Annotated in this window: 58 protein-coding genes and 1 pseudogene (2 of these 59 only partly in view); 26 read left to right on the forward strand and 33 right to left on the reverse strand. The window is 68.0% G+C overall.

All coding sequences use genetic code 11. The features are described 5' to 3' along the window. Both AO398_RS27815 and AO398_RS24300 read right to left on the reverse strand, forming a co-directional pair. Window positions 1–85, reverse strand: the start of a protein-coding gene (locus AO398_RS27815; RefSeq protein ID WP_082643432.1) for a hypothetical protein. The gene continues 188 nt to the left of window position 1, outside the view; only the first 85 of its 273 coding nucleotides appear in the window; its start codon is at window positions 83–85; its stop codon lies beyond the left edge, outside the window. 98 nt (window positions 86–183) lie between these two features. Then, window positions 184–453, reverse strand: coding sequence for a hypothetical protein (locus AO398_RS24300; protein ID WP_058194734.1), 270 nt, complete (start codon window positions 451–453; stop codon window positions 184–186). 170 nt (window positions 454–623) lie between these two features. On the opposite strand from AO398_RS24300, the gene AO398_RS24305 reads away from it, so the two are divergent. From AO398_RS24305 to AO398_RS24320, 4 genes are all read left to right on the forward strand, one after another. Continuing rightward, window positions 624–845, forward strand: a complete 222-nt coding sequence (locus AO398_RS24305) for a hypothetical protein (protein ID WP_058194735.1) — start codon at window positions 624–626, stop codon at window positions 843–845. A gap of 27 nt (window positions 846–872) precedes the next feature. Continuing rightward, window positions 873–1361, forward strand: a complete 489-nt coding sequence (locus AO398_RS24310) for a CinA family protein (RefSeq protein ID WP_058194736.1) — start codon at window positions 873–875, stop codon at window positions 1359–1361. A gap of 86 nt (window positions 1362–1447) precedes the next feature. Next, the gene (locus tag AO398_RS24315; RefSeq protein ID WP_058194817.1) at window positions 1448–2215 is read left to right on the forward strand and encodes a histidine phosphatase family protein; all 768 of its coding nucleotides are present in this window, start codon (window positions 1448–1450) and stop codon (window positions 2213–2215) included. A gap of 37 nt (window positions 2216–2252) precedes the next feature. After that, a complete protein-coding gene (locus AO398_RS24320; RefSeq protein WP_058194737.1) occupies window positions 2253–3137 on the forward strand; it encodes an NAD(P)H-hydrate dehydratase in 885 nt (294 codons plus the stop codon). A gap of 106 nt (window positions 3138–3243) precedes the next feature. On the opposite strand, the gene AO398_RS24325 is transcribed toward AO398_RS24320, so the two are convergent. From AO398_RS24325 to AO398_RS24340, 4 genes are all read right to left on the reverse strand, one after another. After that, on the reverse strand, window positions 3244–4995 hold the full coding sequence (locus AO398_RS24325) for an ABC transporter ATP-binding protein (RefSeq protein WP_058194738.1): 1752 nt from the start codon (window positions 4993–4995) through the stop codon (window positions 3244–3246). 9 nt (window positions 4996–5004) lie between these two features. Beyond that, entirely contained in the window at window positions 5005–5709 is a 705-nt protein-coding gene (gene fhuF / locus AO398_RS24330) for a siderophore-iron reductase FhuF (RefSeq protein WP_058194739.1), read from the reverse strand. Further along, on the reverse strand, window positions 5706–6965 hold the full coding sequence (locus AO398_RS24335; protein WP_058194740.1) for a hypothetical protein: 1260 nt from the start codon (window positions 6963–6965) through the stop codon (window positions 5706–5708). The genes fhuF and AO398_RS24335 overlap by 4 nt, the downstream gene beginning before the upstream one ends. A 396-nt stretch (window positions 6966–7361) precedes the next feature. Beyond that, on the reverse strand, window positions 7362–8114 hold the full coding sequence (locus tag AO398_RS24340; protein ID WP_058194741.1) for a L,D-transpeptidase: 753 nt from the start codon (window positions 8112–8114) through the stop codon (window positions 7362–7364). Window positions 8115–8400: 286 nt separating this feature from the next. On the opposite strand from AO398_RS24340, the gene AO398_RS24345 reads away from it, so the two are divergent. The 6 genes from AO398_RS24345 to AO398_RS24370 all read left to right on the forward strand — a co-directional run bounded on the left by AO398_RS24345 (window position 8401) and on the right by AO398_RS24370 (window position 13650). Further along, window positions 8401–9117, forward strand: a complete 717-nt coding sequence (locus AO398_RS24345; RefSeq protein WP_058194742.1) for a protein phosphatase CheZ — start codon at window positions 8401–8403, stop codon at window positions 9115–9117. An 80-nt stretch (window positions 9118–9197) separates the two neighbouring features. Beyond that, the gene (uvrC, locus tag AO398_RS24350) at window positions 9198–11264 is read left to right on the forward strand and encodes an excinuclease ABC subunit UvrC (RefSeq protein WP_058194743.1); all 2067 of its coding nucleotides are present in this window, start codon (window positions 9198–9200) and stop codon (window positions 11262–11264) included. A 73-nt stretch (window positions 11265–11337) separates the two neighbouring features. Further along, window positions 11338–11937: a CDP-diacylglycerol--glycerol-3-phosphate 3-phosphatidyltransferase gene (gene pgsA, locus AO398_RS24355; RefSeq protein ID WP_201025828.1), complete on the forward strand. Its 600-nt coding sequence runs from the start codon at window positions 11338–11340 to the stop codon at window positions 11935–11937. A 90-nt stretch (window positions 11938–12027) separates the two neighbouring features. Continuing rightward, complete coding sequence (moaD, locus tag AO398_RS24360) at window positions 12028–12279, forward strand: molybdopterin converting factor subunit 1 (protein ID WP_058194745.1); 252 nt, start codon at window positions 12028–12030, stop codon at window positions 12277–12279. Between the two features lie 265 nt (window positions 12280–12544). Further along, window positions 12545–12775: a hypothetical protein gene (locus AO398_RS24365; protein WP_058194746.1), complete on the forward strand. Its 231-nt coding sequence runs from the start codon at window positions 12545–12547 to the stop codon at window positions 12773–12775. 176 nt (window positions 12776–12951) lie between these two features. Further along, window positions 12952–13650 (forward strand): ribonuclease activity regulator RraA, encoded by a 699-nt coding sequence (locus AO398_RS24370; protein WP_058194747.1) that lies wholly within the window; start codon window positions 12952–12954, stop codon window positions 13648–13650. Window positions 13651–13693: 43 nt separating this feature from the next. Here the strand turns inward: AO398_RS24370 and AO398_RS24375 are convergent, their stop codons facing one another. Continuing rightward, window positions 13694–14716 carry an NADP-dependent oxidoreductase gene (locus AO398_RS24375; RefSeq protein WP_058194748.1) on the reverse strand — a complete coding sequence of 341 codons (1023 nt, stop codon included), beginning with the start codon at window positions 14714–14716 and terminating at the stop codon, window positions 13694–13696. 283 nt (window positions 14717–14999) lie between these two features. Here AO398_RS24375 and AO398_RS24380 point away from each other — a divergent pair, with 283 nt between their 5' ends. Beyond that, entirely contained in the window at window positions 15000–15536 is a 537-nt protein-coding gene (locus tag AO398_RS24380; RefSeq protein WP_082643433.1) for a TetR/AcrR family transcriptional regulator, read from the forward strand. Window positions 15537–15878: 342 nt separating this feature from the next. After that, complete coding sequence (locus AO398_RS24385) at window positions 15879–16850, forward strand: DMT family transporter (protein WP_082643434.1); 972 nt, start codon at window positions 15879–15881, stop codon at window positions 16848–16850. Here the strand turns inward: AO398_RS24385 and AO398_RS24390 are convergent. Then, the gene (locus AO398_RS24390) at window positions 16828–17601 is read right to left on the reverse strand and encodes an SDR family oxidoreductase (protein WP_058194750.1); all 774 of its coding nucleotides are present in this window, start codon (window positions 17599–17601) and stop codon (window positions 16828–16830) included. The two genes, AO398_RS24385 and AO398_RS24390, sit on opposite strands and share 23 nt — an antisense overlap. 190 nt (window positions 17602–17791) lie before the next feature. Between AO398_RS24390 and AO398_RS24395 the strand changes: the two genes are divergently transcribed. Next, window positions 17792–18205: a flagellar biosynthesis repressor FlbT gene (locus tag AO398_RS24395; RefSeq protein WP_058194751.1), complete on the forward strand. Its 414-nt coding sequence runs from the start codon at window positions 17792–17794 to the stop codon at window positions 18203–18205. A gap of 19 nt (window positions 18206–18224) precedes the next feature. Here AO398_RS24395 and flaF read toward each other — a convergent pair whose 3' ends face one another. Continuing rightward, entirely contained in the window at window positions 18225–18596 is a 372-nt protein-coding gene (flaF, locus tag AO398_RS24400; protein ID WP_058194752.1) for a flagellar biosynthesis regulator FlaF, read from the reverse strand. A 168-nt stretch (window positions 18597–18764) separates the two neighbouring features. On the opposite strand from flaF, the gene AO398_RS24405 reads away from it, so the two are divergent. Further along, complete coding sequence (locus AO398_RS24405) at window positions 18765–19007, forward strand: hypothetical protein (RefSeq protein WP_058194753.1); 243 nt, start codon at window positions 18765–18767, stop codon at window positions 19005–19007. A gap of 224 nt (window positions 19008–19231) precedes the next feature. Here AO398_RS24405 and AO398_RS24410 read toward each other — a convergent pair whose 3' ends face one another. The 5 genes from AO398_RS24410 to selD form a co-directional block, all read right to left on the reverse strand. Beyond that, complete coding sequence (locus AO398_RS24410) at window positions 19232–19996, reverse strand: WecB/TagA/CpsF family glycosyltransferase (RefSeq protein WP_244498880.1); 765 nt, start codon at window positions 19994–19996, stop codon at window positions 19232–19234. Between the two features lie 85 nt (window positions 19997–20081). Next, the gene (locus AO398_RS24415) at window positions 20082–21569 is read right to left on the reverse strand and encodes a GumC family protein (RefSeq protein WP_058194755.1); all 1488 of its coding nucleotides are present in this window, start codon (window positions 21567–21569) and stop codon (window positions 20082–20084) included. Window positions 21570–21852: 283 nt separating this feature from the next. Continuing rightward, entirely contained in the window at window positions 21853–22932 is a 1080-nt protein-coding gene (locus AO398_RS24420; protein ID WP_058194756.1) for a glycosyltransferase, read from the reverse strand. Beyond that, a complete protein-coding gene (locus tag AO398_RS24425; protein ID WP_058194757.1) occupies window positions 22929–24914 on the reverse strand; it encodes a glycosyltransferase in 1986 nt (661 codons plus the stop codon). The genes AO398_RS24420 and AO398_RS24425 overlap by 4 nt, the downstream gene beginning before the upstream one ends. Window positions 24915–24990: 76 nt before the next feature. After that, on the reverse strand, window positions 24991–26037 hold the full coding sequence (gene selD, locus AO398_RS24430; protein ID WP_058194758.1) for a selenide, water dikinase SelD: 1047 nt from the start codon (window positions 26035–26037) through the stop codon (window positions 24991–24993). A 532-nt stretch (window positions 26038–26569) separates the two neighbouring features. Between selD and AO398_RS24435 the strand changes: the two genes are divergently transcribed. The 3 genes from AO398_RS24435 (at window position 26570) to AO398_RS29170 (ending at window position 27779) form a co-directional block, all read left to right on the forward strand. After that, a complete protein-coding gene (locus AO398_RS24435; RefSeq protein WP_058194759.1) occupies window positions 26570–27079 on the forward strand; it encodes a metallophosphoesterase in 510 nt (169 codons plus the stop codon). 129 nt (window positions 27080–27208) lie between these two features. Next, entirely contained in the window at window positions 27209–27550 is a 342-nt protein-coding gene (locus AO398_RS24440) for a hypothetical protein (RefSeq protein WP_082643435.1), read from the forward strand. An 88-nt stretch (window positions 27551–27638) separates the two neighbouring features. Beyond that, window positions 27639–27779, forward strand: coding sequence for a hypothetical protein (locus AO398_RS29170; RefSeq protein ID WP_201025825.1), 141 nt, complete (start codon window positions 27639–27641; stop codon window positions 27777–27779). 420 nt (window positions 27780–28199) lie between these two features. On the opposite strand, the gene AO398_RS24445 is transcribed toward AO398_RS29170, so the two are convergent. The 6 genes from AO398_RS24445 to AO398_RS24470 all read right to left on the reverse strand — a co-directional run bounded on the left by AO398_RS24445 (window position 28200) and on the right by AO398_RS24470 (window position 32582). Continuing rightward, complete coding sequence (locus AO398_RS24445; RefSeq protein ID WP_058194760.1) at window positions 28200–28766, reverse strand: NUDIX hydrolase; 567 nt, start codon at window positions 28764–28766, stop codon at window positions 28200–28202. A 38-nt stretch (window positions 28767–28804) separates the two neighbouring features. Next, window positions 28805–29068, reverse strand: a complete 264-nt coding sequence (locus AO398_RS24450) for a sulfurtransferase TusA family protein (protein ID WP_152997638.1) — start codon at window positions 29066–29068, stop codon at window positions 28805–28807. Between the two features lie 19 nt (window positions 29069–29087). Continuing rightward, window positions 29088–29423, reverse strand: a complete 336-nt coding sequence (locus tag AO398_RS24455) for a hypothetical protein (protein ID WP_058194761.1) — start codon at window positions 29421–29423, stop codon at window positions 29088–29090. 220 nt (window positions 29424–29643) lie between these two features. Further along, the gene (locus tag AO398_RS24460) at window positions 29644–30066 is read right to left on the reverse strand and encodes a hypothetical protein (RefSeq protein WP_058194821.1); all 423 of its coding nucleotides are present in this window, start codon (window positions 30064–30066) and stop codon (window positions 29644–29646) included. A gap of 103 nt (window positions 30067–30169) precedes the next feature. After that, complete coding sequence (locus AO398_RS24465) at window positions 30170–31537, reverse strand: glutamate--cysteine ligase (RefSeq protein ID WP_058194762.1); 1368 nt, start codon at window positions 31535–31537, stop codon at window positions 30170–30172. A gap of 292 nt (window positions 31538–31829) precedes the next feature. Further along, window positions 31830–32582 (reverse strand): 16S rRNA (uracil(1498)-N(3))-methyltransferase, encoded by a 753-nt coding sequence (locus AO398_RS24470; RefSeq protein ID WP_058194763.1) that lies wholly within the window; start codon window positions 32580–32582, stop codon window positions 31830–31832. Window positions 32583–32813: 231 nt separating this feature from the next. On the opposite strand from AO398_RS24470, the gene AO398_RS24475 reads away from it, so the two are divergent. Beyond that, window positions 32814–33284, forward strand: coding sequence for a hypothetical protein (locus tag AO398_RS24475; protein ID WP_058194764.1), 471 nt, complete (start codon window positions 32814–32816; stop codon window positions 33282–33284). 94 nt (window positions 33285–33378) lie between these two features. Beyond that, complete coding sequence (gene ubiA, locus AO398_RS24480; RefSeq protein WP_058194765.1) at window positions 33379–34326, forward strand: 4-hydroxybenzoate octaprenyltransferase; 948 nt, start codon at window positions 33379–33381, stop codon at window positions 34324–34326. Between the two features lie 15 nt (window positions 34327–34341). Here ubiA and AO398_RS24485 read toward each other — a convergent pair whose 3' ends face one another. After that, complete coding sequence (locus tag AO398_RS24485) at window positions 34342–34809, reverse strand: DUF6101 family protein (RefSeq protein ID WP_058194766.1); 468 nt, start codon at window positions 34807–34809, stop codon at window positions 34342–34344. A 422-nt stretch (window positions 34810–35231) separates the two neighbouring features. On the opposite strand from AO398_RS24485, the gene AO398_RS24490 reads away from it, so the two are divergent. Beyond that, entirely contained in the window at window positions 35232–36047 is an 816-nt protein-coding gene (locus AO398_RS24490; protein WP_058194822.1) for a 3'(2'),5'-bisphosphate nucleotidase CysQ, read from the forward strand. A gap of 310 nt (window positions 36048–36357) precedes the next feature. Here the strand turns inward: AO398_RS24490 and AO398_RS24495 are convergent, their stop codons facing one another. Both AO398_RS24495 and AO398_RS24500 read right to left on the reverse strand, forming a co-directional pair. Next, on the reverse strand, window positions 36358–36594 hold the full coding sequence (locus AO398_RS24495) for a hypothetical protein (protein WP_058194767.1): 237 nt from the start codon (window positions 36592–36594) through the stop codon (window positions 36358–36360). Between the two features lie 161 nt (window positions 36595–36755). Next, window positions 36756–36965 (reverse strand): cold-shock protein, encoded by a 210-nt coding sequence (locus tag AO398_RS24500; RefSeq protein WP_058194768.1) that lies wholly within the window; start codon window positions 36963–36965, stop codon window positions 36756–36758. Between the two features lie 316 nt (window positions 36966–37281). Here AO398_RS24500 and AO398_RS24505 point away from each other — a divergent pair, with 316 nt between their 5' ends. Continuing rightward, window positions 37282–37671 carry a hypothetical protein gene (locus AO398_RS24505; protein WP_058194769.1) on the forward strand — a complete coding sequence of 130 codons (390 nt, stop codon included), beginning with the start codon at window positions 37282–37284 and terminating at the stop codon, window positions 37669–37671. Here the strand turns inward: AO398_RS24505 and AO398_RS24510 are convergent, their stop codons facing one another. Further along, entirely contained in the window at window positions 37672–37875 is a 204-nt protein-coding gene (locus AO398_RS24510) for a hypothetical protein (RefSeq protein WP_058194770.1), read from the reverse strand. Window positions 37876–38019: 144 nt separating this feature from the next. Between AO398_RS24510 and AO398_RS24515 the strand changes: the two genes are divergently transcribed. Next, window positions 38020–38598: a type 1 glutamine amidotransferase domain-containing protein gene (locus AO398_RS24515; protein ID WP_058194771.1), complete on the forward strand. Its 579-nt coding sequence runs from the start codon at window positions 38020–38022 to the stop codon at window positions 38596–38598. Window positions 38599–38626: 28 nt separating this feature from the next. Here the strand turns inward: AO398_RS24515 and AO398_RS24520 are convergent, their stop codons facing one another. Both AO398_RS24520 and AO398_RS24525 read right to left on the reverse strand, forming a co-directional pair. Continuing rightward, window positions 38627–40285, reverse strand: a complete 1659-nt coding sequence (locus tag AO398_RS24520; RefSeq protein ID WP_058194772.1) for a calcineurin-like phosphoesterase family protein — start codon at window positions 40283–40285, stop codon at window positions 38627–38629. Window positions 40286–40428: 143 nt separating this feature from the next. Beyond that, the gene (locus tag AO398_RS24525; protein ID WP_058194773.1) at window positions 40429–41727 is read right to left on the reverse strand and encodes a L,D-transpeptidase family protein; all 1299 of its coding nucleotides are present in this window, start codon (window positions 41725–41727) and stop codon (window positions 40429–40431) included. Window positions 41728–42069: 342 nt separating this feature from the next. Between AO398_RS24525 and AO398_RS24530 the strand changes: the two are divergent. Both AO398_RS24530 and AO398_RS24535 read left to right on the forward strand, forming a co-directional pair. Then, window positions 42070–42507: pseudogene (locus AO398_RS24530) on the forward strand (copper chaperone PCu(A)C); the annotation flags it as partial. Window positions 42508–42867: 360 nt separating this feature from the next. Next, window positions 42868–43398 (forward strand): DUF1465 family protein, encoded by a 531-nt coding sequence (locus AO398_RS24535; protein WP_058194775.1) that lies wholly within the window; start codon window positions 42868–42870, stop codon window positions 43396–43398. A 47-nt stretch (window positions 43399–43445) separates the two neighbouring features. On the opposite strand, the gene AO398_RS24540 is transcribed toward AO398_RS24535, so the two are convergent. Together AO398_RS24540 and rpmE are read right to left on the reverse strand one after the other, a co-directional pair. Then, on the reverse strand, window positions 43446–44225 hold the full coding sequence (locus AO398_RS24540) for a MetQ/NlpA family ABC transporter substrate-binding protein (RefSeq protein WP_058194776.1): 780 nt from the start codon (window positions 44223–44225) through the stop codon (window positions 43446–43448). 449 nt (window positions 44226–44674) lie between these two features. Further along, window positions 44675–44923, reverse strand: coding sequence for a 50S ribosomal protein L31 (rpmE, locus tag AO398_RS24545; protein WP_010682778.1), 249 nt, complete (start codon window positions 44921–44923; stop codon window positions 44675–44677). A 242-nt stretch (window positions 44924–45165) separates the two neighbouring features. Between rpmE and AO398_RS24550 the strand changes: the two genes are divergently transcribed. Together AO398_RS24550 and AO398_RS24555 are read left to right on the forward strand one after the other, a co-directional pair. Further along, window positions 45166–47010 (forward strand): ABC transporter transmembrane domain-containing protein, encoded by a 1845-nt coding sequence (locus AO398_RS24550; RefSeq protein ID WP_058194777.1) that lies wholly within the window; start codon window positions 45166–45168, stop codon window positions 47008–47010. A 95-nt stretch (window positions 47011–47105) separates the two neighbouring features. Beyond that, window positions 47106–48134, forward strand: coding sequence for a pyridoxal-phosphate dependent enzyme (locus AO398_RS24555; RefSeq protein ID WP_152997639.1), 1029 nt, complete (start codon window positions 47106–47108; stop codon window positions 48132–48134). A gap of 38 nt (window positions 48135–48172) precedes the next feature. On the opposite strand, the gene AO398_RS24560 is transcribed toward AO398_RS24555, so the two are convergent. The 5 genes from AO398_RS24560 to AO398_RS24580 form a co-directional block, all read right to left on the reverse strand. After that, the gene (locus AO398_RS24560; RefSeq protein ID WP_058194778.1) at window positions 48173–49591 is read right to left on the reverse strand and encodes a flippase; all 1419 of its coding nucleotides are present in this window, start codon (window positions 49589–49591) and stop codon (window positions 48173–48175) included. Between the two features lie 28 nt (window positions 49592–49619). Beyond that, the gene (locus AO398_RS24565; protein WP_152997640.1) at window positions 49620–50663 is read right to left on the reverse strand and encodes a glycosyltransferase family 2 protein; all 1044 of its coding nucleotides are present in this window, start codon (window positions 50661–50663) and stop codon (window positions 49620–49622) included. Window positions 50664–50895: 232 nt separating this feature from the next. Continuing rightward, window positions 50896–51909 (reverse strand): peptidoglycan -binding protein, encoded by a 1014-nt coding sequence (locus AO398_RS24570; protein ID WP_058194780.1) that lies wholly within the window; start codon window positions 51907–51909, stop codon window positions 50896–50898. Further along, complete coding sequence (locus AO398_RS24575) at window positions 51909–52889, reverse strand: MotA/TolQ/ExbB proton channel family protein (RefSeq protein WP_058194781.1); 981 nt, start codon at window positions 52887–52889, stop codon at window positions 51909–51911. The genes AO398_RS24570 and AO398_RS24575 overlap by 1 nt, the downstream gene beginning before the upstream one ends. Window positions 52890–53484: 595 nt before the next feature. Then, window positions 53485–54243, reverse strand: partial view of a TIGR00282 family metallophosphoesterase gene (locus tag AO398_RS24580; protein ID WP_058194782.1) — the 3' portion only. It continues 60 nt past the right edge of the window; 759 of the gene's 819 nt are visible here — the last part of the coding sequence; its start codon lies beyond the right edge, outside the window; its stop codon occupies window positions 53485–53487.

Here is a 54243-nt window from a genome sequence, read left to right on the forward strand (position 1 = left end):
CGCCTCCGGCCGGCTGCTGGGCGTAGGCGGTTCCCGTCAAGGCAAGGGCGAGAACTGCGGCGATGCCGTAAATCTTCATGCGCATGTGCGTTTCCTCAATCGGCCCGTCTTCGGGCTCCTGGGGTAACGCAGCTCAGGACCGACTGTTCGGTGCGGATGGGGCGATGTTCGCGACCAACCCAATCACCGAGCCGGCGGATCTGTCCACACCCGCGTACCCGGCGTGGAGGATCGGCTCACATCCTCAAGGATCCAATTCGGCCGGGGCGATGCCGAGCCGATCGAGGCCTCTACGATCCGTGGCGCGATCGCGCCTGTTGTGATCGGATCCGCCCAATCCGACGCGCTTTCAGTGACCTGCGCAACCGGCTCGGGCAGGTTGCGCTCGTAGCCCACGACGACGGCCGTCAGGCCAGCACCGACCAGGACGAGGGCCAACCCGTCGACGATCATGTGGCCCAGTCTCGGCATGACACCCACGCGTGTTGAGGAGCCTTGGGGCTACGATTGTAGGGTTAATGAACCGTGGCCGATCCGAAGGCTTGGCGTCGCGGCACGAGGCGCAACGTTCCGCCTCGACGGACGCTTACCGGCCAGAACACACACGATCGGAGCTGACAGCCATGGAAGCCAGTGACCTGAAAGACCACCCGCCCTTCCGGGTGATCACCTTCCGCGACGGCCAGGAGGTCATCTCGGAGGATGTCGAGACCGAGGTGGCCGCCCGAACCCGTTTCGCATCGGCGATCGATTTGTGTCAGTCGCGGGATGCGGCGCATTCACACCGCGTCGAACTTCACTCCGGCGGCGAGACGATTGAAACCTGGCCCCAATCCGGCGCGTAGCCGGCGCGGTGCCGCGGAGGATCCGTCATGCACGACCTGCTGCCGAAAGCCGCCGCGTTGGGGGCGGCACTCATCGCGCGCAACGAGACGCTTGCTGTCGCTGAATCGTCATCCGGCGGCCTCGTCTCGGCGGCGCTCCTGTCGGTCCCGGGCGCCAGCGCGTATGTCCTCGGGGGCGCCGTGGTCTACACGGCCACGGCTCGCTCTGCCCTGCTCGGCATTGACGACGGCGCAATGGCTGGCGTGCGCTCGGCCTCTGAAGGCTATGCGCGGCTACTCGCCCGGACGGTGCGGGCGCGGCATGGCGCGACCTGGGGTCTTGCTGAAACCGGGGCCGCCGGCCCAATAGGCAATCGCTATGGCGATGCGGCCGGCCATACCTGCCTGGCCGTCAGCGGGCCCGTCGAGTTGTTCGCCACCCTCGAGACTGGCAGCGCGGATCGCGTCGCCAACATGAGAGCTTTCGCCGGAGGCCTGCTCGACCTGCTGGGCGACGCCCTGGCTGAGGGGCGCTGATCAGAAATCGGATCTCTATCCCGCGGAACGCGGGTCCCGACGCGACGTTCCGACCTGTCGAGCCGATGGCCCCCCAGGAGATCAACGTGCCCCAGAGACACCCGCTGCGCCTGTGGGTGGTACGCCACGGCGAGAGTTCCGGTAACGTCGCCCGCGACGCCGCCCAGTCCGCGGGCGCCGCGCGCATCGACATTCCGGAACGTGACGTCGACGTGCCGCTCAGCGCGCTCGGCCACCGGCAGGCGCGGGCGCTCGGGCACTGGTTCGCCAGCCTGCCCGATGGCGAACGTCCGGACCTCGTCCTCGCCTCGCCCTATCGGCGTGCCCTGGAGACCGCGGAGGCGATCCGCGGGACCGGCGGCCTCGCCTCCGGCACGCCGCGGCTCTTGGTCGACGAGCGGCTGCGCGAAAAAGAGTTCGGCATCCTGGACCGGCTGACCCGGATCGGCATTGAGCAACACCATCCCGAGCAGGCCGCGCTGCGCGGCGATCTGGGCAAGTTCTATCATCGTCCTCCGGGCGGCGAGAGCTGGTGCGACGTGATCCTGCGCCTGCGCAGCGCTCTGGACACAATCGGCCTGCACCATGATGGCCGCCGGATCCTCATCGTCGCCCACCAGGTCGTGGTGCTATGCCTGCGCTACCTGTTGGAAGAGATGACCGAGGCCCAAATCCTGGCCGTTGATGCGGAAGGCGACGTGCTGAATTGCGGCGTGACAGAATATGCCTTTTCGGCCTCGGCCGCCCCCGGCGGCGGCTTCACGCTGGTGCGCTACAACTTCGTCGCACCCCTTGAGGCGGGGGGGGGCACACCCGTTACCTCCGAGCCTGACGCCGACGCGGCCGCGACATAATCCGGTGCGCATGGGGCGTTGGGCGAGTGGGGAATCCATGAGCACCGTCACGCCGATTACCGAGCACGTGCTGCGGAGCATGGCTCCGCCCGAGCCAGGCGGCGATAGCAAGGATGGCCGCGGCCGCGTCCTCATCGTAGCGGGGTGTACGAGCTTGCCGGGAGCCGTCCTGCTGGCCGCCCATGCAGCGCTTCGGGTCGGCGCCGGCAAGCTGCAGCTCGCGGTCTGCCGGGATCTGGCGATCCCGATCGGGATTGCCGTGCCCGAGGCCCTGGTCGTCGGCCTGTCGCAGACCGCAGATGGCGGTATCGACCGAGCCTGCGCCGACGATCTCGCGCAACGGGCTGAGCGCGTCGATGCGGTTCTGGTCGGCCCCGGCATGTCCGAGGATGCCAATGGCGCAGGCGTGACAAGCGCGCTTATCCGCGGTGCTGGCAAGGCCGGGCTGGTGCTCGACGCGGGTGCCCTCGCCGCGCTGCGCGCCGAGCCGGACCTGACGCGCCGCCTACCCAAGCCGGCGATCATCACCCCGCATGCCGGCGAGATGGCGCAGCTCTTGAGTGAGGAACGCGAAGCGATCGAGGCGGATCCGCTCGCAGCGGCGCGCCGGGCGAGCGAGCGTTTCGGCACCGTCACGGTCATGAAGGGTGGTTCCACGCATGTCGTCGTCCCGGACGGCCGCGCTTGGTGCTATGAAGCGGGTCACGTCGGATTGGCGACTTCGGGCTCCGGCGACACACTCGCAGGTCTCGTCGTCGGCCTTCTGGCCCGTGGCGCCGAGCCGGAAGCGGCCGCCTTGTGGAGCGTCTACGCCCACGGCGAAGCTGGCCGACGTCTCGCACGCCGCTACGGGGGCATCGGCTTCCTGGCTCGCGAAATCCCTGGCGAGATACCGTTCATCCTCGCCGAAGTTCTGATGTAGCTGTAGCCCGATGCGGCATCCGGTTGGACGTGTTCGCGGCCATTCTCCGGCATCATCCTCGCCAGCCTAGCGGGACAATGCCGGAGAAGGACGTTCGGGCTGCGCCTCACTCTGCTGCGGTCGCGGAAACCTCATCCTGACCGGTCGAACCGAATTGTGCGGCGTGCAGGCGGCGGTAGACACCGTCGGCATCGAGCAGCGCTGCGTGTCGCCCCTGCTCCACGATACCGTCCTCGCCCAGGACGACGATGCGGTCGGCGTCGCGGATGGTCGCGAGCCTATGAGCGATGATTAGGGTGGTGCGCCCCCGGGCGAGGTCGGTGAGCGCCTGTTGGATCTCGCGCTCGGTCTGCGTGTCGAGGGCGGAGGTGGCCTCGTCGAGGATCAGGATCGGCGGGTTCTTGAGGAACACGCGTGCGATGGCGATGCGCTGCTTCTGACCACCGGACAGACGCACGCCGCGCTCGCCCACCACCGTATCGAGCCCCTCAGGCAAGCTGTCGATCAGCTCCCCGAGCCGGGCACGCCGGGCAGCCTGATCGATCTCGGCCTCGGTCGCATCGAGACGGCCATAGGCGATGTTCTCGCGGATCGTGCCAGCGAACAGGAACACGTCCTGTTGAACGATGCCGATCTGCCGCCGCAGAGCCGAGAGGCTGAGGGCACGCACGTCGATGCCGTCGATCGTCACCTGGCCTGCTTCGACTTCATAGAAGCGGGGCAGCAATGCGCAGAGCGTCGTCTTACCGACGCCCGACGGACCGACGAACGCGACTGTTTCCCCGGCCGCGATCGCCAAGTCGAGACCGGCGAGGATCGGCCGGCCGCGATCATAGCCGAACCTCACCCCCTCGAAGCGAATGTCGCCGCGCAGGGTTCGCGTCTCGATCGCATCCGGACGGTCAACGATGTCGGGCGCGGTGGCGAGCAAGTCCTGGTAGCGGCGAAAGCCTGCGACCCCCTTGGGGTAGGTCTCGATCACCGCGCTGATCTTCTCAAGCGGGCGGTAGAACACGCCAACCAGCAGGAGGAAGCCGACGAAGCCGCCGGCCGTGAGGTCGCCCCGGACCACGAAAGCTGCGCCGCCGAGCAACACCGCGATCTGGACCAGACGTAGGCCGAGGTAGTTGATCGACAGGCTGGCCGCCATGAGCCGATAGGCTTCGAGCTTGGTGTCGCGATAGCGGGCATTGTCGCGAGCGAACAGGGTACGCTCGTGCTGCTCGTTGGCGAAGGCTTGGACGACCCGGATCCCGCCGACATTCTCCTCGATGCGGGCGTTGAACGCGCCGACCCGGCCGTACTGAGTCTGCCAGTTCCGGGTCAGACGCCCGCCGTAGCGCAGGCTCACGAAGGCGATCACTGGCAGGATCGCGCCGGTGATCAGCGCAAGCGTCGGATGGACCCAAACCATCAGCGCGAAGGCGCCGATGAGCGTCATCACGGCGATGAACAGATCCTCGGGCCCATGGTGGGCGACCTCGCCGATCTCCTCGAGATCCTTGGTCACCCGGGCGACGAGGTGGCCGGTCTTCTGGCCGTCGTAGAACCGAAACGATAGCTTCTGCAGGTGGTCGAACGCGCGAGCCCGCATCGTGGTCTCGATGTTGATGCCGAGCACATGGCCCCAATAGGTCACCACCACCATCAAGCCGGCATTGGCCACGTAGACCAGGGCGAGGCCACAGGCCGCCAGCACGATCAGGCCCCAATCCTGCTGCGGCAGGAGCCGGTCGACGAAGGTTTTCACCGCGATGGGAAAGCCCAGTTCCAGCAGGCCGGAGAGCACGGCGCAGCCGAAATCCATCAGGAATAGAGCCCGATGCGGCCGGTAATAGGCGAGAAAAGCCTTCAGCATGGGAGCGGATCAGCGATCCTTGGCGCATTCGATGGGGCAGAGCGCCCCACACGATGGGACGCCCGGAAGGCGATGACGCAGGCAGCAGGCCCGCCGCCGCCGGCAGCCCGACGCGTCCGCACACAGAGCCTGGGCGAGAGGGTTCCTACCGCAGGCGAGCGCGCCGCGCCATCCGAGCCGCATGGCACCGGCCGCGCAGGCCCTCTCGTCCCCGCAACCCAGTTCCCCGGCGACGTAATCGAGAATCACCGCGGCGTTGCCCCAGAGGATCCGGGGGGCGATCCCGCACCGGGCGTGACACATCTCAACGAAGGGGCGCAGATGATCCTCGACCAGCCCGGCGAGTCCGAACGCGCACCCAGACCGGCAGTCCGGCATATCCGCCGGCACCAGCAGACGGACGGGGCGTCCGGCGGCGTCGAGTTCGAGACGTGTCGTATCGAAGGCCAGCGGCAGGGGGCGCCCGAGGAACACCAGGGCGGTCAAAGCCGGCGTGGCAAGCGCAGCCAGATAGAACTGGCTCCAGTAGGAGACGAGGATGCGGCGGTCGAACGGCCCGTACCCGGCCCCGAAGGCCGACAGCGTCGCATCGAACACCGACGGATCGCGCAGTCTCGCTACGGGCAAAGCCGAGGCATCCCCGGGACCGACGGCGACGCCGCCCCGGTAGGCCGCCAGCGAATCGGGAACGCGCGCGGCGACCTCAGCGATCATCGCGGACGCCCTTCATCGGCACGCAGGGTCCGATCCACCGCGATCACCAGCCACGCTACCGCCGCCGCGTAGAGCGGTAGCGTCGCCCCGAAATAGCTCGGCCAGCCAACCCATCCGGCCAGCGCCGGGGCGGCAACCCGCAGAGGCATCGCTGCGAAGAAGGCTGCGCCGAACAGCAGCGCGTAGTCCGTGGCCGGCCTCGGCCCCTGCGCCCAACGGTAGATCATGTTGAACACGGGCACGCCCAGGATCCCGCCGCAGACGAAGTTGAGGATGGTTGCGGCGACCGCGAGCTCGACCGCGCCGGCAGCGCAGGCTGCCGTCATCAGGCTACCGGAAACGAGGACGCCGAATGCCCCGCTGGCAATCAGCCGCACCGTGCCGAAACGCGCAGCGAGGCCGCCCGCGACCAGCGCCATGACCAAATTGACCGCCGGCAGGACGGTTCCGGTCAGGAAGCCGACCTGCGCGAGCGAGACGCCGAGGTCGAGCAGGGCCAAGGTGTTCGGTCCCGACAGAAGATAGGCGGCCGCGAAATAGGCACCGAGCACCAGAATGCGGGTTGCGAGAGCTCGCAAGCGCGCGAACGACCCCGACCATCTCTCCGGTGCCCCACCGACCCCGCGCAATCGCGCCTCCGGGTAAGCGAGGATCGGGAGAAGACACAGTGCGTCGAGGGCCGCACAGGCGAGGACCGCCACGCGCCATCCCAGCCAATCGTAGGATCCGACCAGAACCCCGACGCCCAGGATGCCGCCCAGGGACGCGCCGCAGAGCTTGGCCGATGCGACGAAGGCGCGCCGCTCCGCCGGCACGGTCTCCACGACCAGAGCCTCCAGCGCGATGTCCATTGTGGCGACGCAGGCACAAGCCGCGACCGCCAGCAGGAGCAGCGCCGCCAAAGGCCACTGCTCGCCGAAACTCAGGATCCCGAGCAGCAGCACCGTCATGCCCTGCGCCGCGACGATCCAGGCGATCCGGTGATCGAGGTACGGCAGGCGGATCCGGTCGAGGGCCGCGGCCCAGAGGAAGGTCAGTCCCACCGGCAGGTTGATGAGTTGCAGCAGGCCCACCTCGGCCAGTTCCAGACCCCGGACCCGTAGGATCAGCGGTGCTCCCCCAGACAGGAAGCCCAGCGTCGCGCCAAAGGTCATGTACAGGCAGAAAAACGGCGCCAACGGCCGCATGCCGGATAGGGATGCGGCGAGATGCACGCCGATATAGCCGACAGCTGACCGGCTCAGCGCCTGCAGCATCGTCTGCCTCGTGGCGGCGCGGGACACCGGCCCGTTACACGGTGCCGCTCGGGTTCCGAGGCGTTCCAGTTTATAATCAAACTAATTCAATATTCTACTTCTGCCTATCAATTTTAGACCTCATGCAGGCCATCGATCAAGACACCGGCAAATCCATAGCAACCGGCCTCCAGAAACAGGCCCTCCATTACCGGTCATCTCGTGCAAAGACGGCTGTGTATCGGAGTACCCTGAGCGGCCGGGCTGCGACGGAATACCGGAGGGCGGAAAACGATCCGTGGCCTGCGGATCAAGGCGGCGATGATTGGCGGCGTTAAAAAAACGCCGCCACGGTTCACGTCGTGCAAGTCCATCCGCAACGAGGTTGAGGGCGAAACAGGCCCGTCGAACCGGTTTTCAGAGGACCTCGACGCGGGTTCCGACCGGTACGCGGTCGTAGAGGTCCACCACATCCTCGTTCATCATCCGGATGCACCCCGAGGATACCGATTGGCCGATCGTCCCCGGCTCGTTGGTCCCATGGATGCGGTAGAGCGAGGAGCCGAGATAGAGGGCGCGCGCGCCCAGCGGATTGGCCGGGCCGCCGGCCATATGCCGTGGCAAGTCAGGGCGGCGGGCGAGCATTTCCGCCGGCGGCGTCCAATCAGGCCACTCGGCTTTGCGGCTGACTGTCTTGAGGCCGCTCCAGGCAAAACCCGGACGGCCAACGCCGATCCCGTAGCGTAGCGCCCGCTGACCGGGCTGCACGAGATAGAGGTGCTTGGCGGAGGTATCGATCACAATGGTTCCGGGCCGTTGCGGCCCGGCAAACGCGACCTCCTGGCGGCGGTATTCCGGACCGACCTCCTGGGCGATGCGGGTTGGATCCGCCTGCCCCAGTCCATAGACCTGTTGCAGCGGGGCGGCCTGGATCGGCTCCGGCTCGGCCGGCAGCAGGTCACCGGAATATGCGGCCACCCGCTGCGGAGCTGTCGCGCGCTGTGGCCAGCCGCGGCCCCCTCCCCTGGCTTGGCCGGTCATGAGATATTCGATCAGGCCGCCGCCATAGCCACCATCTTCGGCGTAGCGTGCCTGTTGTGCCGCGGCGGGGCCACAGAGCAGACCCGCCACGAGAGCCGTACAGAGACTGAGACGGACCGGACCACGCATCGTCGAACGCTCCCTCGAGGATTCAGACCCCGATTCGCGTAAGATCCACCGACAACCGGCCATTCCCGTGAATCAACGTGGTGAATCACGTCCGATGCCGATCACATACGCCGACGACGCTGGGTTAGCGTGAATCGTTAGTAAAGCCGGGGGCTCCGCAACCTCTGATAGGTCAAATGCCCCCGGTGCATACGATTTCGCGACAGATGAGCTTGGCAGTCACAGTCCGCTAACCGATTGTGATAGAGAGTCGCCACCAACGATCCTTAAGGCTCACGCCCCGACGATGACCCAGAAGCGCTATCGCATTGAAGACAGCCTCGGGCTTCCCGGGGTTTTGCCCGCGGCACCGGGTCCGGACGTTTCGAATGAGCGGCTGGACCAGATCCTGAACGCGATCCTTGACCTGCGTCGCATCACCCAGATGAGCGCGGATGAGACGATCGAGACGTGCCGGCGCGAGTTGCACGACGCCCTGGCGATGCGCTCCGAACTCGACCTGATGAAGGAGGCGATCACCCGGACCAAGTCCGAGCTGGCGACGCTCCATCGCTCGGAGAATAGCGGCAAGGGCATGCGCCGGGCAGCGGACGAGCTCGACGCCGTGGTCGAATCGACCGAACGCGCCACGACGCAGTTGCTCAACGCGGTCGAGGAGATCGAGACGAATGCCGGCATGCTGTACACGGCGAATCTGCCGCCGGGCATGAAGCAGCACGTCGATATCATCCAGGAGCGGGTGATCTCGGCCTACGAGGCCTGCAACTTCCAGGATCTGACCGGCCAGCGGATCAACAAGATCGTCGGCGTGATGAAGTTCATCGAGGAGCACCTCGATCGGCTGATCACGGCCTGGACGCAGCTGGACAGCTTCCGCGATCTCATCACCGTCATGCCGGTCCCGACCGCGCTGGACGACGAGAGTAGCCTGCTCAACGGGCCGAAGCTCGACGACGATCCGGGACACGTCGACCAGAACGACATCGATTCGCTGTTCGACTGATTCGGCCCGGCGGGTTCGGCGCGGCAATTTTGTCGGACGACCCGGTGCCGCTCGGGGCCAGGAACGCTTAGATCTGCGGTATGAACCGCAGAGCCCTCTCAGACCTGCCCCCCGACACGTTCGACGACGGCCGCGACGCCGAGCGTGAAGAGAACGCCGGCGAGGTCGAGGCCGCGCTGCCCGCCGAGGATTCGCCGGAGATCGATTTCGATTTCGATCCGGGGGCGGTTCAAGCCGGCACCGAAGTGATCCGTCGCTTCTGGTCGACGCTGCCGAACTCGCCCGGCGTCTACCGGATGTTCGATCATCGCGGCGACGTCCTCTATGTTGGCAAGGCTAAGAACCTGAAGGCGCGCGTCGGCTCCTACGCACGGGGCCAGGCGCATTCGAACCGTATCGCTCGGATGATCTCCCAGACGGCGGCGATGGAGTTCGTCACCACCGCCACCGAGACCGAGGCGCTGCTCCTCGAAGCCAACCTGATCAAGCAGCTCAAGCCCCGTTTCAACGTGCTGATGCGGGACGACAAGTCCTTTCCCTACATCCTGGTCACCGCCGACGGCCCGGCGCCGCAGATCGTGAAGCACCGGGGCGCACGGCGTCGGAAGGGCAATTATTACGGCCCCTTCGCCAGCGTCTGGGCGGTCAACCGCACGGTGAACGCCCTGCAGCGGGCCTTCCTGCTGCGCACCTGCACCGACAGCTATTACGAGAACCGCAGCCGGCCGTGCCTGCTGTTCCAGATCAAGCGCTGCTCCGGACCCTGCACGGGCGAGATCGGGACCGACGATTACGCCGCGATGGCGGATGCCGCGCGGGCGTTCCTGGCGGGCAAGTCCAACGCCGTCAAAGACCGGATGCGCACCGAGATGCAGGAAGCGTCCGAAGCGATGGAGTTCGAGCGCGCCGCCCGGTATCGCGACCGGATCGCGGCGCTTTCGGCAATCCAGGGGGTGCAGGGCGTCAACACCCAGGGCGTCGAAGAGGCCGACGTGTTCGCCCTCGACGAGCAGGCCGGGCAGTTCTGCATCGAGGTGTTCTTCTTCCGAAATTTCCAGAACTGGGGCAATCGCGCTTACTTTCCGAAAGCCGATCGGTCGATGACCCCGGAAGAGGTGCTCGGCTCGTTCATCAGTCAGTTCTACGACGACAAGCCCGCGCCCCGCACGGTCCTGACCAGCCACCCGATCGAGGATGCCGAGCTGGTCGCCGCCGCCCTGTCGAGCCGCGTCGACTACCGGGTCGAGATCCACAAACCGAGCCGCAGCGAGCGCAAGAATCTCGTCGAATACGCCCAACGCAATGCCAAGGAGGCGCTGGCCCGGCGGCTGGCCGACACGGCGTCGCAGGGCAAGCTGCTGACGGCCCTGGGCCAGGCTTTCGGCATGGACCGGACCCCGCGACGCATTGAGGTTTACGACAATTCGCACATCATGGGCACGAATGCGGTGGGGGGTATGATCGTCGCTGGCCCGACGGGGTTCATGAAGACGCATTACCGCACGTTCAACATCAAGTCGGAGGAACTCACCCCGGGGGACGATTACGGCATGATGCGTGAGGTCCTTCAGCGGCGCTTCAAGCGCCTCGTCAAGGAAGCGCCGCGCACGGAGCGCGAGGCTGCCGCGGCAAGCGCAGAGGGCGACGCGCAGGAGCCGATTCCCGCCCCGGCCGAGGAGGGGGAGGCGTTTCCCGCTTGGCCGGATCTGGTGCTCATCGACGGCGGTAAGGGTCAGCTCGACGCTGCCCGCACGGCGCTGGACGAGATCGGCGTGTCGGGGGTTCCGTTGATCGGAATCGCTAAGGGCCGCGACCGCGATGCCGGTCGTGAGACGTTTTTCGTGCCGGGCCGGCCGCCGTTCAAGCTTCCACCGCGCGACCCGACCCTCTACTTCGTGCAGCGGCTGCGCGACGAAGCCCACCGCTTCGCCATCGGCAGCCACAGGGCCAAGCGCAAGCGTGAGATGATCAAGAATCCTTTGGACGAGATCGCCGGCATCGGGCCCAGCCGAAAGCGCGCGCTGCTCCACCATTTCGGAACCGTGAAGGCGATCGAGCGCGCCGCCTTCGAGGACTTGGCCAAGACTCCTGGGGTGAATGCCGCGACCGCCCGTGCGGTCTACGATTTCTTCCATGCCGGCGCCTGAGGATCACGCCGTCACGGCCGCGCCCGCGGTCGAGACGTTGACGCACGGGCCAAGCTCTGATTTCACCCCGGCCATGAACGCCGTCCTTCCTCGACGCCGGTCGCCGGCCTGGACGCTCGCGAATTGCCTGACCTACGGGCGCCTCGTCGCGGTGCCGGTGATGGTCGCGTTGCTGTTCTGGCCCGACTCGCACACCGCGCGTTGGACAGCCCTGGGTGTCTTCGTCGTGGCCGCGATCACCGATTACCTCGACGGGTATGTCGCGCGGACTTACCATCAGAGTTCTGCCCTCGGCCGGATGCTTGACCCGATCGCGGACAAGTTGCTGGTCTCGGCCTGCCTGCTGATGCTGACGGCCGATCATACCATCGTAGGCTCGTCGATCTGGGCAGCGATCGTGATCCTGTGCCGGGAGGTGCTGGTGTCCGGCCTGCGCGAATACCTCGCCGAGCTGAAGGTCGGCGTGCCGGTCAGCAAAATCGCCAAGTGGAAGACGACGGTGCAGCTCGTTGCCATCGGCTTCCTGGTGGCCGGCCCGGCGGGCGAGCGAGTTCTTCCCGGCACCGAGCCGATCGGCCTTGCCCTATTGTGGCTTGCCGCCGCCCTCACGATTTGGACCGGCTGGGACTACATGAGAGCCGGGATCAAGCACGTGATCGACGACCCGCGTTAGAGCATCATCCCGAGCGCCGCCGTCCGGCATTCGGACCATGACGATGCTCTATGGGCGCGATCGACGATCCCCTTCCGGCACGGTGACACGATGAAGCTCGTCTATTTCGCCTGGGTCCGCGAGCGGATCGGCCGCGCCGAGGAGGAGCTGGCCCCGCCGCCGGAGGTCGCCACCGTCACCGATCTGGTTACCTGGCTGCGCGGGCGCGGCGAGGAATATGCCTACGCGTTCGAGGATCCGGGCGTGGTCCGCGCCGCAATCGACCGGGCGCATGCGAAGCCGGACGCGACGATTGCAGGCGCCCGCGAAATTGCGTTCTTCCCACCGATGACCGGCGGTTGAGGGTTCGGAAAGCTCGGCACGTAGTCCGCCGGTCTTGAAACCGGGGCGATCCGGAGCTTTTTGGCAACGTCGCTCCGGCCGCGTTCCAAGCCGAACGGCGCGTGGGCCGAGCCGCGTTCGCTTACGGGTTCGGCCCGCTTTCCGGCACATCGTCCGCCGAGCTGGAATTCACCGCTCAGGTCGGTGTTTCAACCACCAGAAATTGCGGAACGCTCAAGCTGGGGCCGCCGTTACTCGGGACCGAAATCGGAACCGGAGTTCTCCTATGCGCACCGCCCTCCTCACAGCCGCTGCCCTACTCAGCCTCGGCGCGGCCGCCCAAGCCCAGACCACCGTGATCGAACGCGACCGGCCCGCCGTCGTGGTCGACCGTCCGGCCTCCGAGTCGAAGTCCGTCACCGTTCACGATCACGGCGACGGCTGCGTTACCAAGACGGTGCGCAAGGAAAACGATATGGGGGATTCCAAGACCGTGAAGAAGGAGAGCTGCGACTGAACGGGCTTCGTTTCCTGGTGATCGCCGGCTGAAGAGCGTCGTCTAACCCGCAAAGCCGGCCCTGTAGAAAGAACGCAGCGGAACAGTAACTTGGGACTGTACTCGATCGGATTGCGATCGAGTACAGCGCTCGGTAGCGGGCGACGCCGTCCGCCCCAGCCGGGAAGGATACGCGGATGTCGAGCGACGCCCAGATCGTCGAAACCCTCTCGAAGGTCACCACCGCCACGATCACAACGATCCTGCTGAAGAAGGGGCTGCGCAATGTCTGGCTGCGCGGAACGCGGCCGCTGAGGCCTGGTCAGCCCCGGATCGTCGGCCGTGCCTTCACGTTACGCTTTGTTCCGGCGCGCGAGGATCTTGCCACCCCGGAATCGTGGTCGTCCCCGACCTCCACCCGGGCCGCGATCGAGGCGATGCCGTCCGGCTGCATCGCGGTCGTGGATGCGATGGGCGTCACCGATGCCGGCATTTTCGGCGACATCCTTTGTGCCCGCATGGCGAAAAAGGGCGTCGCCGCCCTGGTTACGGATGGCGTCGTCCGAGACGTCGCGGGCGTCCTGGGCACCGGCTTGCCGGTCTGGTGCCAGGGCGCGGCGGCCCCGCCCTCCGTGGCCGGTCTGACCTTCGTCGCTTGGCAGCAGCCGATCGCCTGCGGCGGTGTCGCGGTGTTCCCCGACGATGTGATCGTGGTGGACGAGGACGGCGCCGTACTGATCCCGGCGGCCCTGATCGACACCGTGGTGGAGCTTGCTCCCGAGCAGGAGCGCTTCGAGGGCTGGATCATGGAGGAGGTCGGTAAGGGCGCGGCGCTTCCGGGCCTCTACCCGCCGAACGCCGAGAACAAGGCGCGCTACGAGGCCAGCAAGGCCTGATCTACGAGGCTTTGCCACGGGCACCGAGCGGACGGATCGCCCGTCATAGCTCTACCATGACGAGGCCCTTAAGGCGGCCTTCACAGGCGTCGCGCAAGGCGCGGGGCGCATTCTCCAGCCCTGCGACCTTCGAACAGGCGAAATGGAGCCCCGCCTTTCGCTGCCAGGCGATCCAGTCCGGGAACGCCTCGGCGTGGTCCCGGTCGGCGCTGTATCCGCGTAGCGTGACATCCTTCAGGATCAGCTGGAACGAGTCGAGTTGCACCGGGGCGACGATGCTGGCGCCTGCGACATTCAATTCGGCGGTAAGCGCGCCGAGCAGAACGAACCGCGCCCCCTCGCTCGCAGCTTGTGTCGCGGCAGCGAGCTGCTCGCCGCCGACCATGTCGACGAACACATCGACGCCCTCCGGCGCGGCCGCTCTCAGCTGATCCGCGATCAGGCCGCGGTCCCGCAGGATCACGGCGTCGTAGCCGAGATCGCCCGTCATCCAGTCGGCCTTTGCCTGACTGCTTGTGCTGCCGATCACCCGCGAAGCACCGAGCCTGCGGGCGATCTGTCCGGCCATCGATCCGATCGCTCCAGCGCCGCTCGACACGAAGACCGTGTCGCCCGTCCGAACCCGGATGCCGCGCGTTAGAGCAGCGTAGGCGGTCCAACCATGGCCGAGATAGGCCGCCGGTTCGATCGGCCCCCGGTCCAACGCCATGCAGCGTCCTGCATCGACGACGGCATAATCCCGCCAGCCGAGGGGATGCGAAACGAGCGCGCCGATCTCGAAGCCGCTCCCGGTTGGGCAGGCCACGACCTCACCGATGGCGCCGTCCGCCAGCGCATCCCCAGGCTTGAGCGCAGGGAAGGGAATGCCCTCGACGGCCTGCGCATCTGGGTTCGCCATCAGCCGAGTCGAGATGGAGATGCGGAACCAGCGATTGCGGACGACCAGATCGTTCGGGCCGGCTTCGGGTAGGGCAGTCTCCACGATGCTGAGATTGCGCGGCTGGATCATCCCATCGGGATAGGCGTGGAGCCGGACTTCGCGGCAGCGCTTAACTGTACGGTCCATGGCGTGTTCCAGGATGCGGTTTACTGGCCGCGTGCAAAGCAGCGGCAGCCGGGGCAACGGGACCTAACAAAATGACTGGCGGTCAGTCAATTTCGATTTGTCAGCTTCCGCCTGGCGTTATCCTTGCCGCTACCAGACCACACCCAGCCCCTTTCAATCCCGGCGATATCGGGTCAGGCAGGGGGCGAACGCCCGCCCGTCATGAGATCGCTGCGTGCCAACCAAGCCCAAGCCCAGGACCACGTCCAGGACCAAGCCTCCCGAGGAACGGCGCGAGGATCTGATGAACGCGGCGGAGCGCATGTTCCTCGATCAGGGCGTGGCCTCAACCACGATCGAACAGATCACGACCGGGGCGGGCGTGGCGAAGGGCAGCTTCTACCTACACTTCGACTCGAAAGAGGATGTGGTCGAAGGTCTGCGCCGGCGCTTCGTCGGGCGATTGCTGGACGCGATCGAGGTCGCGGTCGAAGAACAGCCGGATGAGGACTGGAGCGGGAAGCTCGCGGCCTGGGCGACGACTTGCGGCAGCGGGTACGCCAAATCCGTACGCCTGCACGACATCGTCTTCACCGACGTGCCGCCCCCGACCCAGGACGGTTTGGCCGATAACGTCCTGATCGACAACCTGGCGCAGCTGCTCGCCGATGGCGGAGCCGCGAAAGCCTGGGCGATCGACGATGTGCGCTTCACCGCCGTCTTCCTGTTCAACGCCCTTCATGGCGTCATCCTCGACGCCGCCAGGACAGGGCGGGCAGACGCGATCCAGCGCAAGATCGTGGCGCATTGCTTTCGGCTGGTGGGCCTGGAAACCGCGTGATCGGCGCGTTGTGATCTGCCGGCTGACGAGCCCCCCTCGCGATCCAAGGCGCGCGCACCCCTTGGCGGTGGAGTCCAGAGAACGCATCGCCGGCCGGCGGGCTTCTCCGAAGCCTTCGTTGCGCCCAAGTCTTTCATGATGCGTTCTAAGTCAAAGGATCTTCGTTTTAGTCGTTATAACAAAATATCGCATCAATGATTGTGCCTCTAAGTGAGTAGCGATCTTATCCGATCAAAAATCGATTAATTGGTATCTTGAGAAGGATAAATTCAACAGCAAGAAACGGGTTGCCCGCCTCAGAAGCGGAACACTAGGCTTGGATCAACCTGTTGGAGATCCGCTATGTCGCCCGCCGGGAACCGGTCCATGTCTGCGCCCGAATGGGCGATGCTGCTCATCCTGTCCGTCCTGTGGGGCGGCTCGTTCTTCTTCACCGGCATCGCGCTCTCCGGGCTGCCACCCCTCACCCTGGTCGTCCTGCGGGTCGGGCTCGCCGCGCTGATCCTGAACCTCGTCCTGCCGTTGAACGGGCTACGCCTGCCCCGCAGACTCAGGATCTGGACGGCCTGCCTCGGCATGAGCTTGCTGAACAATGTCCTGCCCTTCTGCCTCATCGTCTGGGGGCAAACCCATATCGCGTCCGGCCTCGCCGCCATCCTCAACGCCACGACGCCGCTCTTCACCGTGGTCGTCGCCCACCTGCTCACCATTGATGAGCGAATGACCGGCAACCGGCTCGCGGGGGTGCTCGTGGGCTTGGGCGGCGTCGCCGTGATGGTTGGGCCCACGGCGTCGGCTGGATCCAGCGCCAGCTTCATGGCGCAGCTCGCAGTGCTCGGTGCTGCCCTGTCCTACGCGTTCGCCAGCGTGTTCGGGCGGCGCTCCCTGGATCTGGGCGTCCCGCCGCTCGCATTGGCGGCCGGACAGGTCACGATGTCTACGCTGGTGTTACTGCCTGTGGCGCTGGCGGTCGACCGGCCCTGGACCCTGCCAATGCCGAGCACGCCCGTCTGGGGAGCGGTCTTCGGCATCGCGTCGCTGTCCACGGCACTGGCCTACGTGCTGTACTTCCGGATCCTGGTGCGGGCGGGGGCGACCAACCTCTCGCTCGTCACCTTCCTGATCCCGGTCTCGGCGATCCTGCTCGGGGCGCTGGTGCTGGGCGAGCATCTCGAGCCGCGGCACTATCTCGGGATGGTCCTGATCGGCGGCGGCCTGGCGGCGATCGACGGCCGGCTCCTGCGGCGCATCTCGCGGGCCACGCAGGAGCCGGCTGAACCCAATTCACGTGTCAGCGCCAGCCGGCGTCGATGAAATAATTGTGCCCGGTGCACATCCGGGCGTCGTCGGAGGCGAGGAAGAGCACCAGCGCGGCGACGTCGGAGGGCTGGATCCGGCCGTCCAGGCACTGGGAGGCGACGATCTCGGCCTCGCCCTCCGGGGTGTACCAGCGCTCTTGGCGGGGCGTCTGGACGTTGCCGGGCACGATGGCTGAGACCCGGATGCCGTCGCGGCCGAGGTCGCGGGCGAGCGCCCGGGTCATGCCCTCGATCGCCGCCTTGGCGGTCTGGTAGAGCGGCATGTCCTGCAGCCCGAGATGCCAGCTGATCGAGCCGAAGTTCAGGATCACGCCGCCGCCGGCTCGGCGCATCGCCGGCACCACGGCCTGGGCTGCGAAGAACAGGTGACGCAGATTCACCGCCATCCGGTCGTCCCAGTAGGCGGGCGTGACCTCATCGAGCTTGTGGCGGTCATCGTTGCCGGCGTTGTTGACCAGCACGTCGAGGCCGCCGAGCGCCGTTTCCGCCTCCGCCACCAAGGCGCGGACCGCCTCGACATCGGTGAGATCGCAGCGCCGGTAGAGCGGCTTGTGCGCCGCGCCGGGGGAGAGCCGCGCGACCAGCGATTGCGCAGGCTCATCGGCAATGTCGCAGAACGCGACGCGGGCGCCCTGGGCGACGAAGGCTTCGACCAATCCTGCGCCGATTCCGGAGGCGCCGCCCGTCACCAGGATGCGTTTGTCGCGAAGAGACGGGTAGATGGCGGAGGTGGCGGAGGCGGGCATCGGCAATTCTCCGAAGGCTGAGGCGCCGCGGATTCGCGAACGCTGCGAAGGATCTTCGAAGAGTCGACGTTTAGCGCATCGTGACGATCCCGTCCTCATCAATGGACTTGAGGCCGGCGGCCGGCAACCATTGGCGAAACGTTAACGCCTTCGGAATCACATCGGCGCGTCTTCTAGAAAGGAACACGCGATGCCGCTTCGCCTCGAACTCAAGCCGTTCGAACGGCTGATCATCAACGGTGCCCTGATTCGCAACGGCGACCGGCGCTCGACCTTCCTGATCGAGACGCAGTGCAAGTTTCTGCGCGAGAGCGAGATCATCACGGAGACCGAGGCTGACACGGCCTGCAAGCAGATCCACCTGACCCTGACGGTGATCTACCTCGCCGACGATCCGGCGTCGGGCATCGACCTGTTCTTCCAGCAGGCCGCAGAACTGATTCGCTTGGTACCGGCGGCGGCGCCGCAGGTCGCCGCCATCGCCGAGGCCGTCGAGGCCGGGACCTTCTACCCGGCGATCAAGCTCGGCCGGAAGCTGGTCGAGTGGGAAAGCGCGGCTTTGGCCCAGGCGGCCAAGCCCGCGGAGTCCGGCGCGGCCGCCTGAGCGCGCCGCAGCGCCGGCCTCAACCCGGATTGCCCTGGAGGCCGGCCGCGATCTCGTTGTTAATCGCCACCAGGTTGGCGATCTTCTCCGGGGTCGGTTCGATCATCGTATCGACGCAGTTGCGCAGCACGAACACGCCCAGGTTGCCGATGCCCTGCTTGATATCGGCCGGCAGCGGGTTCTCGTCGGCAGTCGCCTCGGTGGCCAGGATGGTCCAGACGCGCTGGTTGAACGACAGGGCCTCGTTGAGCCGCTTGGTGTCGCCGCTGGCGAGCGCGTGGCTGGCGCCGATCAGCTGCTGGGCCGCCTTGATGAGGACCGCCGATTCGGCTTCGCGCGGCGTCAGTGCGGACCGGGATGTCCGGGCATAGGCGTTGGCGGCGTAGTTCATAGGCAGTCCAGCCCTGTCATCGGACCTGCCGGACAGGCAGGCTTGCGTGTAGCTGTCGCAGATCAAGTGTTAAGGCCGCGTGAGCATCCGGTCCGCCATGATCCCGCCGGGTTGGACAGAGACCAGGGACAGTGGTCGCGGAAAGCCGACCCCCGGATCGCGCCAGAGATGTTGAATTTCTTCCTCGGAACTGTGGCAGGCGCGCTGATCGCGGCCGTGCTGACCATCGCGGCGGCCCGGCAACCGGAGATCCAGGCGCGGCTGGGGCTGAGGCCGGCGCCCGTGGTGGCAGCGCTGGCAGCCGTGACCAGGCCGCGCGAGCCCGATTGCGTCAAGCCGCCCGAAGCTCCCACCGTCGGCAGTCGCGACATGCTGTTCAATCGCCAGCGGTTCTGGTCGGTCGCCCCGTGATCCGATGAGCGATCGCTCTCGGAACTGCCGAAGTCTTCGGAAACGGAATGAGCGGTCTTTCCACCACCACCTCACATCCTGAAGTCTAAGCGAAGTGTGCCTCAAAGCGAGCTTCAGGAATCGAGGGCCAACGCGAGAATTCTATCGAAGCTCGCTTCGCGCGCACTTCAAAATCAGGGCGTGGATGGGACCCCACCCGCGGTTTGGGTGCGGCACCAGTCTCCTCAATCCCGCCAGCCCGAAACCCTGTCCCGCACGGCGATGCCGATGAAGCGCCAGGACTCGATGAAATAACGGCGAAACAGCCGCCGCGGGGCGCAGAGGAACCGGAAGACCCATTCGAGGCCCAGCCGCTGCATCAGCCACGGGGCCCTGGGCACGTAGCCCGCCGCCACCGACAGGGCATCGCCGACGCAGAACACCACCGGGCTGCCGAGCGCCCGGCCCTGGCGATCGACCCAGATTTCGGATTTCGGCGCGCCGACGCCCATTACCAGCAGGGAGGTGCCGTGGGCGCGGATCCGCTCGGCCAGGGCGCGGCCGTAGGTTTCGTCATCCTCGAAGCCGAAGGGCGGCACCGCGCTCGCCACCGCACCGTCCGGGAGGCCGGCCGCCTGGAGGCGCGTGGTCAACGTGTCGGCGGCGTCCTGGCGGGCGGCAACGAAGAACACCCGGCGGGCGAAGGGGGGCGGATCGGCCAGGATACAGGCCAAGAGGTCGTGGCCGGTGATCCGTTCGGCCGGCCGGCCGCTCGCCGCCCGGGCGAGCCAGACCAGGGGCATGCCGTCGAGGGTCCGGGCCGCGGCGCGCCCATAGGCGCCCCGGAAATCCGCATCCTCGGCGAGCTGGACGATGTGGTCGACATTGGCGGTGACGATCGTGCGCGGGCTGTCCGAGGCCCGCGCCGCCACCGAGGCGACGATCGCCGCCGCCGTGCCGGTGTGGAAGCTGTAGCCGAACAGCCGTACGGTCGTGGCTGGGTCCGACACCGCGCAAGCGGGCGCAGCCGACGGTTCCCCCACGGCCCGGTCTTGCCATGCCGCCTCTGGATCTGCCGGGCCCGGGGCCTCGACATCACGCATCGGCGGCCCGGAAGCTGGTCCCAGGGCGGACGGAAGCGCGCCGGAACCGGCGGCGGTCGCTGTCGGCACCGAGCACCAGTGCGATGGCGCCGCCGAGCAGCATGCCGAGCACCAGGGCGACCGGCAGCACGATCTTCGGCGAGGGTGGGAAGGTGCGCTGGCGGGCCGGCGTCGCCACCGAGATGATCCGGACGTTGGTGGTGTTGAGCCGCTCCTGCTCGCTCGCCTCGCGGGCGCGCTTCAGATAGGCCTCGTAGACGCCCCGGCGGGCCTCCAGCGTCCGCTCCAGCTCGCGGAGGCCCACATAGGCGCGGTCGCTGCTGACCGTCTCCGTCTTCACCCGGTCGAGATTGGTCCGGATCGCCGCCTCGCTGGCCGCCGCCCGGTCGTAATCCTTCTGGGTCGTGTCGATGATCCGCTCCTTCTCGCGCTGGATCAGGCGCTGGAGGTCGCGCTGCTGGGCGTATTGCTCGGCCATGGCGGGGTGGCGCTCGCCGAGGCGGGTGGCGAGCTCGGCAGTGTTGCGCGAGAGCGTGGCGTATTGCTGCCGCAGCGCCTGCATCTCCAGGGATTGCAGCATCTCCGGCAGGGCCGTGCTCGGGTCGGACGAGCGCATCTTGCGGGCCTGGTCCAGGCGCGACTTCGCCTCCGCGGTCTTGATCGAGGCGGTGACGAGCTGCTGGTTCAGGTCGCCGAGCTGCTGGTCGGTGAGCAGCCGGCCGCTCGAGGCGACGAGCTTGTGGGCCTCGCGGTAGCGGACCACCTCGCCCTCGGCCTGCTCGACATCGCGCTTCAGGCTGCCGAGCCGGCCGGTCAGCGCGTCGTAGGCGCGCCGCGCCGTGTCGGTGCGGGCCGCGGCTTCCTCGGCGAAATAGGCGTCGCCGATCGCGTTGGCGATCTTGGCGGCCTTCTCGGGATCGCGCGACTGCACCGACACGTCGATCACGAAGGTCCGCTCGGCCCGGCGGACGCTGAGCTTGGTCTGCAGCGTGTCGAGGGCGATGTTGACCGGGTCGCGGCTGGCCGCCGGCGGCACCATGCCGAGTGCCCCCTTGATCCAGGCGATCGTGGGATTGTTGCCGTCCGGCAGCACGAACTCGTCGTCCTGGTCGAGATGGAGCTTGGCGATGACCCGGCGCAGGACGTTGTCCGACTGGATCACCCGCACCTGGCTTTCGGCGATGGAGACGCCGCTGTCGGCCTGGGGCTGGCGGGCGTTCACCTCGTTCTCGACAACCCGCAGGTCGCTCGGATCGATGAGGATCTGGATGGACGAGGTGTAGCGCGGCGGAATCAGGCCGAGCAGCGCGACCGCAGCCGCGACCATGAACAGGGCACCCAGCACGATGAAGCCGCTGCCCCGCCACAGGCGCCGCAGGATCACGCGCGCCTCGGTCCGGGGCTCCGGATGGGGCTCGACCTGCGGCAGCACCATGCGGACGGGCTGCTCACCGCTCATGCGTGTCGAGAAGTCGAACATGCGCCTCGCTCCCTGACCTGTCGGAGAGCGGCCGGTGCCGCCCTCCCCCGCCCTCCCGCGCCCGTCCCCGTTCCGATCACTTGCGTGCCGTTCCGGAACAGGACCTCGCCGGAGGCGGCGTTGTCCTCGATACGGCAGCAATCGACATACCGAACCAGTACTCTCGCCTTGAACCAGACCCTGCAGCAGGATCCCTGTAGATATCGCATACAGAACTAGAACGCTCTGTCACGTTTTTGTGGCGCTAACAGGCCTGAACTTGTTGGGGACTACGTAAACGGATTCATGCGCGGACGGTCGCGCCCGGTGCCGCGTAGGCGTCCGCATCCCCCGCCAGGAAGCGCCGGAAGCGCTCGCTATCCCCGAACGCTGCGGCGTTCCAGTCCGCGACGTTCCGGCGGCTGGCCGCAGCCGCCCGGGTCAGACCGGCCTGCGCGATCCAGGACACGAGCGCGGATGCGGCGGACTCGGGCGCTCCGGGGCTGATCAGAAGGGCGGACTCGCCCAGCACTTCGCGGAACACGGGGGCGTCCGGAGCCACCACCGGCAGGCCACCATGCTGGACCTCCAGCAGCGGCAGGCCGAGCCCCTCGGCTTTCGAGGTCGAGAGGAGGAGGTGGCAGGAACCGGCGAGAGCCCGCAGCGCCGCGTCGGACAGGTAGCCGTAGCGGTGCAGGAAGGGCGGCGGGTCGTCCAGGAAGGCGTGGCGACCCCATCCGACCCGCCCGACCAGGTGAAGCTCCGCCGGCACCCCGGCGCGGTTGAGGGCGGCCGTCAGCGCGAGGGCGGCCGGGTAATCCTTGCGCGGCTCGATCGTGCCGATCGCCAGCAGCCGCAACGGCGCACCCGGGGCGAAGGGAGCAGGCCCCGGCAGGTCGCCGAGGCCGAAGGCATCGCGCACGGACGGGCGCAGCAGGGCGACCCGGGCCCTGGGCGCGCAGACGGCCCGCACGGCCTGCCCGGTGGTGCGGCTGTTCACGAACAGGTTCGGGCACCAGCGGAGCGCCCGCGCGAAACTCGGACTCATGTAGAGCCGGCTCTTGAGGCTCAGATCCTCCGGCCGGTCGAGCAGGAACGTGTCGTGGACGTAGAGCAGGCAGCGCTCGGCCGCGACCGCGCAGAGCGGCCCCGGCGGGAAGCCGGGGAACAGGAACAGCGCGTCCCGGTCGGCCAGGGCCCGAAGCGGCAGGCCGAATTGCTGCTGGCCGATCATCGCCGGCAGCGAGCCGCTGGTGACGGGGCGGACCTCGTGGGGCGCCAATCGGTCGGGGGCGAACAGATCGAGGGTGATCCGCTCGATCCCGGTGACGTGGGCGCGCAGATGGGTCTGGTCGAGATAGATCCGCTTGGTGCCGGGTGTCACGGCCGGCTCCGCCGCAGGGTGCCGGCAAGGTAGAGGCAACGGCGCACGAGCAGGGGCATGCGCCGGCCGAGCACCATTTGCTTCGCCCGCCGCAGCCGCCGCACCAGGGGGGGAGACGGCGCCGGCACCGTGCCGGTCGCGCCCGGCTGAAGCCGAGCGGCGAACGGGAAATGCCCGAGCATCGCGGGCGCGAAGCTCGGGCGCCCGGTGCCGGACAGCAATCCCCGTTCCCGCAACACCCCATCGAGCGACAGGGCGGCGGCGGCGCGACCGGGGCGGCTCTCCAGGGCGATCCGCGCGAAGGCGCCGAGCCGTGCCCGGGCCTCATTGTCCTCCACCAGCTCGGCGAGCGCCTGCGCCAGGGCGCCGGGCTTCATCGGGACCAAGCGGCCGGACACCCCGTCGATCACCGCGGAGGTGAGCCCGGAGGTTCGGTAGGCGAGCGTCGGCACGCCGCACAGCCCGGCCTCGATCGGGGTCTGGCCGAGGGTCTCGTGACGGCTGGCGGTGACGTGGAGATCGCAGGCGCCGTACCAGGCGGCCAAGGCCTCCTCGTCGGCGATCAGCCCCGGCGCGAACAGGGTCGGCAGACCGAGCCGGGCCGGATCGTCGAGCCGGCCGATCGCCACGACGCCGACCCCCGGCCGCGCCACGGCCTGGAGTGCGGCGCGCAGATCCGAGAAACCCTTGTCGGGGCCATCGACGATCACCGCCGAGATCAGGATCAGCACGTCGCCCTCCGGCAGTCCGAGCCGGCGGCGCAGGGCGGTGCGGTCGCCGGGGCGGAAGGTCGCCGTCGGGAAGGCCAGGCGGATTTTTATCGCCGGGGTGCCGGAAGGGGCCAGCTCCTGCGCGCGGGCCAGGGTCCAGTCGGAATTGGCCAGCAGCCACGGCCCTGCGGGTTCGGCCAGCACGGCGCGCTTGCGGGCCTGCATGCCGGCGATCCGCCCGGGGCCGAGCTGGGGATACTCGTCCGGGCCGGGACAGGCGGCGTCGCAGCCGGTGGCGGCCCGGGTGCAGTCGCGGGGATGGCAGCACCGGCCGGTCAGGGGGAACAGGTCGTGCAGAACCAAAGCGACCGGGCCGCGCCGGGCCAGCCGCCCGACCACGTCGAGGCTGCGGGTTGCGCCGTGCAGGTTGCCGGCAAGGACGAGATCGGGGGCGGCGGCCTCGATCGCCGCCTCGGCCCGCGGGAAGTCATCGGTCCATTCGGCAGCTTCCGGCCGGTCGCTGAGCACGACCCCCGTCACCCGGTGGCCGGCCAGCGCCAGCGCCACCGCGAGCCGCCTCTGGGCGACGCCAGCGCCGCCCTGGGTGCCGGTGCCGGTGAGCGAGACGATCGACAGGCCTTCGGGCCCCGCCGCCGGCGTCGCGCTGACCCGCTGCAGCAGTACCGGGCGTCCGATGCGCCGACGGGCGGGATCCGGTAGCGCCGACCAGGCGGCGGACGCATCCAGGCGGCCATCGGCGTCGCGGATGGTGCTGCCCCGCAGGGCGTCGCGCATCCACAGCACCTCGCCGCCGGTGAACTGCACGCCGCCCGGCCTCTCCGCGCCCGCGAGCCCCGGACTGTCCAACCCCACAACCGCACTGGCGAACAGGACCCGCAGGCCCGCCACCGCCGCCGCTCCGGTGAGTGCCGCTTCGAGGGCCAACGCGATGAGGGCGCCGGGGGCGAGGAGATCGCCCGCGCGCAGCCACAGCAGGGCGTCCCATCCCGGCTCGGCCAGACTCGTCTCGATGGGGGTACGATCGATCCCCGGCGGCACAAGGTCGTGCCGGAGCTCCGGGTAATCCTGGCGCAGGACCGAGGGGGCGGTCCCGGCCGCGTCCGCGCCCGCCGCCGTCACGGTGACGATGCGGATCCGCGGCCACGGGCGACCATCCGGCAGTGCAGCCGGCCGGGCCACGGCGGGGGCAGCGGGTCCGAACGGCCAGCCGGCGATGCCGTGGGCAGGCACTGAGGGTGCGGCGTCGGTCAAGTTCGGTTCGCGGGTCGGGCGGGGCGGGCAGTCTGGCCGCAAAGGGTGAAGATTGCCTGTCGCGCCCCGCGCGCCATCACCCGTCGACGCGGACCCGGGCTGGTCCCGCGACCATTCGGCCGATGCGGGTCGCCGCGGCGTACCCGGCATCCCGAATGCACGCCAGAACCGTCTCGGCCTGGGCCGCAGCGCAGGTCACCAGCAGGCCGCCGGAGGTCTGCGGGTCGGTGAGCAGGTGGCGGCGCCAATCGGGATAGTCCGCGGGCAGATCGACTTCGGCCCCGAAGGCGTTCCAGTTGCGGTGGGAGGCGCCGGTAACGAAACCGTCCTGCACCAGCGCCTCGGCCCGGGGCAGGAACGGCCCGGCGCTGGCCTCCAGCACGAAGGTCAGCCCGGCCCCGCGGGCGATCTCGAGCCCGTGCCCCAGGATGCCGAAGCCGGTCACGTCGGTCAGCGCGTGGACGGCCGGCTCGGCCGCGAGCGCCATGCCGATCGTGTTGAGCCGCGTGGTGGTGGCCACGAAGTCGCTGTAGTCGGCCGCGTCCAAAGCCTCCCGCTTGATCGCGGCGGAATAGACCCCGACGCCCAAAGGCTTTGTGAGGATCACCGCATCCCCGGCCAGGGCGTCGGCATTGCGCCGCACCGCCTCGCGGCGGCAGGTCCCGATCACCGCGAGCCCGTAGATCGGCTCCGGCGTGTCGATGGAATGGCCGCCGGCCACGGGAATCCCGGCCTCGGCGCATTTCTCCGCCCCGCCCTGCAGGATCCGGGCGACCACATCGGGTTCGATCTTGCCCACCGGCATGCCCAGGATCGCCAGGGCGAAGATCGGTCGCCCGCCCATGGCGTAGACGTCCGAGATCGCGTTGGTCGCGGCGATCCGCCCGAACTCGACCGGGTCGTCCACCATCGGGGTGAAGAAGTCGGTGGTGGCGATCACGCAGGTGCCGTCGTCCAGCTCCCACACCGCGGCGTCGTCGGAGGTCTCGTTGCCGACGAGCAGCCGCTCGAACGGCCCGGCGGCCGGCTGCTCGGACAGGAGCCGGCGCAGGATCGCCGGATCGAGCTTGCAGCCGCATCCGCCGCCATGGGCGAGACTGGTCAGACGGGGGGCATCGGTCATCGCGGGACTCCGTTCGGGATATCAATAACGCGTCGTCACCGCGTTGAGCCAGTCCGGCGGGGCGGCGGCGACCGCGAGACGAATCCCGGCAGCAGCGCTGCCGCGGCGGCGATTCCGAAGGCCGGCATCGTCCGGCCGACGCGCCCGCGATGCTCCCCCCCGGCCGCCTTCCACGGACCGGATGATGGCCGATCAGACCCGTATGTCTCCCGGAGCCCAGCCATCGCACGGACGGCTCAGCGTCCGTGCAGTCTTTCCGGGGCGGCACGGCGAACACGGGAATCCAGAGCCGCAGCAGACCAGGACCTTGTATCGCCGAGCATCTTGCCGTGGATGCTCGTTTTCCCATGATCCGGAACGACGATCCGAGTTATTCGGCCGGGATCACCTCACCGTTCGACCCATAGATCCGCGCAGCCACAGCATGGTTCGGCGGCCCGATCGCTGGGTCGTTGCGCGGCCGTGGCGGGAACCCCTGGCCCCCCGGTACATTGCGGCCGCAACGAATGGGCTGCGTGGGTGAGGCGGACAGGTGGCGATCTTCTTCACGGGCGACACCCATTTCGGGGACCCGCGCGCTCTGCGCTTCGACCACCGGCCCTATCCGGACCTCGACGCGCACGATGCCGGTTTGATCGCCGCCTGGAACGGTGCGGTGGGGTCGGACGACACGGTCTGGCACCTCGGCGATTTCGCCCTCGGCCCGAGCGGCGCGCGAATTCGCGAGATCCTCGATACGCTCAACGGCGAGAAGCACCTGATCGTCGGCAACAACGATGGGCCCGACACCCTCCAGGCCCCGGGCTGGGCCTCCGTACGCCACTACACGGAGCTTCTGGTCGAGGATCGGATGGTGGTGCTGTGCCACTACGCGTTCCGCACCTGGAACGGGATGGGCAAGGGCGCACTCAACCTCCACGGCCACAGCCACGGCAAATTGAAGCCGATCCCGAAACAGTACGATGTCGGCGTCGATCCGATGGGGCCGGCCCCCGTGGGTCTCTCAGCAATCCTCACCTCGCGCCTCCGCCGGAAGGCGTAGCCGGGCCGGAACCTTCACAGCAGCTTCACCGTTTCAGCGGACAGAGAGGGGATGGAGACGCTCCACCTCCGAGAAACCCGGCACCCCCGTCCGCGGGGCTGCACCAGAAACCCATACGTGAGTGAGCCCGTGAGTGCCCGTTCGGCCTCTCTGCTTCCGTCCGGCCTCGCCAAGACGGCGTTCGCCGGCGCCTTCTCGCTCCTCGCTCTGACCTCCTCGGCGCTGGCTTTGCCCGCGTGCCTGGAGGCCCAGCGCAAGGTCGACGAGGCCAATGCCCTGCGCTTCCAGGCGCGCCAGGAGGCGCGTCTGGGCAATCATGACCGCGTCTGCGACACGCTGGACGAGGTCGGCGACCGCTACGACGATGCCCGCGACGCGTTCGAGCGCTGCGGCGAGGGCGTGGTGGCCATCGACCTCCGCAGCGAGCTGCGCGGCCTTCGCATCGCCAAGAAAATCAATCGCTGCGACTGACCGGGTGCGCCCGCGCACCTCGTACGTTCAGGCCCCGCAGCATCATCCCGACACAAGCGACGCACGTCGCCGACAAGGTTATGCGCCGATGACCACCGCCCTGCTGTCGTCCGATCTCCAGGTTGCCACCACCGACCGCACCGGCCCGTCCTTCGCGGCCGCCCTATGCGGCTTCATCAGCACCACCGTCGCCACGACGATGCTGCTCGTGCTGATCGGAACGCTCTGAGAAGCGCGAGGCTTCCGACATCGAAGGTGGTTACGAAGTCCTGGCAAACCCCTAGAACTCGGTCGATATAAACGCGATAGGGTTTCGGGTGCGATGCGGCACCCAGCGTCGCCCTCTCGAGCGTGGCAACGCTACTCTAGGCCATTCCGCACGCCGAGATTGGGCGCCGCACTGTGTTTTTACGCTGGGTTCACCGTGCCAGGCGAGGCAGCGTTGATCCTTTGACCATGTAAAGATCAAGACCTCCGACCGCTGTCCGCCACCCTGACCATCCTCTAGGGTGTAGCCGTGCAACACAGCGCGGCGTGAAATCGAGGACCTTATGGAATCGCTGGACCGCTGCGCTTAGGACGGCAGCGTAAGAAGCATCTCCCGTGATGCTAAGGCGCCTTGAATGCCGTGGCCCTATTCCCAATCAGCTCAAGCAAACAGCTCCGGCCGACGCAATTGCAGCGCGAATAGCAGCAGCAGCGACTTCATATCGGTGAGCGCGCCGCGTTGGGTCATCGCCACCAGTTCCAGGAGCGGGATCTCGTGAACCGCCACCGCCTCGCCCTCGGCGGCCAAGCCGCCGCCGGCGCCAATGCGGTCGGATTCCGTGTAAGCCGCCAGGAACAGGTCCATGCGCTCGGTGGAGATTCCCGGCATGGTCCAGGCGCTGGCCACGAGATCGAGGGCGCCGAGGCGCAACCCCGTCTCCTCGGCGGCCTCGCGCCGGACCTCGTCCTCGGGGGCGCCGTCATCGAGGAGACCCGCCGGCACCTCGACGTGGCTCGGCGGACCGCCGGAATAGAGCACCGGCGCCCGGAACTGCGAGACCAGGGTCGCGACCCGTCGGACCGGGTCATAGGGCAGAACCGCCACCGCCCGGCCGTGATCTTCCATCTCGCGGGTGATGCGCGAGCCGTCGTCCTGCATCACCTCGGCCACGAGGTACCGGGCCCACCCCTCGTGCACGAGGCGCAAGCCCCCGATCCGTGGTGCCATGCCGTCTCCGCCTCAACTTTGGGAGCACAACGGATCGCTCAGGAATGCGGCGGCTTCGCGGAGGCTCTCAGGCGGAAGCACAGGCGATTGCCGTCCCGCTCGGCCGAATCCAGCCAGGCGCCCTCCTCCCGCACGAGATTCGGGATGTCGATCAGCGCCATCGGATCGGTGCAGGTGACCATCAGGACCCGTCCGGCGCCGAGCGTGCGCAGGGCCTTGCGGGTGCGCAGGACCGGAAGCGGGCATTTCAGCCCCGTGAGATCGAGTTCGACAGGCTCGGTGTCCGCGTCCGACAAACCCATGGCTCCCGATCCGGCACTCTCACCACTCGTGATAGCCGAGGAGCGGGCCGCGATACGTGTCCGGTGCGAACACATAATAGGTCGGGCCGTAATACCCGTATTCCATGTCGCGGCCCGGCGTCGGCGCATAGGCATAGCCGTAGCCGAACGGCACCGGATAGCCGTATTCGCCGTAATAACTGTATTCCGGCCGGACGGCCCGCACCTCGGCGGCAACCCCGGCGCCCAATGAAGGGCGGCCGACTGGAGCGGCGCGCGGGGCGTGATACGGCCCCAGATCCGCGGCGCAGCAGACGCCGCAAGCGGTCACGGCGGATGAGATGCCGGCCATGAGAGCGGCGGTGAAGCGGATCATGGCAACGATCTCCTCGATCAGGCGATTCGGCCTCGGAGGGATCCGATAGCGTGGCCTGCGGCAGGTTAGCCCTGTCGGCCTTGTTCGAAGCTTGTGGCGCACGTTTAAGGTGCGGCGGATGGTGGACCGTGTTCGCCGTGACGGCATCCGGCGGTCGGCAAACAAAAGCTCCCGACCTCGTGGAGGCCGGGAGCTTTCAGGGCGGTCCCGATTTCCGGTTTTACCAGCCGTAATCGTCGTAGCCGTAGGCCGGGTAGCCATAGGCGGGATAGCCGTAGCTCCGGACCGGGGCGTAGCCATAGCTGCGGACCGGGGCGTAGCCGTAGCCATAGGCCGGATAGCCGTAGCCGCCGCCGTAATAGCCGTAGCGGGGAGCCGCGCTGGCGGCCAGCGCACCGCCGATGATGCCGAGGGCGGCACCGGCCGCCACCGCACCGGCGACCCGTCCGCCATAGCCGCGGCGGTAGCCGTAGCCGCCGTAATAACCCCGGCGCCAGCCGACGGTGTCGATCTGGGTGCTCGGGCCGCCGACCTGCACGGCACTCTGCGCCGGCAGCGGCGCCGCCTCGGCGGCGGTGAACGAGGCGGCGATCATGGCCAAGGCCGAGACGCCGGCGACGACGGATGTGGTGATGCGGGACATGGACACATCCTCCACGCGCTGAACGATCGGCGTGAGAACCGTCAGGTATCGCACTTCGTTCCAGGCCACGGTGTGCGGCCGCACGGCACTCCGGATCCGCGGATCAGAACACGCATTCCGTGAAGGCCGGGCGGACGCAGGCGCCCCAGCGGCCCTCGTAATCGGCGAGCAGGTCGTCGGCCCGGGTACGCCCCGCGGTAACGATCGCCTCGAGGGGCTGAAGGTAGAGGGTCTCGTCACGCCCCTCGGTGTCGCGGCGCGCCCGGGCACGCAGGCCGGCGCGGGCGATGGCGAGCGCTTCGGCGGCGACCGCCCCAAGCGTCGTGTTGGCCACCGGGGTTGCGAGCCCGAGGCGCGGAGCGGTGGCCCGGGCGGCCTCGCGGTTGGACGGGCTCCAGCCCTTCACGAGGTCGAGAGCGGCGTCGAGCGCCGCTTCGTCGTAGAGCAGGCCGGCCCAGAACGCGGCCTGGGCGGCGATCATGCCGGGATCGCCGACATCGGCACCGCGCATCTCCAGGAAGCGCTTGAGCCGGACTTCGGGGAAGGCCGTGGAGGCGTGGTTGGCCCAATCGGCCACCGTGGCGTACTCGCCCGGAAGCTGTGTCAGCTTACCGGCCATCAGGTCGCGGAACGAGGCGCCCGAGACATCATGGTAGATGTCGCCGCGCTTGACGAAATACATCGGCATGTCGAGCAGCCAGTCGACATAGGCCTCGTAGCCGAAGCCCGATTCGAACGCGAAGGGCAGCATGCCGGTGCGGTGGGGATCGGTGTCGCGCCAGATCTCGGAGCGGCGGGACAGGAAGCCGTTCGGTCGCCCGTCGGTGAACGGCGAATTGGCGAACAGGGCCGTCGCCACCGGCTGAAGCGCCAGAGAGGCGCGCATCTTGCGCACCATGTCGGGCTCGGAGGCGAAGTCGAGATTGACCTGCACCGTGGCGGTACGGAGCATCATGTCGAGGCCGAGCGAGCCGACCTTCGGCATGTAGCCGGCCATGATCTTGTAGCGGCTCTTGGGCATGACCGGCGTCTCGTCCCGGCGCCAGCGCGGGCTCATGCCCAGCGTCAGGAAGCCGATATCGAGGGCGTCGGCCACACGCTTCGTCGCCGTGAGATGCGTGGCGAGCTCGGCCGCGGTGCCGTGGACATCCGGCAGCGCCGCTCCGGACAGCTCGAACTGCCCGCCCGGCTCGATCGAGATCGCCCCGCCCTCCTCGGCCGAGAGGCCGATGATGTTGCCGAGGTCGAGGATCGGCTCCCAGCCGGTCTCGCGGGCGAGCCCCTCCAGCAGGGCGCGGATGCCGCGCTCGCCTTCGTAGGGCACGGGCTCGCGGCTCTCCCGGTAGAACGGGATCTTCTCGTGCTCCGTCCCGATCGCGAATCGCGCGCGCGGCTTCTCGCCGGCGGCGAACCACTCGATCAGCTCGGCGCGCGTCGTGAGCGGCGTGGAGTCGTTGCTGTCGCGCGCCATGCGCTGCCTGCCCGTGCCTGTGAACCATACGCCCGGAACGGGAGCGCGCCGGAATGCTCCGGCGAGTCCGTCCGGCTCAACCCCGTCCCGCGAGCGGAGACCGGACGGACACCCGCGCCGGCTCCGGGAGCGCGGCGCGGGGGCCATCCGCCCCGGGACATAATCGAGGCGCCGGGAACCGACAACGCGGCGCCGTGAACCGGGGCCCCGGTTCGCCCTGCTTCCGTGGAACAATCCGGCGGCCGGCCGCTCTCATGTGCGCCGGCACACATGGTTCCGGCAGGCCCCGCCCTCAGCGCGCGTCGCCCAGCACCGCCTGGACCAGGGTCAGCACCGCCACCGCGGCGGTGTCGGCCCGCAGGATGCGCGGCCCGAGGGACAGGGCGACCGTGTTGGGCCGCGCCCGGATCGCCGCCCGCTCGTCCTCGGAGAAGCCGCCCTCCGGCCCGACCAGGACGGCGAGCGGCGGTGCCGCCGCGGGATCGGCGGCCTCGCGCAGCGCCCGGACCGGATCGCTCACCGGGGCGTCCTCGTCGCAGAACACCAGCAGCCGCTCGGGGGCGAGACCCGCCAGCGCCGGGCCGAGCTTCTCCGGCTCGGGACAATCCGGGATCGCCAGGATGCCGCATTGCTCGGCCGCCTCGACGGCGTTGGCGCGCAGGCGCTCCATGTTGATCCGCTCGCCCTGGGTGTAGCGGGTGATGACCGGGCGGATCGTCCCGGCGCCCATCTCGACGGCCTTCTGGGCGAGGTAATCGAGGCGGGCGCTCTTCAGCGGTGCGAACAGGTAGTGCAGGTCAGCGCGGGGCGTCTGCGCGCGGGTGCGCTCGGCGACGTGGAGGTCCGCGCCCTTCCGGCCGGTCTGAACGAGGTGCGCACGCCACTCGCCATCCCGCCCGTTGAACACCAGAACGGGATCGTCCGGGCCGCGGCGCAGGACGTTGAGGAGGTAATTGGCCTGCGCCCGATCGAGCGGCAGGACCACGCCGGCGCCGAGATCCGATTCGACATGGAGGCGCGGGGCGGTGAAGTCGTAGGCCGGCATGGCCGGGTGGTCGCGCGGTCGGGTGGCGCTGTCAACGCGGGCCGCGGGGCCGCACAGCCCGCAAACGTGTTGCGAAAAGGTTACGAAGGCCGGTTTTTGGCACTTCCCCCACCCCAGCATGGCCTCGCCGGTTTGCCGCTCGATTGACGCCACATTCCTATGGCGAACCCAAGGGAACGGAGTGGGGCCGGCGGTGCGCGGTCTCCGGCATGCGTCTGAGGGAGTCGCAGGATGGCATACGGGAGCTTGAGTCTGGGGGCGGCGGCGCTCGTCGGCGGCCTGCTGTTCGGCACGGCGGCCTTCGCGCCGGCCGCGGCGCCGGAATGCGGCACGATCCAGAAGACCCTGGCCGAGCGCAAGGCGCTCGTTTCCCGCGCCAACGCCGCCTCGACCAGCAAGAAGAAGATGACCCCGCAGGAAGCCTGCGCGCTGTTCGGCAAGCTCCAGTCCAACGGCGCCGAAGGCATGAAGTGGATCACCGCCAACAAGGAATGGTGCTCGATCCCGGATTCGTTCGCCGAAGGCTTCAAGGCCGACCATCTCAAGGTCAGCGGTATCCGTACCAAGATCTGCGGTGTCGCGGCCCAGGCAACCAAAATGGAAGCGCAGGCCCGCGCACAGGCGCAGAACGGCGCCAGCAGCGGCCTGCTCGGCGGCCCGGGCTTGACCGGCAGCTTCAAGCTGCCACAGGGCGCGTTGTAAGATCGTCTGAGAGGATCACGGGTCCGGCGCGGGTCCCTCCCCTCTGCGATGGCGGAGAGCGGGATTGCGCGTGGGACGACCGGAGATCCGACCGATGAGCGGCACGGCGGCAGAGGACGGGCGTCCGGCCGACGCGGTGCGCGGACACTGGGTCGAGCGCGCGGCGCCGCGGCCCTGGCGGCCCTATCTGCGGCTCGCCCGCATCGACCGGCCGATCGGCTGGTGGCTCCTGCTCCTGCCGTGCTGGTGGTCCTCCGCCCTGGCGGCGATCAAGGCCGACCTGTCCTTTCCCGATCCCTGGCACTGCCTGCTGTTCCTGATCGGGGCGGTGGCGATGCGCGGGGCGGGCTCGACCTACAACGACATCGCCGATCGCGACCTCGACGCCCAGGTCGAGCGCACGCGCCAGCGCCCCCTCCCGTCCGGGCAGGTCGGGCCGCGCCACGCGGCGCTGTTCCTTCTGGCGCAATTGCTCGTCGGCCTCGCGGTGCTGCTGCAGTTCAACGAGCAGGCGGTGATCGTCGGCCTGTGCTCCCTGCTGCCGGTGGCGATCTACCCGTTCATGAAGCGGGTGATGCCGATGCCGCAAGCGGTGCTGGGGCTGGCCTTCGCGTGGGGTGCGCTGATGGGCTGGGCGGCCGTATTCGCCCGCCTCGATGCCCCGGGGCTGCTGCTCTACGCGGGCACGATCTGCTGGGTGGTGGGCTACGACACGATCTACGCGGTCCAGGACATCGAGGACGACGAGATCGCCGGGATCCATTCCTCGGCCCGCCTGTTCGGCCGGCACGTCCGGGGCGCCGTGGGCCTGTGCTACGCGCTCGCCGTGCTGTTCATCGCGCTGGCGGCCTGGGGCGCGGGCGCGGGGCTCGTGGGCTTTATCGGGGTCGCGGGCTTTGCCGCGCATCTCGGCTGGCAGGTCTGGTCGCTGCAGGAGCGCGACGGGCGCGGGGCGCTGATTTTGTTCCGCGCGAACCGGGATTCCGGGCTTATCCTGTTCGCGGGCCTCTCGGCGGACGCGCTGCTGCGCAGCCTGACCTGAGGGCCTACCACGCCTTCAGGTGCGGGCGATGATCTCCTTCTCGCCGCGGAAGATCTGCGGCCGGGCCGGCAGCCGGCCGGTCTTGCGACGGGTCAGGAAGCGCGGGCGGCGGGCGCCGAGGCCGGCATGCCGCCGACGGATGCGCACGCGTCCGAGGATCAGCCGGCCGATCTGCTCGGACACCGGCACCAGCACGCCGTCTTCCCGGACGATCATCCGCACCAGCCCGGCCCGGGCGGCGATGTCGCGCCAGATGGCGACCACGTCGTCCTCATCGAAGCTGCCGATCCGGTGCAGCTCTTCGCCGTCCGCGTCGACCAGGATCAGGCTGAAGCGGTCGGTGCCGCAGATCTCGGCATCCTCGGTGGCGTAGGCCAGGGCGACGCCTGCTGCCTTGCGGGCGCCGGAGATTCGACCGATCACCGGGAGCGGCGACGGGACGATATCGAAAGCGGCCGGAGCAGCGGCCTCACGGGCATCCATCGAAAGTCCTTCGCGACGTTCGTCCGTGAACGAGGAAGTGTTCATCTGTCCGGGTCCCTGGAGCAAGTGGCGACCCGCGCCGGGCCGTCCGTTATGCCAAGCAAAATCGCACCCGAACTCCTCCGCACAGCTTAATCACCGTCGTTAAGCGATTCTGGACGGGGATGTCATTTGAGGAATGCTCAATGCTTCCTTGAATGCTCAACACTTCCTTGCGAAGATCGGTCAGTCTCGATCCATCCCGGTGGCAGAGTGCGGATCCTTGTGGCGGTGCCGGTGGCGCCCTACAACGAGAGGCAGCGGGTGGGCCTGGCCCTCCGGGATCTCAGATCGTCTTCCGAGCCGGCTCTCCACGTCCGACCAGCCGGGCGGAGGCGCCGATGTGGCCCGATCCGGGCCTGACGCCGTCCATGCGGAGCGCAATGCCCGAGCCCATCTCCGACGCAGCCGTATCCGCCCTGATGCCGGACCTGCGCGCGGTCATGCGCGAGGCCGCCGACATCGCCCGCCCCTATTTCAAGCTCGGCGGCCAGACCTCCGCGCGGATCTGGTCGAAGGCCGGCGGGTCTCCGGTGACGGAAGCCGACGTCGCGGTCGACACCTTCCTGAAGATCCGGCTGAGTGCCCTGGTTCCGGGGGCGGCGTGGCTGTCCGAGGAGACCGCGGACGATCCGGCGCGCATCGGCCACGACCTCGTCTGGATCGTCGACCCGATCGACGGCACCCGGGCGTTCCTGTCCGGCCATCCCGACTGGTCGATCGCAGTCGCCCTGCTGGCCGGCGGGCAGCCGCGGATCGGGTTCGTCCATGCCCCCGTGGGCGACGCGGATTACGAGGCGGTGCTCGGTCGCGGCGCGACCCGGAACGGCGAGCCGATCCGGGTGGACGCCAAGATCGCGCTGCCGGGTGCACGCATCACCGGTCCGAAGCCGATGCTCGACCGCCTGGCGCGCGGCGCGGGCGCCGATGTGGATTTCACGCGGATCGACCGCATCCCATCGCTGGCCCTGCGGCTCGCCCGGGTCGCGGAGGGCTCGGTCGATGTCGGCCTCATCTCGGGCAATGCCCGCGACTGGGACATCGCGGCCGCCGACCTGATCCTGCGCGAGGCGGGCGGCGTGGTCTGCGACCTGAAGGGTCAGGCGACCACCTACAACCGGCCCGATCCGGTCCACGGCGAATTGCTGGCGACACCGGAGGCCCTACGGGATCCGGTCCTGGCAGCCTGGGATCGGTAGGCACGCCCGTTCGGTTTACGCGCGCGGCCTCTTTCCCGGACACCCGGAACGCCAGTGGAAGGTGATCCGGGACCTCGCAGGCGAAGCGCCGCGCAGCGGCACGGTCTGAGAGCCGAGGATGCCGCTGTGCAGGTTGTGTGCTGAGCCCCGGGTCGCATTCCGCTGGCGCTGCATGCGCCCGGGATAGGAGTGGCGCGGACTTGGCGCCGCCTGGGAGATCAATGGCGCGCAAGAGCCGCGCTCGATCTGACATCGAACGCGGCTCCATACGTCACGAGCGTTTGCGAAATCTCATACGGGACGCCGGCCCTCAGGCCGCCACTGCCTCACGGATGACCACCGCGTTGGGAGCAAGCCCCAGACGCTCGGCGAGATGCCAATGCAGTTCGCGTGGGGAATGATAGTTGTAGGACCGATCGATCAGGTTGGTGAGATCAGCCCCGGTCTCAGTCGCGGACTTGGCCCGCGCCAGCCGCCCGACCCGGAAGGTCGGCGCATCGGTGACGGGGGAGCGGACGCCGCGGCGCCGCGTATATTCGAACATCATTATTAAGTGTGTCTTTTCTTTTCTGGACCGGACGTCTGTGCGCGCCCGGCGTCGTTTCTGCTGGTTGCCTCCGACGCCCCCGCGTCCCGGACGGTCTCGCCCAGGTGGAAGCGTCGGAAGGGGGAGCCGCGTCATGCGGCCGGTTCAATCCCGGTTGCGGATCAGGCCGCCTGAAGGTTGCCCGCGGCGTCCTTGCCGCTGCGCTTGTCCGTCAGGACCTCGTACGAGAGCCGCTGGCCCTCGACCAAGTTGCGCATCCCGGCCCGTTCTACGGCGGAGATGTGAACGAACACGTCCTTGCCGCCGTCATCGGGCTGGATGAAGCCGTAGCCCTTGGTCTCGTTATACCACTTCACAGTGCCGGTATTCACGTAGGGTACCTCGTTCGTCCATAGGTCATGCACACGACGAGAATGCCGCGCGATGCACCACGGTCTTGCTGGGTTGGCCAGTGTGGCAGGGCGCGAGACGCTGGTCGCTTGAACGCGCCGGTCTCGGTGGGAAAGCCCCCCGGAACTCTATTTAGGCGCTGCCTGCGGCGGCAACAAGGCATCTTGGACGCGGCGTCTCGGGCGCAGGTCGCACGGGGCGCGCGGGACGGCGCGGCGCCCCCTGTGATTTCCGGCACTTCCGATGCATATACGGAACGCGGACAGACAGTTAAGGCGCGTGGCTCCCGGGCGATACATGGCAGGCATTTCGGTCTCGCTGGATGGCGCGAACATCCAGCTTTCCTTCCAGAAGGACGATCAGGCGACGGCGGTGGTGATGGATGCCCGCGCGGCCCGCGCTCTCGTGCGCGCCGTCGGTCAGTTGCTCACCGCGATCGACGACAGCGATGAACCGGACCTCGGCGAGGGCCTGGGCGACGAGGAGGTTGCGATGCTCGACGTCACCTCCTCGGCGATCGAAGTCGGCACCGACGAGGAAGGCCAGGCCGTCGTCGCCCTGCAGGCCGGCGCGCTGCCGCCGTTCCAGCTGCGCCTGACGGACGAAGAGGCCCGCCACGTGGTGACGAGCCTCTCCGAAATTCTCAGTGCCCCGCGCGACGTTCGCACCTCGCACGGCGGCCACTGATCACATCCGGGTGCCCGGATCGGTCGGCGCGCCGGGGAAGACGTCCGGCTCGGAGCCTGGGCCGCCCGGCTCGCCGATACCGGGATCATTCACCGGATAGGGCGTCCGCGGCCCGGTCGGCCCGATATCGGGCTCCTCTTCGGGCAACGGCGGCGGGGGCGGCAGATCGCCGGGCGTAGGCTCGGGGAGGCCGGGATTGGCCATGGCGGTCTCCTAATGGTTTTCGGGATGCCGCATCAACGGGCCGCCTTTCCATGGGTTCCGCGCGCCAGACTGCCATGTCGCGCGTCCCGGAACAGCCGCTACCGACTTCGGTTGATCGGGGAGATCCCCTCAAGGAGGCCCGCCATGACCGATATCCGCCAAGCCAAGATCCTGATCCTCGCCACCGATGGTTTCGAGGAGAGCGAACTGACCGTGCCGCAGGCCAAGCTCGCCGAGGCCGGCGCCACCGTGACCGTCGCCGCCCCGCAATCGCGCGAGAGCAAGGGCACGATCCGCGGCTGGGACAAGACCGATTGGGGTAAGGAGGTCGCGGTCGACCTCGATCTCGACCGGGTCGACCCGGCCGCCTACGACGCCCTGGTCCTGCCGGGCGGACAGATCAACCCGGACAAGCTTCGGCTCGAGCCGAAGGCGCTCGCGGTGATCAAGAGCTTCCTCACCTCCGGCAAGGTGGTCGCTGCGATCTGCCATGCGCCGTGGCTCCTGATCGAAGCCGGCGCGGCCAAGGGCCGCGATCTCACCTCGTTCGCCTCGATCCGCACCGACGTGATTAATGCCGGCGGCCGCTGGCACGACAAGGAGGTGGTAACCGATCAGGGCATCGTCACCAGCCGCAGCCCCGAAGACCTGGACGCCTTCTGCGCCAAGATCATCGAGGAGATCCAGGAAGGCAGCCACGGCAACCGCCAGCTCGCGGCCTGAGTATCCGCGCGGCTGACGGCGTCGATCGTCAGCCGCGCGTACCGTCGCCGGTGACTTCGAGCACCGCGCAGGACCGGAACGGCCGTCCATACTCGTCCGTCCCCTCCACCGTCACCCGATGGGCACCCGGCGCGAGGTCGTCGGGCAGGCGTGCGGTCCAGATGTGCGTCGAGGGCGTCGCCTGAACCCAGCTCTTCTTGGTCTCGGGATAGCGCGCGTAGAGCTCGGACACGAATGGGTCGAGGCGTCGGGTGCGCGTCATCGGCGCCGTCGAGCGGTCGCCGATCCGGACCGTCAGGGTCGTCCGGGGGCCGCCGTCGAAGACGTTGACCACGAGGTTGGTGGAGGCCAGCGCGTCCTGCGGGATCGGCGGCCGCAGCGCCTGCATCGGGTGGCTCGCCCGGACGATCTCCGGGGCGGCGGGGCGCAGCTCGCTCTCGAAAGCGATCCGCATCGTCGCGTCCGGCTCGCCCTGGGCGGGGACGAAGCGCGTCGTGTAGGCGGTGCCGCGGATCGAGAGCACGTGGAAGCCGTTCGGGGTGCCGTCGCGGCTGTCGGCCGAGGGGATGCCGGTGCGGGTATCCGGCCCGCTCCACCAGGAGCCGGACACGGCGGTCATCACATGGTGGTGGTGCCCCTCCGCTAGGTAATGATGCTCGGTGGTGTGGGTGTGGCCGGCCAGACTCAGCACCTTGCGGCCCGCCAACACGTCGAGGAGTGCCGCCCGATCGATCGTCGCGCTGCGCGGGTCGTCGCCGGTATCGGTGACGAGCGGGATGTGGGTCGCCAGCACGATCAGGTCGTCGGGCGGGATCTCGGCCAGAAGGTTCTTCAGGAACGCCAGAGTCCGCTCGCCGATATGGCCCCGATAGGTGTTGGCCCCCACGGGGACCGGCGGGCCTAGCCACTCGACGTTGTCGAGCATCACGAACAGCGCGCGCCCGTGCCGGAACGCGTAGGTCGGCGCGCCGAACACCCGCTTCCAGGTCTCGCGGCTGTAGCGGGCATCCGGGGCCTGCATGCTGAGGTCGTGGTTGCCCGGCAGGCTGTACCAGGGCAGCCCGATCCGTCCGACGATCCGGTTGGAGCGGCCGTAGAGCGAGAGGTCGTCGAACAGCACGTCGCCGGTGGTCAGGCCGAAGGCCGCCGGGATCGCCATGGCCCGAGCGACCGCCGTGTCGCGCACATGGTCGAGCTCGAACCGGCTCTCAGGCTGCGGATCGGTGAACAGGATCACGTCGAAATCCGCGGGCTCGTCGACCCGGGTCAGGGTGAAGTCGATCGAGGCCGGCAGCGGTCCGGTCGGTGGGAGGCCCTTGTAGCGGAGGCCCAGGCTCGCGGGCGTGCCGTCAGGCTGGTGGATGTAGGAGTGCCGGGGCACGTTGTCGGCGTCCCGCGGCAGGGCGTAGCCCGGCGGCTTGATCACGAAGACGGCGCCATCCCCGGGCATCGGCAGGCGGTAGCGCCCCTGCCCGTCCGTGCGTGCGACCTCGCGGCCATTTGAGACCAGCACGCCGGGCAGCGGCGCGCGGTCGGCGCCGGCCGCCTGGACGGCATAGACGATGCCCGTGGCCTCCCCGGCGTCCTGCGCCTTGCCGCGACCGGCCAGGAGCGAGAGCGCAGCGGCGCGGGCCACGGTCTCCCGGCGCGTGAGGCGTCCGGCGGCTGGGATCGGATCACGCGTCATCGGGGGCTCCTGCTCGGCTACGCAGGCCAAGCAGAGACGTTTGACTGCCCGATGACAGAGCCCCTGCCCCCGAACGCACGAGGCCCGCACCCCGGGCGGGGTACGGGCCTCGGACGAAACCGCAGGCGTGAAGCGCGGCGCGCTTACTCTTCGTCGCCGGGTTCGAAGGTCTGGGGCAGCGGCTCGGCGCTGGCCACCGGGGTCGGCGCCCCGATGGTCGATGGCACGTTCACGCCGTCGCGCTTGTAGATGTCGTCGCGGAACTGCACGAGGCCGTCCGGGGTCGCCCAGGCGGTGATGTAGGTCCAGTAGACCGGCACGGGCTGGGCGATGTTGGCATCGACGCGCTTGCCGCTCTCGATCGCCTGCTCGACCTGCTCGCGGCCCCAGCCGGGCGTGTCCTTCAGGAGCCAGGTGATGTATTCGCGCACGTTCTGCACGCGCACGCAGCCCGAGGAGATGAAGCGGAAATCGTCGCCGAACACGCCCTTGGTGTTCGTGTCGTGCATGAACACGCCGTAGGGGTTCGGGATGTTGATGCGCACGATGCCCATCGAGTTGAAGTCGGCACCCGATTCCTGCCGGTAGGTGTAGCGCGTGCCCTCATCCGAGTTCCAGTTGATCGAGCGCGGCGAGACCTCGCCGGTGCTCGACAGGATGTGGATCTTGTTGTCGGTGAGGTAGTTCGGATCCTTCTGCATCTTCGGGATCAGGTCCTTCTTCACGATGGAAGCGGGGACCGTCCAGGTCGGGTTGAAGTTAATCTGCGTCGCCTTGGTGTTCATGATCGGCGACTGGCGGTCGATCTTGCCGACGCCGGCGGCGTGCAGCGTGACGACCTGGCCGTTCTCCACGGTCTCCACCAGGGCGGCCGGGATGTTCATGATCACGAAGCGCCGGCCGAGATCGCCCGAATAGGAGCGCAGGCGGACGACGTTGGTCTCGAGCTGGTGCAGCCGCACGTCGGCGGGCACGTTCATCGCCTGCTGGGTGGCGAGGCTCATCGCGCCGGTCTGGCTGAGGCCGTGACGGGCCTGGAACCGCTTCACGCCGGCCGCGACATAGGAATCGTACACGCCCGAGCCGCCGGCGGCCGGATCGAGGTCGCCGGTGACGATCAGGCGTTGGCGCACCGCGGCCACCGCCGGGCCCTTGGCGCCGACTCGCAGGCGCTCCGCGCCGGAGACCGGGCGCCAGCCGCCGCGATTGACGATCTCCCGGTAGCGCTCGACCATCTGCTCGGTCGCCGACACCGTCTGGGGCGACAGGATCGGCACGGTCTCGCGCTGCACCTGCATGCCGGCCGGCGAGGCGTAATCCTGCGCCCATTCGGCTTGGGCATAGTTGCCCTGGTCCCGGGCCTCGGCGGCGCCCAGGCTGAGCGTGCCGAGCGCGGCCACGCCCAGGATGGCGGTGAACCGGTTTGTTGCCTTGATGCGCATCAGTCGCTGGCTCTTGTCCGGAGTTCGTCAGATCATGGCGAGAGCGGGTGTACTCGGTCGCCACGGTGTCGGGATGGGCTTAAGACTCCCTATCGAAGGGGCCGGATTGTGGCATCGGCGTGCGCCAACGCACGTCGCGACCGGCTGCGGCGCGGCGACACCAGTCACCAGAGGCCCTGTGTGGCAGAGATGCCACCGCCGGGCGATCCAGACCGGGATCCTCCGGCCGGTGCCTCGCGCCGCCGCGGCGGTCGCGGGCCGCTGACTTCAAGAAAGCAGGACGCAAGCATGCCCATGAAGATGTTGTCCGCGGCCCTCCTCGGCCTCGGCCTGTTCGCAGGCGCCGCCCAGGCGGATCCGATCAAGGCCGGCGACCTCACGATCGAGACCCCGTGGCTGCGGGCCACCCCGAACGGCGCCAAGGTCGCGGGCGGCTACGTGCGGATCGTCAACACCGGCTCGGCCCCGGACACGCTCACCGGCGCCGCGGTGCCGTTCGCGAAATCAGGCGAGATCCACTCCATGTCGATGGAGGGCGGCGTGATGAAGATGGCCCCGGTCCCGGGCGGCCTGACGATCAAGCCCGGCGAGACCGTAGAGCTGAAGCCCGGCGGCTATCACCTGATGTTCGAGGGTCTCACCGGTGCCCCGAAGGCCGGCGACACCGTGTCCGGGACGCTGACCTTCCAGCGCGCCGGCGCGGTGCCGGTCACGTTCTCGGTAGCGCCGGTCGGCGCGAGTGCACCGGGCGGCGGCGCTCAGCATCAGCACCAGCATTAGCGTCCGGTCCGGCTCGTAGATCCATCGGTGTCACACGTTGCGCGTGTCTCGTAAGAGGCCGCGCAACTGAATTTCGCGCGCTCTCACCCCGCTGTTCAGGGGACGCTGGACTTGCACACGGGCATTTCCAGGCCTGACCGCAGGCAGCACGTATTCGCCGGCGTCCAGATCTCCTTTCGAATGCTTGCGCAGGGCCACGCCTGCCATATCTTTACAATCGGCCGGCTCATTAAGGTTAAGAAAGGTCTAACCCTGATGCCGCCGCGGTTCGGCGCTAGGATTGCGACGTCGTCCGAGAGCCATGGCCGGAATGTCCCGGTCCGGGACGGCTAGGCCCGTCGGCGGCACAGGAGAGGCAGCATGAACGGCTTCGATGTCACGTTCCGGGACGATCGGGACTGGGTCGATTTCGGCAAGACCTACGTCAATTCCGAGGCGTTCAAGACGCTGTTCCGCGACGGCATGCTGCTCGTGGAGGAGACGGCGGCCTATCTCGATGGCGAGGGCCGGGACGAGTCACGGCTGGTGTCGCGCGATGCCACGCTGAGCTACGCCGCCGAGAGCATGCGCCTGACGACGCTGTTGATGCAGATCGCATCCTGGCTCCTGGTGCAGCGCGCGGTCTCCGAAGGCGAGATGACCCCGGCGGAGGCGCTTCAGGAAAAGCACCGGGTCAAGCTCGGCAGCACCGAGCCACCCAAGCAAGCCGATTTCTCCCTGCTGCCGGTGCGGCTTCAGCAATTGATCCTGCGGGCGCGGCGCCTGCACGCCCGCATCCTGCATCTGGATTCCCTGATCACCGACGACCGCCCGACGCCGATGCCGGTGGAGAGCCCGGTGGCGGCCCAGCAGGGGCTGCTCCGCATGGCGTTCCGGTTCCGCGAAGGGTGAGGGTTGCCGCGCGGTCGAAGCCTTCAGGTCCGACCGCGCGCGATGCTTCAGAAGGCCGGCAATTCCCCTGGCCGCTTCGCGGTGATGTAGGCCCGGATCGTGTCGTTCTGGTAGGCGTGGACGAGCTTGGGAACCCAGGGAGCGTTCCTGTCCGTCTCCCGCACCGCGATGAAGTTGTTGTACGGGTTGTTGACCGACGACTCGATCGCGATGGAATCCTGACCCGGCTTCAGCCCGGCGCCGACCGCATAGTTCGTATTGATGATGGCGGCGTCGAGGTCGTCGAGGCTGCGCGGCAATTGGGCGGCGTCGATCTCGCGGAACTGCAGCTTCTTCGGGTTGTCGATCACGTCGAGCACGGAGGGCAGGATGCCGACGCCGTCCTTGAGCGTGATCAGCTTCTGAGCCTGGAGCAGCAGCAGGGCCCGGCCACCGTTGGACGGGTCGTTCGGGATGCCGATTGACGCGCCGGTCTTCAGATCGCCCACGGCCTTCACCCGCCGGGAATAGAGGCCGATCGGCGAGACGATCGTGTCGCCCACCGCCACGATCTTGTAGCCCTTGGCCTTGATCTGTTCCTCCAGGAAAGGCTTGTGCTGGAAGGCGTTGGCCTGGAGGTCCCCGGCATCCAGGGCGGCGTTCGGCAGGAGGTAGTCGGAGAAGACCACCAGATCGAGGTCGAGCCCGTCCTTGGCGGCGATCGTCTTCACCGTCGCCCAGACATCCTCGGAATCGCTCATGATGCCGACCTTGATCTTCTCGGCCGCGATGGCCGGAGCCGCGAAGGTCAGCAGGATGGCGAGGGCGGACAACAACCAGCGTTTCATGGAAGACGATCCCGAATACGACGCTCGCAGCGTTCGAGCGCGTGCGTTGATGGGTTTGGGTTTCGTTGCGTCACGGACAGATGGCGCGCCGTGATCCGGCCGGGACCGACGGCAGCGACCGGATCCACGGGATCGGGCGTCGCTGAGGGTCGTTGGCCGGGCGGATCATCGACGGCAGGGACCCTACGACGGCGCGGCTTGGCCGGAAAAGTGGCCGGGGAGATCAAGCCTGCCAGCCAGAAGGGTCTCGACATGCCGACGCGGAAGAAAATGCCCTCCGAACGCGTCGAACGAGAACGGCCTCACTGACAAGCCCGAAACTTTGCGACGCCATTCCCGCTGGAAAAACCGTCGCCGGCGCTGAACCAAGCCCCCGCGCGCACAAAAAAAACGGGCGGCCCCGCGAGGAGCCGCCCGTCCTGATTCGTACCGGCGTGAGCCGCCCGGGCTCAGCGCTTGCCGAGGTTGCCGAACCGCGAGTTGAAGCGCGAGACGCGGCCACCGCGATCGAGCATCTTCTGCTCGCCGCCGGTCCAGGCCGGGTGGGTGAGCGGATCGATGTCGAGGTTGAGGGTGTCGCCCTCCTTGCCGTAGGTCGAACGGGTCCGGTACTCGGTGCCGTCCGTCATCACGACCTTGATGAAGTGGTAGTCGGGGTGCTCGGTCCCCTTGGCCTTTGCGGCCGCGTCCTTCGCCATGACCTGTCGTTCCTGTTCTGGCACGCCGGCGGGGAGCGCAGGAGGCGCCGCCCGGCCCGGAATGCGGAAGGTGTCAGCGGTTGCACCGAACCGTGGGTTCGTGGCAACGGCACGTCCAAGCCGACCGTGGTGGCGGCCCGCGGCCATTGAACACGCGCAATCGGATGAGGGGCGGCGTATATCGCAGCCTCTCTCCGGGAACAAGCGCTATGGACCGGGTGGGAAGAGACGCGTGAGGCGTGATGGCCCGTAAGACGAAAGCGGCCGCGGCCGGCCGGCCCAAGGCGCCGCTGAGCGCGCTCCGGCCACTCCTGCCCTTCGCCCTGCGTTACCGCGGGCGGATCGCCGCCGGGATCCTCGCCCTGATCTGCGCCTCGGGCTCGACCTTGGTGGTCCCGATCGCCATGCGGCGGGTGATCGACCACGGCTTCACGACCGACGGCGCGAACGTCATCGATGCCTACTTCCTGGCCCTCCTCGGGGTCGTGGCGGCCTTCGCCCTGTCGAGCGCGGCCCGGGTCTATACGGTCGTCACCCTCGGCGAGCGGGTGGTGGCGGATCTGCGCAGCGCCGTCTTCGCACGCCTGACGATCCTCGATCCCGCCTTCTTCGACCGCTCGCAATCCGGCGAGATCGTCTCCCGGCTCACCGCCGACGCGACGCAGATCAAGGCGGCCTTCGGCGTCTCGATCTCGATCCTGCTGCGCAACCTGTTCCTGTTCGTGGGCGCGACCGCCATGATGGTGATCACCAGCCCGCGCCTCTCCGTGATGGTGCTGGCGGCGATTCCCGTCATCGTGTTCCCGCTGATCGTCTCCGGTCGCGGCGTGCGGCGGCGCTCCCGGGCCGCCCAGGACCGGCTGGCGGATGCCTCGGCCTACGCCGCAGAAGCGGTCGGGGCCGTGCGGACCATGCAGGCCTTCGGACGCTCGGGCACCACGGCCGCCAAATTCGCCGCCGCGTCCGAGGAGGCCTATGGCGCTGCCCGGGATTCGATCCGGGCCCGGGCTCTGCTCACGGGTGTTGCGATCTTCCTGATCTCCGCCTCGGTGGTCGGGGTGATGTGGTATGGCGCGCAGGGCGTCCTCAACCACACGATGACCGGCGGCGAACTCTCGCAATTCGTGCTCTACGCGGTGTTCGGCGCCGGTGCGCTCGGCCAGCTCTCCGAGGTCTACGGCGACCTCGCCATGTCGGCCGGTGCGGCCGAGCGGCTCACCGAGATCCTCGCGGCCGAGCCGGCGATCCGCACGCCCTCCCCGGCCCTGCCGCTGCCCGAGCCGGCGCGCGGCGCCGTCAACTTCGAGGCCGTGCGCTTCGCCTACCCGACCCGACCCGGCCACGCCGCCCTCGACGGGCTGACCTTCGCCGCCGCCCCCGGCGAGCGCATCGCCATCGTGGGCCCGTCCGGCGCTGGCAAGTCGACGGTGCTGCAGCTGCTCCTGCGCTTCTACGATCCGCAGGGCGGCCGCGTGCTCGTCGACGGCACCGACATCGCGCAGGTCGATCCGGAGGCCCTGCGCGCCCGCATCGCCCTGGTCCCGCAGGATCCGGTGGTGTTCTCCGGGACCGTCTCCGAGAATATCCGCTACGGCCGTCCCGAGGCCGGCGAGGCCGATGTCCGGCGCGCTGCCGAACTGGCGAATGCACACACCTTCGTCACCGCCCTGCCCCAGGGCTACGACACCCAGGTCGGCGAGCGGGGCGTGACGCTGTCCGGCGGCCAGCGCCAGCGCATCGCCATCGCCCGGGCGATCCTCAAGGATTCGCCGATCCTGCTTCTCGACGAGGCGACCTCGGCCCTCGACGCGGAATCCGAGCGCGCCGTCCAGGCTGCCCTCGACACCTTGATGCGCGGCCGCACCACCCTGGTCATCGCCCACCGGCTGGCCACGATCCGGGCCGCCGACCGCATCCTGGTCCTCGACGACGGCCGCATCGTCGAGACCGGCACCCACGAGAGCCTGCTCGCTCAGGGCGCCCTCTACGCCCAGCTCGCCAGCCTGCAATTCACGGACGCCCTGGACGAAACCGCCCGCGGCAAGGGACTTCGGACACGCGGTGAACGCATCCCCGCCGCCGAGTGATGTTGGGACTTGGGTGTGTAAGGTTCGGCGACGGAAGGTGTCTATCCGTCGCCCGGAACCGGGACAGGAGCGACAGCGCGGTGTAAAAACCCGCGATGATGACCCGTCTTGACCTCGCCCGCTTCCCCCGCCTGCCGTTCCTCGCGCAGCCGACCCCGATCGAGCCTCTGGACAGGCTGATGCGCCATCTCGGCGCGGCCCTGAACGGCGTGCGGATCTTCGTGAAGCGGGACGACGTCGCCGGGATCGGGCTCGGCGGCAACAAGCTGCGCAAGCTCGAATACCTGCTCGGCGCCGCCAAGGCCGAGGGCGCCGACACCGCGATCACCGTCGGCGCGATTCAATCGAACCACGCCCGACTCACCGCTGCGGCCTCCGCGCAGGCGGGCCTGGCCTGCGAACTGTTCCTCACCCGGAGCGTGCCCCGCCAGGACCCGGACTACACGGGGAACGGCAACCGCCTGCTCGACGACGTGTTCGGCGCCACAGTCCACGAGCTTCCGGGCGAGGCCGACTCGCTGGCGGCTGCGGAGGCCCGGGCGGCAGAGGTGAAGGCGGAGGGCCGCCGCGCCTACGTCTTCCCCTCCGGCGGATCGAGCCCGACCGGCTGCCTCGGCTACGCCAATGCCGCCTCCGAGATCCTGACCCAAGCGGAGGCGATGAACGTCACCTTCACGCAGATCGTCACCGCCAATGGCAGCGCCGGCACCCATGCGGGCCTCGTCGTGGGCCTCGCCGCGATGGACATCGATCCGGTGCTCGCCAAATCCTTTGCCGTGCTCGCCGAGGAGGGCCGCGCCCGCGCCGAGGTGCTGGAGAAGGCCAACGCCACCCTGGCCCTGATCGGCGCGGAGCGCCGGGTGTCGCTGCAGGACATCAACCTCGATGGGCGCCATCGCGGCCCTGGCTACGGCATCCCTACGGAGGGCATGCTGGAGGCGGTCCGGCTGATGGCCCGGACAGAGGGGAAGCTGCTCGATCCCGTCTACAGCGGCAAGGCCTTCGCGGGCCTGCTGCATGACGTGCGCGCCGGGCTCTACTCGTCCGGCTCATCGGTGCTGTTCCTGATGACCGGCGGCACACCGGGGGTGTTCGCCTACAAGGAGACGCTGGCCGGGCGGTAGCACGCCCCGGTCGCCGCGAACCGACGACGAGGCATCCGTTACTTACGCTGAAATCGGCTCATATCGAGGCCGATATAGCCCGTGATATCGGTTGTCTTCAAAAGCCAGACTGCCATTACGAGCACCGGTAGAATTGCCACGGCAAGACTCGTCAGTAGGCCCATGCTCGCAAAAGTCGCGACGAAGGACATGGCGACCACAAGCGCGGGAACGCCGGTCACCTTCAAGTCGGACAGCTTCATCTCGCTGAACCGCGTTTGCAACAGCAGGTCCATCAGTACGCGTGCGCACCACGCCACCGCCGCTCCGGCGAGGCCGAACAGGGAAATCAGGGCTAGGAGGAGGCCGACGAACGGCAACAGCTCCAAGGCATGAATCTTCGCGACCGTGTCGGGGCGTCCACTGGCTTGCAAGAGCGTCCAAGGGATGTAGCCGATGCTGTTGATCCACATCCCGACAAGCAGGATCGATGCGGCCAGATGCGCGTGGGTCGCGAATTCGGCGTTGATCCAGAACGCCAACGCCGGCTGCGCCAGGATGATGGCGGGCGCGCAAGTCAGCGCCATGAGGCCCGCTATGATCTCAAGGGATTTTTCACTGACACGTCGCGCATTGCTCGTATCGAGCACCGCCAGTCTGGGAAACACGGCCCGATTCAACGATGCCGGGATGATCAGAACCTTCGAGGCCATGCTGAAGGGAACGGAATAATACGCCGTCGCCTTCGGTCCGAGCGTCGCGCCGATGATCATCTGATCGAGGCCATTCAGGATCGGCGAAATCATATCCGAGATCGTGATCCATCCGCCATAGCGGAACAAGCCTCTGATATAAGCCGACCGAAAGACCGGCCGCCCAGCCGGATACATCCACTTCACGCAGACCAAGCCGAGCCAGCAGACGTTGAGGGCCCTGGCTATGACGGCCCCCAGGATGGCCGAGGGGAGATCGTGATCGCCGTAATAGAAGAACAGCAGCGGAAGGGTTTGCAGGACGATCGACCCGACCGACTGCTGCACGTTCAATTCCAGGAACATCTCCTGGGATTGAAGACACCCGGCGAAGACACCGCCCAACAGGCCGACGGGGAAGAACAGCGCGACCCATGGCAGGGACCGCACGATCTCGCTCTGCAACTCCAGAGAGTCGGCGAAGTGGGCGGCCGACGCTGACGACACGACGTAGAAACACATCGCCGAGAGCAGCCCCAACCCCAGGTTCAACCCGCAGGCGGTGTAGAAGACGCTGGTTCTCACAGCCAGCGGCTGATCGTTCAAGGACGACAATCGATAGGCTGTCGCCCGTGACAACCCGAGATCGAATACCCCGAAATAACCGAAGGCCAGCCAGATCAGCGAGATCAGGCCATATCGCGCCTCACCGACCAGTTTGATGTAGATTGGGACCGTTAGGAAGGCGATGACGATCGGCGCAATGCTGCCGGCCAGATTGTACATTGCATTGTGATGTATTTTTTGCCGGCCATCAATTATTCGCCACCCGTCGCCCCATTCGAAGTACGCCGAACATCAAATCTTTCACAAACAAGCGCCAGCTCAGACCGCCTCGGCGATACGCTCGATACCCGCCGTGGCGTAGGAGTTTCAGGCAGCGCGAAAGACGGCTGAGCGGGCGATCGCGGGTATAAATGTCGATGCGATCCGCCTCGAACTGCGCGATCGCATTCCAGTATGAGGACGCCGCCCTGGCCTGATCGCGCAGTCGCGATGGGGAATCCGATGCGGCGAGGTCCATCAGGATTTTCGAACGGTGCGCCGCCACGGCATCGCGCCGGAGATTCTTATGGGCGGCCACACCCAAATACTTCGAAATTTTATGGACCAAATGCGCCTTTAGATCAGGGGTCTCGTTTTTATCATGGCGGCGATAGAGAACCAAAGGCTGCGGATCGACAACGATTCGCCCGAGACTGGACGCGAGAAAATAAATCCATAAGTCGTGTGACAGGGATCCGTGCCACTCGAACGTGTGTCCACCACGGTCGTCCGCGTCGAACAGATTGAAGACGTCGCGTCGGAATACCATCGAGAACCCGTAAAAGACGCCCCACGGTGGGAGCGTCAGCGGGCCCAGAACGGACCTCGTCCGAACGCCTTGCGTGAATCGTCCCGCTGCCGCGCCCGTTGCGTCGACGATTGTTGCGCCATGCACATAGAGGTCGGCGTCGAACGCCTCGATCGTTCTCAACGACACTTCGAGTTTGTTGGGAAGCCAGATATCGTCCTGATCGCAAAACGACAGATACGCGCCTGTGGCCTGTTTCGTCGCGCTCAGGAAATTGCCGCCGTACCCGAGGCGCGTCTCGTTCTCGATAATCTTGACCGGGAACGGAGCCGTTTTCGCAAAGCCTTTGACGATCTCAATCGTGTCGTCGGTCGACGTGTCATCGGAGACGATCAACTCGGCGGGGAGATGCGTTTGCCTGGCGATGCTGTCGAGTTGCTCAGAGATAAATCGCCCACCGTTGAAGGTGGCCATAACCACCGAAACGCTGAATTTGGTGTCCATCGACAAATACAGGCGACCTTTTAGATACAAAGTGACCAGTTATCATTACTAAATGTCTATCAAACATGGAAGCTCAGGAGTCAATACGATCCTTGATCGGCTCCCGGCGACGTCCCATACGGCGCGCTTCGGTAGCGGCAGGTCGGGCCGGGAAATCGAATTCAGCGAACCCGTCGACCAGACTGCCGAATCGCGACCTTCTGCGCAGCCCGGGGGTTCGGACGGCCAGCCGCTACCGCTCGGTGAGCTTCATCTCGATCCGCCGGTTCCGCGCGTAGGCATCTTCGGTGGTGCCGGCGTCGAGGGGCTGGAACTCACCGAAGGCGCCGGCCAGCAGGTGCTGAGCCGGGATGCCCTTGCCGGCGAGGTACTGCACCACCGCGATGGCCCGGGCGGCCGAGAGCGCCCAGTTCGAGGGAAACTGCGCGGTGTTGATCGGCCGTGCATCGGTGTGGCCGTCGACCCGCAGAACCCAGGGCAGGTCCGCCGGGATCTGCTTGGCGAGATCGGCGATGGCCCCGGCGATCCGGTCGAGCTCGGGGCCGGCCTCGGGCTTCAGCGTCGCCGAGCCGCCTGGAAACAACACCTCGGATTGCAGCACGAAGCGGTCGCCGACCACCCGGATATCCGGGCGGTTGCCGAGGATCTGGCGCAAGCGCCCGAAGAAGTCCGAGCGGTAGCGAGCCAGTTCCTGGACTTTCTGGGCCAAAGCGACGTTCAGCCGGCTGCCGAGCTCGGCGATGCGGACTTGCGATTCGCGATCGCGGGTCTCGGAGGCGGCGAGCGCATCCTCGAGCGCCGCGAGCTGGCGGCGCATGGCGCTGATCTGCTCGTTCAGCAGGTCGACCTGGGACAGGGCCCGCTTGGTCGCGCCCCGCTCGGCCTCGATCTGCTTGTCGAGGGCGCCGGCAGCGCCCTGGCTGACGGTCGCGGCCTCGGCCTGGGACTTGGCCTGGTCGCGCTCGGCCTCGACGCCGGCCAGCGTCGTGCGGAGGCTGCGCACCTCGTCCTCCTGGTTGCGGCGGTTCGAGCGCTCCAGGGCCAGCAGGTCGGTGAGGTCGGCGATCTGGCGGTTGAGCTTGACCAGCGTAGCGTCCCGCCCGGTCAGCTCCTGCGACAGGAAGAACTGCCCGACCACGAAGACGGTGAGCAGGAACACCACCGCCAGCAGCAGCGTCGCCAGCGCGTCGACATAGCCGGGCCAAACGTTGAGGGGGCGCCGGGACCGGGCCGCGGTCGAGGCCACTACACGCGCTCCCGGCCCAGCCGGTCGAGCACCTGCTTGAGTTCACGCTCGCGGCTCGCCTGGGCCTCGACCCAGTCGCGGATCATCTGCTGCTCCGCGCGCATGTGCTGAACGAGACCCTGGATGCCCTCGGCGAGGTTGGTCATGGCCAGCGTCGCCGCCCGGCCGCCACCACCTTCGGAGACGATGGCGGTCAAACGCTCGATCGCCTCCTTGAGGTCCTGGGAACCGGCGGCGACGGGCCGGATCGCGCCCGCTGCTGCGGGCTCGGCCACCGCCTGGCCGGAGAGCAGCCAATCCTGCAATTCGTTGTGGAACCGGGCATGAGCCTGGCCGGCCTGCAATTCCAGGAAGCCGGTGATCAGCGAGGAGGCGAGGCCGAACAGCGAGGCCGAGAAGGCGAGGCCGATCCCGGAGAGCGGGACCGCCAGCCCGGATTTCAGCTCGTCGAACATCACCCCGGCATCGCCGCCGCCGCGCATGCCCTTGATTACCCCGCCCACGGCCGAGAGGGTGTCGATCAGGCCCCAGAAGGTGCCGAGCAGGCCGAGCAGGATCAGGATGCCGGCGATGTAGCGCAGCATCTCGCGACCCTCGTCGAGGCGCGCCGCGATCGTATCGAGGTAGCCGGAGGTGCCGGGCAGCAACACCCCGGTCTTCCGGGCCGCGATCATCGGCACCATCGGCGCCAGCAGCGTCGGCGGCTTCCTGGCCTGCGCCCCGGTCGCCACCGCATTGACGTAGCTGACCTCGCGGAACAGCCGCATGACCTGCCCGAAGGCGATCAGCACCGCGATCAGGAGCACCCCGAGAATCAATCCGTTGAGGCCGGGATTGGCCAGGAAGGCCGGGGTGATCTGCCTGAACAGGATGAACGCCAGGAAGCCCACCAGGATCAGGAAGATGACCATCCGACCGAGATAAATCCCGGGCCGTGCCAGCGGCTGTATTTTATTCTCGTTGTCGTCGCGGGCGGCCATCGGTCGCTCTAGCCTGATCTCATTGTGGAACCGCCGACAGGCGGGCTCCGTCGCAGCCACTGTGGGGGCAGCCCCGCACGCGATCAAGTCTCGCCACGGACACGCTTGTGTGGCGTTCGCGTGGTTCGGAGCCGATCCTGTCCGTGCCATGGCGGATGCCTCAGGCGAACGCGCGGCACAACCGGACCATTGGGGGTAGAGGCTGTTGGCGGCTCGATCGCGGCCGCCACGCGAGAAGGGCTTTGGTTCGATAGCGCGTCCCGCGCCGTCATCGCGAGCGCAGCGAAGCGACCCAGAGAAACGCTACGTTCGGAGATCGCCTGCTGTCTCGGTCTGCTTCGCTGCGCTCGCAATGACGGTGGAAGGGATTTGGCAGCGCGTCGAACCAGGTTCGCACAATTATTGCCGCCGCTCGGAAGTTGTGCCTACCGGTTCTGATAGTAATCCCAGACCAGGAAGGCCGGGAATGGGATCATGATGGCGAAGAAAATCCAGTCGAACATCTGAGGCATGGCGAGATCCATTCATTCGGGGGTCTCTGCAATCTACCGATGCGAACCGCCGAAGTTCCTGGAGCGGGCGCCCGCCTGCCCGGCTAATCCCAGAAGTGGGGTCGGCTTTCTTCGAGGTTCGGTCCGAGCCGAACCGCCGCGACCTTGATGGCGAGGCCATCCGCCTGGGTCTCCACCGCGACGCCGCAGAGCGTGGCCTCGCCGCCGGCCACTTCCCAGCGGGAGCCCGGCGTCTTCTGGATCATCCGCCGGATCGGCTCGTCCTTCTGCATGCCGATCACCGAGTCGTAATCGCCGCACATGCCGGCATCCGACATGTAGGCGGTGCCGCCGGGCAGGATCCGGTGATCGGCCGTGGGCGTGTGGGTGTGGGTGCCGACCACGAGGCTGGCGCGGCCGTCGAGGTAATGGCCGAAAGCCTGCTTCTCGCTGGTGGCCTCCGCGTGGACGTCGACCACCACGGCGTCGGCAGCGGCCCCGAGCGGGCAGGCAGAAATCTCACGCTCGACGGCGGTGAACGGGTCGTCCATGGCGTCGAGGAAGACCCGGCCCATCACGTTGACCACCAGCACCCGGGCGCCGCCCTGCGTCTCCACCACGGTGGCGCCGCGGCCGGGGGTGCCCGGCGGGTAGTTCGCCGGCCGCACCAGGCGCGGCTGTCGGGCGATGAACACAAGCGCCTCGCGCTGGTCGAAGCTGTGATTGCCGAGTGTCACGGCGTCGGCCCCGGCCTGGATCAGCTCGTCACAGATCGACTCGGAGATGCCGAAGCCGCCGGCGGAATTCTCGCCGTTGACCACGACGCAGTCGAGCCGCCAGCGCTCCCGTAGCTTGGGCAGGCG

Source organism: Methylobacterium sp. GXS13 (assembly GCF_001455965.1).
GTDB lineage: Bacteria > Pseudomonadota > Alphaproteobacteria > Rhizobiales > Beijerinckiaceae > Methylobacterium.

What these genes read in the sequence shown, in the direction of transcription:
- AO398_RS24370 (WP_058194747.1), top strand. Translation starts at nt 12,952, where the DNA reads ATGTCGAGCGACGCCCAGATCGTCGAAACCCTCTCGAAGGTCACCACC.
- AO398_RS24415 (WP_058194755.1), bottom strand. Translation starts at nt 21,569, where the DNA reads ATGTTCGACTTCTCGACACGCATGAGCGGTGAGCAGCCCGTCCGCATG.
- AO398_RS24510 (WP_058194770.1), bottom strand. Translation starts at nt 37,875, where the DNA reads ATGGCCAATCCCGGCCTCCCCGAGCCTACGCCCGGCGATCTGCCGCCC.
- ubiA (WP_058194765.1), top strand. Translation starts at nt 33,379, where the DNA reads ATGAGCGGCACGGCGGCAGAGGACGGGCGTCCGGCCGACGCGGTGCGC.
- AO398_RS24455 (WP_058194761.1), bottom strand. Translation starts at nt 29,423, where the DNA reads ATGATCCGCTTCACCGCCGCTCTCATGGCCGGCATCTCATCCGCCGTG.
- AO398_RS24555 (WP_152997639.1), top strand. Translation starts at nt 47,106, where the DNA reads ATGATGACCCGTCTTGACCTCGCCCGCTTCCCCCGCCTGCCGTTCCTC.
- AO398_RS24320 (WP_058194737.1), top strand. Translation starts at nt 2,253, where the DNA reads ATGAGCACCGTCACGCCGATTACCGAGCACGTGCTGCGGAGCATGGCT.
- AO398_RS24560 (WP_058194778.1), bottom strand. Translation starts at nt 49,591, where the DNA reads ATGTACAATCTGGCCGGCAGCATTGCGCCGATCGTCATCGCCTTCCTA.
- AO398_RS24340 (WP_058194741.1), bottom strand. Translation starts at nt 8,114, where the DNA reads ATGCGTGGTCCGGTCCGTCTCAGTCTCTGTACGGCTCTCGTGGCGGGT.
- pgsA (WP_201025828.1), top strand. Translation starts at nt 11,338, where the DNA reads ATGAACGCCGTCCTTCCTCGACGCCGGTCGCCGGCCTGGACGCTCGCG.
- fhuF (WP_058194739.1), bottom strand. Translation starts at nt 5,709, where the DNA reads ATGATCGCTGAGGTCGCCGCGCGCGTTCCCGATTCGCTGGCGGCCTAC.
- flaF (WP_058194752.1), bottom strand. Translation starts at nt 18,596, where the DNA reads ATGAACTACGCCGCCAACGCCTATGCCCGGACATCCCGGTCCGCACTG.
- AO398_RS24505 (WP_058194769.1), top strand. Translation starts at nt 37,282, where the DNA reads ATGGCAGGCATTTCGGTCTCGCTGGATGGCGCGAACATCCAGCTTTCC.
- AO398_RS29170 (WP_201025825.1), top strand. Translation starts at nt 27,639, where the DNA reads ATGACCACCGCCCTGCTGTCGTCCGATCTCCAGGTTGCCACCACCGAC.
- AO398_RS24550 (WP_058194777.1), top strand. Translation starts at nt 45,166, where the DNA reads ATGGCCCGTAAGACGAAAGCGGCCGCGGCCGGCCGGCCCAAGGCGCCG.
- AO398_RS24390 (WP_058194750.1), bottom strand. Translation starts at nt 17,601, where the DNA reads ATGCCCGCCTCCGCCACCTCCGCCATCTACCCGTCTCTTCGCGACAAA.
- AO398_RS24565 (WP_152997640.1), bottom strand. Translation starts at nt 50,663, where the DNA reads ATGGACACCAAATTCAGCGTTTCGGTGGTTATGGCCACCTTCAACGGT.
- AO398_RS24335 (WP_058194740.1), bottom strand. Translation starts at nt 6,965, where the DNA reads ATGCTGCAGGCGCTGAGCCGGTCAGCTGTCGGCTATATCGGCGTGCAT.
- AO398_RS24470 (WP_058194763.1), bottom strand. Translation starts at nt 32,582, where the DNA reads ATGCCGGCCTACGACTTCACCGCCCCGCGCCTCCATGTCGAATCGGAT.
- AO398_RS24345 (WP_058194742.1), top strand. Translation starts at nt 8,401, where the DNA reads ATGACCCAGAAGCGCTATCGCATTGAAGACAGCCTCGGGCTTCCCGGG.
- AO398_RS24495 (WP_058194767.1), bottom strand. Translation starts at nt 36,594, where the DNA reads ATGATGTTCGAATATACGCGGCGCCGCGGCGTCCGCTCCCCCGTCACC.
- AO398_RS24535 (WP_058194775.1), top strand. Translation starts at nt 42,868, where the DNA reads ATGAACGGCTTCGATGTCACGTTCCGGGACGATCGGGACTGGGTCGAT.
- AO398_RS24405 (WP_058194753.1), top strand. Translation starts at nt 18,765, where the DNA reads ATGTTGAATTTCTTCCTCGGAACTGTGGCAGGCGCGCTGATCGCGGCC.
- AO398_RS24375 (WP_058194748.1), bottom strand. Translation starts at nt 14,716, where the DNA reads ATGGACCGTACAGTTAAGCGCTGCCGCGAAGTCCGGCTCCACGCCTAT.
- AO398_RS24540 (WP_058194776.1), bottom strand. Translation starts at nt 44,225, where the DNA reads ATGAAACGCTGGTTGTTGTCCGCCCTCGCCATCCTGCTGACCTTCGCG.
- AO398_RS24525 (WP_058194773.1), bottom strand. Translation starts at nt 41,727, where the DNA reads ATGCGCATCAAGGCAACAAACCGGTTCACCGCCATCCTGGGCGTGGCC.
- AO398_RS24395 (WP_058194751.1), top strand. Translation starts at nt 17,792, where the DNA reads ATGCCGCTTCGCCTCGAACTCAAGCCGTTCGAACGGCTGATCATCAAC.
- AO398_RS24515 (WP_058194771.1), top strand. Translation starts at nt 38,020, where the DNA reads ATGACCGATATCCGCCAAGCCAAGATCCTGATCCTCGCCACCGATGGT.
- AO398_RS24465 (WP_058194762.1), bottom strand. Translation starts at nt 31,537, where the DNA reads ATGGCGCGCGACAGCAACGACTCCACGCCGCTCACGACGCGCGCCGAG.
- AO398_RS24385 (WP_082643434.1), top strand. Translation starts at nt 15,879, where the DNA reads ATGTCGCCCGCCGGGAACCGGTCCATGTCTGCGCCCGAATGGGCGATG.
- moaD (WP_058194745.1), top strand. Translation starts at nt 12,028, where the DNA reads ATGAAGCTCGTCTATTTCGCCTGGGTCCGCGAGCGGATCGGCCGCGCC.
- AO398_RS24460 (WP_058194821.1), bottom strand. Translation starts at nt 30,066, where the DNA reads ATGTCCCGCATCACCACATCCGTCGTCGCCGGCGTCTCGGCCTTGGCC.
- AO398_RS24445 (WP_058194760.1), bottom strand. Translation starts at nt 28,766, where the DNA reads ATGGCACCACGGATCGGGGGCTTGCGCCTCGTGCACGAGGGGTGGGCC.
- AO398_RS24310 (WP_058194736.1), top strand. Translation starts at nt 873, where the DNA reads ATGCACGACCTGCTGCCGAAAGCCGCCGCGTTGGGGGCGGCACTCATC.
- AO398_RS24300 (WP_058194734.1), bottom strand. Translation starts at nt 453, where the DNA reads ATGATCGTCGACGGGTTGGCCCTCGTCCTGGTCGGTGCTGGCCTGACG.
- AO398_RS24325 (WP_058194738.1), bottom strand. Translation starts at nt 4,995, where the DNA reads ATGCTGAAGGCTTTTCTCGCCTATTACCGGCCGCATCGGGCTCTATTC.
- AO398_RS24475 (WP_058194764.1), top strand. Translation starts at nt 32,814, where the DNA reads ATGGCATACGGGAGCTTGAGTCTGGGGGCGGCGGCGCTCGTCGGCGGC.
- AO398_RS24450 (WP_152997638.1), bottom strand. Translation starts at nt 29,068, where the DNA reads ATGGGTTTGTCGGACGCGGACACCGAGCCTGTCGAACTCGATCTCACG.
- AO398_RS24380 (WP_082643433.1), top strand. Translation starts at nt 15,000, where the DNA reads ATGAACGCGGCGGAGCGCATGTTCCTCGATCAGGGCGTGGCCTCAACC.
- uvrC (WP_058194743.1), top strand. Translation starts at nt 9,198, where the DNA reads ATGAACCGCAGAGCCCTCTCAGACCTGCCCCCCGACACGTTCGACGAC.
- rpmE (WP_010682778.1), bottom strand. Translation starts at nt 44,923, where the DNA reads ATGGCGAAGGACGCGGCCGCAAAGGCCAAGGGGACCGAGCACCCCGAC.
- selD (WP_058194758.1), bottom strand. Translation starts at nt 26,037, where the DNA reads ATGACCGATGCCCCCCGTCTGACCAGTCTCGCCCATGGCGGCGGATGC.
- AO398_RS24575 (WP_058194781.1), bottom strand. Translation starts at nt 52,889, where the DNA reads ATGGCCGCCCGCGACGACAACGAGAATAAAATACAGCCGCTGGCACGG.
- AO398_RS24490 (WP_058194822.1), top strand. Translation starts at nt 35,232, where the DNA reads ATGCCCGAGCCCATCTCCGACGCAGCCGTATCCGCCCTGATGCCGGAC.
- AO398_RS24305 (WP_058194735.1), top strand. Translation starts at nt 624, where the DNA reads ATGGAAGCCAGTGACCTGAAAGACCACCCGCCCTTCCGGGTGATCACC.
- AO398_RS24485 (WP_058194766.1), bottom strand. Translation starts at nt 34,809, where the DNA reads ATGGATGCCCGTGAGGCCGCTGCTCCGGCCGCTTTCGATATCGTCCCG.
- AO398_RS24365 (WP_058194746.1), top strand. Translation starts at nt 12,545, where the DNA reads ATGCGCACCGCCCTCCTCACAGCCGCTGCCCTACTCAGCCTCGGCGCG.
- AO398_RS24520 (WP_058194772.1), bottom strand. Translation starts at nt 40,285, where the DNA reads ATGACGCGTGATCCGATCCCAGCCGCCGGACGCCTCACGCGCCGGGAG.